This is a genomic window from Citrobacter sp. CK206 (assembly GCF_030333125.1).
GTDB lineage: Bacteria > Pseudomonadota > Gammaproteobacteria > Enterobacterales > Enterobacteriaceae > Citrobacter_B > Citrobacter_B koseri.
Map to the genome: position 1 here is coordinate 1 of NZ_JAOWGM010000022.1, position 57671 is coordinate 57671.

53 protein-coding genes, 4 tRNA genes and 1 pseudogene (1 of these 58 running past the window's edge) are annotated in these 57671 nt (G+C 55.1%); 13 read left to right on the forward strand and 45 right to left on the reverse strand.

What is annotated here, in order from left to right; all coding sequences use genetic code 11:
* Positions 1-100: 100 nt before the first annotated feature.
* Genes hemG through pepQ form a run of 4 tightly spaced genes read right to left on the reverse strand, consistent with a single transcriptional unit; the run spans position 101 to position 4092 of the window.
* Positions 101-646: a menaquinone-dependent protoporphyrinogen IX dehydrogenase gene (gene hemG / locus OGX81_RS06245; protein WP_047459942.1), complete on the reverse strand. Its 546-nt coding sequence runs from the start codon at positions 644-646 to the stop codon at positions 101-103.
* Positions 647-657: 11 nt separating this feature from the next.
* Positions 658-2109 carry a Trk system potassium transporter TrkH gene (gene trkH / locus OGX81_RS06250; RefSeq protein WP_012131195.1) on the reverse strand — a complete coding sequence of 484 codons (1452 nt, stop codon included), beginning with the start codon at positions 2107-2109 and terminating at the stop codon, positions 658-660.
* Positions 2110-2146: 37 nt separating this feature from the next.
* Positions 2147-2761: an IMPACT family protein gene (locus OGX81_RS06255; RefSeq protein ID WP_012131194.1), complete on the reverse strand. Its 615-nt coding sequence runs from the start codon at positions 2759-2761 to the stop codon at positions 2147-2149.
* Positions 2761-4092: a Xaa-Pro dipeptidase gene (pepQ, locus tag OGX81_RS06260; protein WP_012131193.1), complete on the reverse strand. Its 1332-nt coding sequence runs from the start codon at positions 4090-4092 to the stop codon at positions 2761-2763. The genes OGX81_RS06255 and pepQ overlap by 1 nt, the downstream gene beginning before the upstream one ends.
* 188 nt (positions 4093-4280) lie before the next feature.
* On the opposite strand from pepQ, the gene fadB reads away from it, so the two are divergent.
* Together fadB and fadA are read left to right on the forward strand one after the other, a co-directional pair.
* A complete protein-coding gene (gene fadB, locus OGX81_RS06265; RefSeq protein WP_071258148.1) occupies positions 4281-6470 on the forward strand; it encodes a fatty acid oxidation complex subunit alpha FadB in 2190 nt (729 codons plus the stop codon).
* Between the two features lie 9 nt (positions 6471-6479).
* Positions 6480-7643: an acetyl-CoA C-acyltransferase FadA gene (gene fadA, locus OGX81_RS06270; protein ID WP_104867951.1), complete on the forward strand. Its 1164-nt coding sequence runs from the start codon at positions 6480-6482 to the stop codon at positions 7641-7643.
* A gap of 161 nt (positions 7644-7804) precedes the next feature.
* Here the strand turns inward: fadA and fre are convergent, their stop codons facing one another.
* Positions 7805-8506 carry an NAD(P)H-flavin reductase gene (gene fre, locus OGX81_RS06275; RefSeq protein ID WP_012131188.1) on the reverse strand — a complete coding sequence of 234 codons (702 nt, stop codon included), beginning with the start codon at positions 8504-8506 and terminating at the stop codon, positions 7805-7807.
* 41 nt (positions 8507-8547) lie between these two features.
* Positions 8548-10032, reverse strand: a complete 1485-nt coding sequence (ubiD, locus tag OGX81_RS06280) for a 4-hydroxy-3-polyprenylbenzoate decarboxylase (protein ID WP_012131187.1) — start codon at positions 10030-10032, stop codon at positions 8548-8550.
* Between the two features lie 243 nt (positions 10033-10275).
* Between ubiD and rfaH the strand changes: the two genes are divergently transcribed.
* A complete protein-coding gene (rfaH, locus tag OGX81_RS06285) occupies positions 10276-10764 on the forward strand; it encodes a transcription/translation regulatory transformer protein RfaH (protein ID WP_104867953.1) in 489 nt (162 codons plus the stop codon).
* A 7-nt stretch (positions 10765-10771) separates the two neighbouring features.
* Here rfaH and tatD read toward each other — a convergent pair whose 3' ends face one another.
* The 9 genes from tatD to udp all read right to left on the reverse strand — a co-directional run bounded on the left by tatD (position 10772) and on the right by udp (position 18704).
* Positions 10772-11554: a 3'-5' ssDNA/RNA exonuclease TatD gene (tatD, locus tag OGX81_RS06290; RefSeq protein ID WP_104867954.1), complete on the reverse strand. Its 783-nt coding sequence runs from the start codon at positions 11552-11554 to the stop codon at positions 10772-10774.
* Between the two features lie 41 nt (positions 11555-11595).
* Positions 11596-12375: a Sec-independent protein translocase subunit TatC gene (gene tatC, locus OGX81_RS06295; protein WP_012131184.1), complete on the reverse strand. Its 780-nt coding sequence runs from the start codon at positions 12373-12375 to the stop codon at positions 11596-11598.
* Between the two features lie 2 nt (positions 12376-12377).
* The gene (tatB, locus tag OGX81_RS06300; RefSeq protein WP_012131183.1) at positions 12378-12926 is read right to left on the reverse strand and encodes a Sec-independent protein translocase protein TatB; all 549 of its coding nucleotides are present in this window, start codon (positions 12924-12926) and stop codon (positions 12378-12380) included.
* Positions 12927-12929: 3 nt separating this feature from the next.
* Positions 12930-13196, reverse strand: a complete 267-nt coding sequence (gene tatA, locus OGX81_RS06305) for a Sec-independent protein translocase subunit TatA (protein WP_012131182.1) — start codon at positions 13194-13196, stop codon at positions 12930-12932.
* A 73-nt stretch (positions 13197-13269) separates the two neighbouring features.
* Entirely contained in the window at positions 13270-14910 is a 1641-nt protein-coding gene (gene ubiB / locus OGX81_RS06310; protein ID WP_012131181.1) for a ubiquinone biosynthesis regulatory protein kinase UbiB, read from the reverse strand.
* Entirely contained in the window at positions 14907-15512 is a 606-nt protein-coding gene (gene ubiJ / locus OGX81_RS06315) for a ubiquinone biosynthesis protein UbiJ (RefSeq protein WP_012131180.1), read from the reverse strand. The genes ubiB and ubiJ overlap by 4 nt, the downstream gene beginning before the upstream one ends.
* Before the next feature lie 13 nt (positions 15513-15525).
* The gene (gene ubiE, locus OGX81_RS06320; RefSeq protein WP_012131179.1) at positions 15526-16281 is read right to left on the reverse strand and encodes a bifunctional demethylmenaquinone methyltransferase/2-methoxy-6-polyprenyl-1,4-benzoquinol methylase UbiE; all 756 of its coding nucleotides are present in this window, start codon (positions 16279-16281) and stop codon (positions 15526-15528) included.
* A 94-nt stretch (positions 16282-16375) separates the two neighbouring features.
* Positions 16376-17803 (reverse strand): DNA recombination protein RmuC, encoded by a 1428-nt coding sequence (gene rmuC / locus OGX81_RS06325; RefSeq protein ID WP_024130102.1) that lies wholly within the window; start codon positions 17801-17803, stop codon positions 16376-16378.
* Between the two features lie 139 nt (positions 17804-17942).
* On the reverse strand, positions 17943-18704 hold the full coding sequence (udp, locus tag OGX81_RS06330; RefSeq protein WP_104867955.1) for a uridine phosphorylase: 762 nt from the start codon (positions 18702-18704) through the stop codon (positions 17943-17945).
* 258 nt (positions 18705-18962) lie between these two features.
* Here udp and OGX81_RS06335 point away from each other — a divergent pair, with 258 nt between their 5' ends.
* A complete protein-coding gene (locus tag OGX81_RS06335) occupies positions 18963-19772 on the forward strand; it encodes a dienelactone hydrolase family protein (protein WP_104867956.1) in 810 nt (269 codons plus the stop codon).
* Positions 19773-19868: 96 nt separating this feature from the next.
* Here the strand turns inward: OGX81_RS06335 and metE are convergent, their stop codons facing one another.
* Entirely contained in the window at positions 19869-22130 is a 2262-nt protein-coding gene (gene metE / locus OGX81_RS06340; RefSeq protein WP_104867957.1) for a 5-methyltetrahydropteroyltriglutamate--homocysteine S-methyltransferase, read from the reverse strand.
* A gap of 248 nt (positions 22131-22378) precedes the next feature.
* On the opposite strand from metE, the gene metR reads away from it, so the two are divergent.
* Entirely contained in the window at positions 22379-23332 is a 954-nt protein-coding gene (metR, locus tag OGX81_RS06345) for an HTH-type transcriptional regulator MetR (protein ID WP_071258139.1), read from the forward strand.
* On the opposite strand, the gene OGX81_RS06350 is transcribed toward metR, so the two are convergent.
* The 3 genes and pseudogenes from OGX81_RS06350 to pldB form a co-directional block, all read right to left on the reverse strand.
* The gene (locus OGX81_RS06350; protein ID WP_012131171.1) at positions 23220-24119 is read right to left on the reverse strand and encodes a carboxylate/amino acid/amine transporter; all 900 of its coding nucleotides are present in this window, start codon (positions 24117-24119) and stop codon (positions 23220-23222) included. The two genes, metR and OGX81_RS06350, sit on opposite strands and share 113 nt — an antisense overlap.
* An 80-nt stretch (positions 24120-24199) precedes the next feature.
* Entirely contained in the window at positions 24200-25000 is an 801-nt protein-coding gene (yigL, locus tag OGX81_RS06355; protein WP_012131170.1) for a sugar/pyridoxal phosphate phosphatase YigL, read from the reverse strand.
* A 46-nt stretch (positions 25001-25046) separates the two neighbouring features.
* Positions 25047-26036, reverse strand: a pseudogene (gene pldB, locus OGX81_RS06360) (lysophospholipase L2); the annotation flags it as partial.
* A 111-nt stretch (positions 26037-26147) separates the two neighbouring features.
* On the opposite strand from pldB, the gene rhtB reads away from it, so the two are divergent.
* Positions 26148-26768 (forward strand): homoserine/homoserine lactone efflux protein, encoded by a 621-nt coding sequence (rhtB, locus tag OGX81_RS06365; RefSeq protein ID WP_104867958.1) that lies wholly within the window; start codon positions 26148-26150, stop codon positions 26766-26768.
* A 42-nt stretch (positions 26769-26810) separates the two neighbouring features.
* Here rhtB and rhtC read toward each other — a convergent pair whose 3' ends face one another.
* From rhtC to pldA, 3 genes are all read right to left on the reverse strand, one after another.
* Complete coding sequence (rhtC, locus tag OGX81_RS06370) at positions 26811-27431, reverse strand: threonine export protein RhtC (protein WP_012131165.1); 621 nt, start codon at positions 27429-27431, stop codon at positions 26811-26813.
* 63 nt (positions 27432-27494) lie between these two features.
* Positions 27495-29324, reverse strand: coding sequence for an ATP-dependent DNA helicase RecQ (recQ, locus tag OGX81_RS06375; protein WP_012131164.1), 1830 nt, complete (start codon positions 29322-29324; stop codon positions 27495-27497).
* Between the two features lie 90 nt (positions 29325-29414).
* Positions 29415-30284, reverse strand: a complete 870-nt coding sequence (gene pldA, locus OGX81_RS06380) for a phospholipase A (protein WP_012131163.1) — start codon at positions 30282-30284, stop codon at positions 29415-29417.
* 165 nt (positions 30285-30449) lie between these two features.
* Between pldA and yigI the strand changes: the two genes are divergently transcribed.
* Together yigI and rarD are read left to right on the forward strand one after the other, a co-directional pair.
* Entirely contained in the window at positions 30450-30917 is a 468-nt protein-coding gene (yigI, locus tag OGX81_RS06385) for an acyl-CoA thioesterase YigI (RefSeq protein WP_024130101.1), read from the forward strand.
* Positions 30918-30960: 43 nt separating this feature from the next.
* The gene (gene rarD, locus OGX81_RS06390) at positions 30961-31854 is read left to right on the forward strand and encodes an EamA family transporter RarD (protein ID WP_012131161.1); all 894 of its coding nucleotides are present in this window, start codon (positions 30961-30963) and stop codon (positions 31852-31854) included.
* 78 nt (positions 31855-31932) lie between these two features.
* Here rarD and corA read toward each other — a convergent pair whose 3' ends face one another.
* From corA to lptM, 8 genes are all read right to left on the reverse strand, one after another.
* Entirely contained in the window at positions 31933-32883 is a 951-nt protein-coding gene (gene corA, locus OGX81_RS06395) for a magnesium/cobalt transporter CorA (protein ID WP_012131160.1), read from the reverse strand.
* A 154-nt stretch (positions 32884-33037) separates the two neighbouring features.
* Positions 33038-33094 (reverse strand): YsgD/CorL family protein, encoded by a 57-nt coding sequence (gene ysgD, locus OGX81_RS06400; protein WP_213164972.1) that lies wholly within the window; start codon positions 33092-33094, stop codon positions 33038-33040.
* Positions 33095-33242: 148 nt separating this feature from the next.
* Positions 33243-35405, reverse strand: coding sequence for a DNA helicase II (gene uvrD / locus OGX81_RS06405; RefSeq protein ID WP_012131158.1), 2163 nt, complete (start codon positions 35403-35405; stop codon positions 33243-33245).
* A gap of 86 nt (positions 35406-35491) precedes the next feature.
* On the reverse strand, positions 35492-36208 hold the full coding sequence (gene yigB, locus OGX81_RS06410) for a 5-amino-6-(5-phospho-D-ribitylamino)uracil phosphatase YigB (protein WP_012131157.1): 717 nt from the start codon (positions 36206-36208) through the stop codon (positions 35492-35494).
* Positions 36208-37110, reverse strand: a complete 903-nt coding sequence (gene xerC / locus OGX81_RS06415) for a tyrosine recombinase XerC (protein ID WP_060816126.1) — start codon at positions 37108-37110, stop codon at positions 36208-36210. The genes yigB and xerC overlap by 1 nt, the downstream gene beginning before the upstream one ends.
* Positions 37107-37814: a DUF484 domain-containing protein gene (locus OGX81_RS06420; RefSeq protein WP_012131155.1), complete on the reverse strand. Its 708-nt coding sequence runs from the start codon at positions 37812-37814 to the stop codon at positions 37107-37109. The genes xerC and OGX81_RS06420 overlap by 4 nt, the downstream gene beginning before the upstream one ends.
* Entirely contained in the window at positions 37811-38635 is an 825-nt protein-coding gene (dapF, locus tag OGX81_RS06425; protein WP_024130100.1) for a diaminopimelate epimerase, read from the reverse strand. Before dapF ends, OGX81_RS06420 begins: the two co-directional genes overlap by 4 nt.
* A gap of 36 nt (positions 38636-38671) precedes the next feature.
* Positions 38672-38875 carry an LPS translocon maturation chaperone LptM gene (gene lptM / locus OGX81_RS06430; RefSeq protein ID WP_012131153.1) on the reverse strand — a complete coding sequence of 68 codons (204 nt, stop codon included), beginning with the start codon at positions 38873-38875 and terminating at the stop codon, positions 38672-38674.
* 138 nt (positions 38876-39013) lie between these two features.
* Between lptM and cyaY the strand changes: the two genes are divergently transcribed.
* Entirely contained in the window at positions 39014-39334 is a 321-nt protein-coding gene (cyaY, locus tag OGX81_RS06435; RefSeq protein ID WP_047459992.1) for an iron donor protein CyaY, read from the forward strand.
* Positions 39335-39413: 79 nt separating this feature from the next.
* On the opposite strand, the gene cyaA is transcribed toward cyaY, so the two are convergent.
* Positions 39414-41960, reverse strand: a complete 2547-nt coding sequence (cyaA, locus tag OGX81_RS06440) for a class I adenylate cyclase (RefSeq protein WP_012131151.1) — start codon at positions 41958-41960, stop codon at positions 39414-39416.
* 387 nt (positions 41961-42347) lie between these two features.
* Between cyaA and hemC the strand changes: the two genes are divergently transcribed.
* From hemC to hemY, 4 genes are read left to right on the forward strand one after another with little or no spacing between them, the layout of a single operon-like run.
* Entirely contained in the window at positions 42348-43289 is a 942-nt protein-coding gene (gene hemC, locus OGX81_RS06445; protein ID WP_047463827.1) for a hydroxymethylbilane synthase, read from the forward strand.
* Positions 43286-44026, forward strand: coding sequence for a uroporphyrinogen-III synthase (gene hemD / locus OGX81_RS06450; protein WP_104867959.1), 741 nt, complete (start codon positions 43286-43288; stop codon positions 44024-44026). The genes hemC and hemD overlap by 4 nt, the downstream gene beginning before the upstream one ends.
* 21 nt (positions 44027-44047) lie before the next feature.
* Positions 44048-45229 carry a uroporphyrinogen-III C-methyltransferase gene (hemX, locus tag OGX81_RS06455; RefSeq protein ID WP_110123561.1) on the forward strand — a complete coding sequence of 394 codons (1182 nt, stop codon included), beginning with the start codon at positions 44048-44050 and terminating at the stop codon, positions 45227-45229.
* 2 nt (positions 45230-45231) lie between these two features.
* Complete coding sequence (hemY, locus tag OGX81_RS06460; protein WP_047460000.1) at positions 45232-46428, forward strand: protoheme IX biogenesis protein HemY; 1197 nt, start codon at positions 45232-45234, stop codon at positions 46426-46428.
* A gap of 634 nt (positions 46429-47062) precedes the next feature.
* Here the strand turns inward: hemY and OGX81_RS06465 are convergent.
* The 14 genes from OGX81_RS06465 to wecC form a co-directional block, all read right to left on the reverse strand.
* Positions 47063-47139, reverse strand: a tRNA-Pro gene (locus tag OGX81_RS06465).
* 43 nt (positions 47140-47182) lie between these two features.
* Positions 47183-47269: transfer RNA gene (locus tag OGX81_RS06470), tRNA-Leu, on the reverse strand.
* A 19-nt stretch (positions 47270-47288) separates the two neighbouring features.
* Positions 47289-47364: transfer RNA gene (locus tag OGX81_RS06475), tRNA-His, on the reverse strand.
* 54 nt (positions 47365-47418) lie between these two features.
* A tRNA-Arg gene (locus OGX81_RS06480) sits at positions 47419-47495 on the reverse strand.
* 102 nt (positions 47496-47597) lie between these two features.
* Positions 47598-48983, reverse strand: a complete 1386-nt coding sequence (thrP, locus tag OGX81_RS06485) for a bifunctional threonine/serine APC transporter ThrP (protein WP_012131146.1) — start codon at positions 48981-48983, stop codon at positions 47598-47600.
* 206 nt (positions 48984-49189) lie between these two features.
* Complete coding sequence (gene wecG / locus OGX81_RS06490) at positions 49190-49930, reverse strand: lipopolysaccharide N-acetylmannosaminouronosyltransferase (RefSeq protein WP_012131145.1); 741 nt, start codon at positions 49928-49930, stop codon at positions 49190-49192.
* A 2-nt stretch (positions 49931-49932) separates the two neighbouring features.
* Positions 49933-51285, reverse strand: a complete 1353-nt coding sequence (wzyE, locus tag OGX81_RS06495; RefSeq protein WP_104867961.1) for an ECA oligosaccharide polymerase — start codon at positions 51283-51285, stop codon at positions 49933-49935.
* On the reverse strand, positions 51282-52361 hold the full coding sequence (locus OGX81_RS06500; protein ID WP_104867962.1) for a TDP-N-acetylfucosamine:lipid II N-acetylfucosaminyltransferase: 1080 nt from the start codon (positions 52359-52361) through the stop codon (positions 51282-51284). Before OGX81_RS06500 ends, wzyE begins: the two co-directional genes overlap by 4 nt.
* A complete protein-coding gene (gene wzxE, locus OGX81_RS06505) occupies positions 52358-53608 on the reverse strand; it encodes a lipid III flippase WzxE (RefSeq protein WP_060816125.1) in 1251 nt (416 codons plus the stop codon). The genes OGX81_RS06500 and wzxE overlap by 4 nt, the downstream gene beginning before the upstream one ends.
* A gap of 1 nt (position 53609) precedes the next feature.
* Entirely contained in the window at positions 53610-54740 is a 1131-nt protein-coding gene (gene rffA, locus OGX81_RS06510) for a dTDP-4-amino-4,6-dideoxygalactose transaminase (RefSeq protein WP_104867964.1), read from the reverse strand.
* 4 nt (positions 54741-54744) lie between these two features.
* Positions 54745-55422 carry a dTDP-4-amino-4,6-dideoxy-D-galactose acyltransferase gene (rffC, locus tag OGX81_RS06515; RefSeq protein WP_012131140.1) on the reverse strand — a complete coding sequence of 226 codons (678 nt, stop codon included), beginning with the start codon at positions 55420-55422 and terminating at the stop codon, positions 54745-54747.
* Positions 55400-56281, reverse strand: coding sequence for a glucose-1-phosphate thymidylyltransferase RfbA (gene rfbA, locus OGX81_RS06520; protein WP_012131139.1), 882 nt, complete (start codon positions 56279-56281; stop codon positions 55400-55402). The genes rffC and rfbA overlap by 23 nt, the downstream gene beginning before the upstream one ends.
* A 17-nt stretch (positions 56282-56298) precedes the next feature.
* Positions 56299-57366, reverse strand: a complete 1068-nt coding sequence (gene rffG, locus OGX81_RS06525) for a dTDP-glucose 4,6-dehydratase (RefSeq protein WP_049009044.1) — start codon at positions 57364-57366, stop codon at positions 56299-56301.
* Positions 57366-57671, reverse strand: the end of a protein-coding gene (gene wecC, locus OGX81_RS06530; RefSeq protein ID WP_104867965.1) for a UDP-N-acetyl-D-mannosamine dehydrogenase. Its footprint extends 957 nt past the window's final position; the window shows 306 of its 1263 coding nt (coding positions 958-1263); its start codon lies off the right edge, out of view — the gene reads right to left on this strand; it ends in the stop codon at positions 57366-57368. The genes rffG and wecC overlap by 1 nt, the downstream gene beginning before the upstream one ends.

The window sequence follows — 57671 nt, forward strand, 5'->3', positions numbered from 1 at the left end:
TTGTTCCGTGTCAGTGGAGGCGCATTATAGGGAGTTATTCCGGCCTGACAAGGGGAAATTTAAAATTATTTTCCGACTGCGTGTTTTTTATTCTTTACGTTTATTTTGCCAACGATTTGTTGGTTAATTGGGCGATGTCGCGGGCAAAATTCGCCACTTGTTCCCAGTCGGTATAGACCACTTCTTTACTCGTATCCGTTTCACCGCCAGACATCTTCATAATGAGCTTAATCATCAGACGGTCATACCAGCGGTAACGAGGGTAACGAAGCGCGCCAGCAATAACGGCGCAAAGATCGGGTCGCCACTGCGAACTCATCAGAAACTTGCGCGCGTAGCTGTTGGTCTGCGGTGTGCGCTTTTCAGGTTTACGCGCGACAAGGTTAACGGAATAAAACGCACTCGGCATCGCGTTCAGGCGCGTAGCGTGCTTCTTCACAAACTCCTGGAAAGCGGCATGGTAATGCCCATAACGAATAGAGGCGCCAATCACCACGCGATCGTAACTTTGCCAGTCCAGCTCTTCAGTACGATGGAGATTAATCACATCCGCCCAGATCCCCAGCTCCTTTAATTCCGAGGCCAGATAAGAAGCTATCTCGCGCGTTTGTCCGTCCCGGGTAGAAAAAAGAATCAATGTTTTCACGTGTTACTCCATTATTCACGCCAGAAGGTAGGGGTAAAAAGTACCAGCAAAGTAAAGACTTCAAGACGACCAAATAACATATTGGCGATCAGAATCCATTTCGCAACAGGGTTCATGCTGGCAAAGTTGTCCGCAACCACACCTAACCCTGGCCCCAGGTTGTTAAGGGTCGCCACAACGGAGGCAAACGCGGAAAAGTCATCCACGCCAGTCGCGATAATGGCCAGCATACTGACAATAAAGACTAAGGCATAAGCAGAAAAGAATCCCCATACCGCTTCGAGGATACGTTCCGGCAACGCACGGTGCCCCAGTTTTATACTGTAAACCGCATTCGGATGGACCAGACGCTTCAGTTCACGGTTCCCCTGTTTGAACAGCAGCAGGATGCGGATCACCTTCAGCCCGCCGCCCGTTGACCCCGCACAGCCGCCGATAAACGCAGAGCATAACAGCAGCACCGGCAGAAAGAGCGGCCAGCGGGCGATGCTGTCGGTGGTAAACCCGGCGGTTGTCGCCATTGATACGACCTGAAAGAACGCCTGGTTGAGCGTGGTCAGCGCCGAGTTATAGATATCGTGGAACCACAGCACCAGCGTACAGATCACTACCAGCGTCAACTGAACGCCAATGAACATGCGAAATTCAGGGTCACGCCAGTAAACTTTCAGGCTGCGCCCGCTTAATAAAGAGAAGTGCAGACCGTAGTTACAGCCAGAGATCAGCAAGAAGATAGCCATGATGCTGTTAATGGTCGGGCTATCGAAATAACCGACGCTGGCATCGTGCGTAGAGAAACCGCCGATCGCGATAGTAGAAAAACTGTGCCCAATGGCGTCAAACGCGGGCATTCCGGCGAACCATAGCGCCAGCGCGCAGGCCACCGTCAGTAACACATAAATCAGCCATAGCGTCTTTGCCGTTTCCGCAATACGCGGGCGCATTTTATTGTCTTTCAGCGGCCCCGGCATTTCTGCGCGGTAGAGCTGCATCCCCCCGACGCCGAGGATAGGGAGAATCGCCACCGCCAGCACAATGATCCCCATCCCGCCAAACCATTGCAGCATCTGGCGGTAAAAGAGAATCGCGTGCGGTAAAGAGTCCAGCCCCACCAGCGTCGTCGCGCCCGTTGTCGTTAAGCCGGAGAATGATTCAAAAAAAGCATCGGTAATGGTGAGGTTCGGGCTTTCAGAGAAGATAAACGGCAACGCCCCCACGCTTCCCAGTACGGTCCAGAACAGCACCACAATGAGAAACCCTTCGCGGGATTTAAGCTCGCCTTTCTCCCGGCGGTTGGGCCACCACAGCAGAGAGCCGATCACCAGTGCGACAAAGAATGTCTGCGTGAATGCCCGCCCCGCCCCATCACGGTAGATCAACGCAACCAGTCCAGGGAGGATCATTGTTCCCGAAAATAAAATGACCAACAGTCCAACGATTCGGGTAATGGCGCGAAAATGCATCTCTGCCGCTTCCTTTGTTCTTCAAAATGAGGTGGGATTATTCTTCAATCGCTAACAATTGCAATGAACCACGGCTAAAATCCGCCAGCCTTGCTGAAAATTCATCCACATTTGCATAAGGAAGCGCCACCCTGAGCCGAACGAATGCCTGATAATCGCTGGTAACGATTTGACCGGCAAACTGCCCTAATAATGCTTCTATTCCGGCCAGTTGGCCGTACTCACACTGCAAAGTATATTCGGTTAACGGCGTCTTGCGCTGCGTCGTTAACTGACGCAACGCCTGATTCACGCCGCCGCCGTAGGCTTTTACCAGCCCACCGGTGCCGAGCAGAATACCGCCATAGTAACGCACCACAACAGCGGTGATCTCGCCAACGCCGCTGCCCATTAGCTGGGCAAGCATCGGTTTGCCCGCCGTTCCCGCCGGTTCGCCATCATCAGAAAATCCCAGCTGTTGTGAATCATCCGGCGCGCCCGCCACCCATGCCACGCAATGATGACGCGCATCTGGATGCGCCGCTCTGACAGCATCAACAAAGGCTTTCGCCGCTTCAACACCGTCCGTGTGGGCGAGCAGCGTAATGAAGCGGCTTTTTTTGATCTCTTCCTCGACAGTGACCGGCGCCGCAGGGATTAACCAGCTGTCCATCACGCCAGTTTCAAATCCCGCGTCATATTTTCAACACCGTTTTCGTGAATCACCACGTTGTCTTCAATACGAATGCCGCCGAACGGTTTCAGCGCTTCAATTTTCTGCCAGTTGAAGTGCTTGCTGAATTGCCCCTCGCGCCACGGCGCCAACAGCGATTCGATAAAGTAGATCCCCGGCTCAATGGTCAACACCATGCGCGGTTGCAGCACGCGGGTGCAGCGCAGATAAGGGTATTTCGACGGCGCGGCCAGATGCGTCCCGGTATCGTCCTGCATAAAGCCTGCAACATCATGAACCTGAAGACCCAGTTGATGACCAATACCGTGCGGCATAAACGGCCCGGTGAGATTGTTCTCGACCATCGCTTCTTCGCTGATATCGGTGACGATCTGATGCTTACGCAGCAATTTCGCGATGCGTTGATGGAACTGAATGTGATAATCCACGTAGCTGACGCCCGCTTTCATGGTCGCAATCAGCGCTAGCTGTTCGTCATTCACATCTTTGATTAACTGAGCGTAATCGGTGTCATTGTTTGCCGCCCAGGTACGCGTCAGGTCTGCGGCATAACCGTTATATTCCGCCCCGGCATCCAGCAGGAAGCTGCGCATTTCAGACGGCGCGCGATGATCCAGTTTGGTGTAATGAAGAACCGAAGCGTGCTCGTTGAGCGCCACGATATTGCTATAAGGCACATCGGTGTCACGGTGGCCGGTCGCGGTCAGGTAAGCCAGGTTAATGTCGAACTCGCTCATACCGGAACGGAACGCTTCTTCTGCGGCACGGTGTCCATTCACCGCCGTTTTCTGCGCTTCACGCATACAGGCCAGTTCGTAATCCGTTTTGTACGCACGGTAGTAATGCAGGTAATCGATCACCCCTTTCGGGTTGATGTTGCTGGCGGCGATATCCAGTTGCAGCGCACGCTCCGGCACCGGACCGATGTAACCGATATTACCGCGCGCGGCAGGGAGCTGGCTGCCAATACCGTCGGCTTTCGGCAGGGCAATCACCTCTACCTCTTCGGTCCAGAATGACGTGGGCAGCGGCTCAACGTTGTGCCAGTAATCCACCGGCAGGTAGAACCACAGTTTGGGTTTATTCACGCCATCGACCAGCAACCAGCAATTTGGAACCTGTGTGACCGGTACCCAGGCTTTAAACTGCGGGTTAACTTTAAACGGATAGGGATGGTCGTCGAGGAAGACGTTGATAAGCTCGCCGGAGTGAATAAGTAGCGCATCCAGCTTAAAACGCGCCAGTGCGTCACGCGTCCGTTCTTGTAAGGTAACGATATGATTTTTATAGAGTGCGGCCAGTGATTCCATTTTCTACCCTTCTGTTTTTTTGACCTCGAGTCTCCGCATCTTAGCACATCGCTCCGGGAGAGCGTGATTTCTGCCGAGCGTGATCGCATCGGCATTTTTTTAATCTCTCATTTGCATTTTTTTAACACAAAATACACACTCGCTTCATCTGGTATGACCAGATCACCTTGCGGATTCAGGAGACTGACATGCTTTACAAAGGCGACACCCTGTACCTCGACTGGCTGGAAGATGGCATCGCCGAACTGGTGTTCGATGCCCCAGGATCGGTCAATAAACTCGACACTGCGACCGTCGCCAGCCTCGGCCAGGCGCTGGACGTGCTGGAAAAGCAAACAGATTTAAAAGGGCTGCTGCTGCGCTCTAACAAAGCAGCCTTTATTGTCGGTGCTGATATCACCGAATTCCTTTCGCTGTTCCTTGTTCCTGAAGAACAGTTAAGCCAGTGGCTGCACTTTGCCAACAGCGTCTTTAATCGCCTCGAAGATTTACCGGTACCAACGCTTTCCGCCATCAACGGCTATGCGCTGGGCGGCGGCTGCGAGTGCGTACTGGCGACCGATTATCGTCTGGTGACGCCGGATCTGCGCATTGGCCTGCCAGAAACGAAGCTGGGCATCATGCCGGGCTTTGGCGGTTCTGTCCGTATGCCGCGTATGCTGGGCGCTGACAGCGCGCTGGAAATTATTGCTGCCGGGAAAGACATCGGCGCTGAGCAGGCGCTGAAAATCGGCCTGGTCGACGGTGTCGTGAAACCGGAAAAACTGCTTGATGGCGCAATAGCGGTATTACGTCAGGCGATTGACGGCTCACTGGACTGGAAAGCCAAACGCCAGCCGAAGCTGGAACCGTTGAAGCTCAGTAAAATTGAAGCGGCGATGAGCTTTACTATCGCCAAAGGCATGGTGGCGCAGACGGCCGGGAAGCATTACCCCGCCCCGATGACCGCCGTGAAAACGATCGAAGCCGCCGCACGCTTTGGCCGTGAAGAAGCCCTGAATCTGGAAAATAAAAGCTTTGTCCCGCTGGCGCATACCAATGAAGCCCGCGCGCTGGTCGGCATCTTCCTCAACGATCAGTTCGTGAAAGGTAAAGCGAAAAAGCTGACCAAAGACGTTGAAACACCGAAGCAGGCAGCCGTACTGGGCGCAGGTATTATGGGCGGCGGCATCGCTTACCAGTCAGCCTGGAAAGGCGTGCCGGTGATCATGAAAGATATCAACGACAAATCCCTGACGCTGGGCATGACCGAAGCGGCGAAACTGCTGAATAAGCAGCTGGAACGCGGCAGGATCGACGGCCTGAAACTGGCGGGCGTGATTTCAACGATTCACCCAACGCTGAACTACGCCGGTTTTGATCGCGTTGATGTAGTGGTCGAAGCGGTAGTGGAAAACCCGAAAGTGAAGAAAGCGGTACTGGCGGAGACTGAAGACAACGTCCGCCCGGATACCGTGCTGGCGTCAAATACGTCCACCATTCCAATTAGTGAACTGGCAAGCGCGCTGAAGCGCCCGGAAAACTTCTGCGGCATGCACTTCTTTAACCCGGTACACCGGATGCCGCTGGTTGAAATCATCCGCGGCGAGAAAAGCTCGGATGAAACCATCGCTAAAGTCGTCGCCTGGGCCAGCAAAATGGGCAAAACGCCGATTGTGGTCAACGACTGCCCCGGCTTCTTTGTTAACCGCGTACTGTTCCCGTATTTCGCCGGTTTCAGCCAGCTACTGCGCGACGGCGCCGATTTCCGCAAAGTCGACAAAGTGATGGAGAAACAGTTTGGCTGGCCGATGGGCCCGGCTTATCTGCTGGATGTGGTCGGGATTGATACCGCGCATCATGCGCAGGCAGTCATGGCGGCCGGTTTCCCACAGCGTATGCAGAAAGATTATCGTGATGCCATCGACGCGCTGTTTGACGCCAGCCGCTATGGTCAGAAAAACGGTCTCGGCTTCTGGCGCTATAAAGAAGACAGCAAAGGTAAGCCGAAGAAAGAAGAAGATGCGGCCGTGGACAGCCTGCTGGCAGAGGTCAGCCAGCCGAAGCGCGACTTCAGCGACGAAGAGATTATCGCCCGCATGATGATTCCGATGGTCAACGAAGTGGTGCGCTGTCTGGAAGAAGGCATCATCGCCAGTCCGGCAGAAGCGGATATGGCGCTGGTTTACGGTCTGGGCTTCCCTCCGTTCCACGGCGGCGCGTTCCGCTGGCTGGATACGCTCGGCAGCGCAAAATATCTCGATATGGCGCAGCAGTATCAGCACCTCGGCCCACTCTATGAAGTGCCGGAAGGTCTGCGTAACAAAGCGCGCCATAACGAACCGTACTATCCCCCGGTTGAGCCAGCCCGCCCGGTTGGCGACCTGAAAACGGCTTAAGGAGTCACAATGGAACAGGTTGTCATTGTCGATGCAATTCGCACCCCGATGGGCCGTTCAAAGGGCGGCGCATTTCGTAACGTGCGGGCAGAAGATCTCTCCGCACACTTAATGCGCAGTCTGCTGGCGCGTAATCCCGCGCTGGAAGCAGCCGCTATCGGCGACATTTACTGGGGCTGCGTGCAACAAACGCTGGAGCAGGGTTTTAACATCGCCCGCAACGCCGCGCTACTGGCTGAAATCCCCCACTCCGTTCCGGCTGTCACCGTTAACCGTCTGTGTGGTTCCTCCATGCAGGCGCTGCACGATGCCGCACGGATGATCATGACCGGCGACGCACAGGCGTGCCTGATTGGCGGCGTGGAGCATATGGGCCATGTACCAATGAGTCATGGCGTCGATTTCCATCCCGGCCTGAGCCGCAACGTAGCCAAAGCCGCCGGGATGATGGGGCTGACGGCAGAAATGCTTTCCCGTATGTACGGCATCAGCCGTGAAATGCAGGATGCGTTTGCCGCACGTTCACACGCCCGCGCCTGGGCAGCCACGCAGTCCGGCGCGTTTAAAAACGAGATCATCCCGACCGGCGGTCATGACGCCGACGGCGTGCTGAAGCAGTTTAACTACGACGAAGTCATCCGCCCGGAGACCACCGTCGAAGCGCTGTCGACTCTGCGCCCCGCGTTTGATCCGGTCAGCGGCACCGTGACCGCAGGCACTTCTTCCGCCCTCTCCGATGGCGCAGCCGCCATGCTGGTAATGAGCGAAAGCCGTGCGCGTGAACTGGGCCTGCAACCACGCGCTCGCATTCGTTCAATGGCGGTTGTCGGTTGCGATCCCTCGATTATGGGTTACGGCCCGGTTCCGGCGTCAAAACTGGCGCTGAAAAAAGCAGGGCTTGCCGCCAGCGATATCGATTTGTTTGAAATGAACGAAGCGTTTGCCGCGCAGATCCTGCCGTGTATAAAAGATCTGGGACTGATGGAGCAGATTGACGAGAAGATCAACCTCAACGGCGGCGCGATCGCACTGGGCCACCCGCTGGGTTGTTCCGGGGCGCGCATCAGCACCACGCTGTTGAATCTGATGGAGCGCAAAGACGCCCAGTTTGGCCTGGCGACGATGTGTATCGGATTAGGTCAGGGTATCGCGACAGTATTTGAGCGAGTTTAATCATAGAGCGTTATTTATTGCAGGCCGGGCAAGCGAAGCGCCCCCGGCGACCATGCCGGATGACGACGCTCAGGCGTCTTATCCGGCCTACAACGCAAATGCCACTCTATAACAATTTAGTTGCCGTTCTTCCCGCCTGTCAGGGGCGGGTTTTTTATTGCTTAGATAAAGGCAAACGCATCGCCAAACAGGCGATCTTCCCGCGCGTTACGCTCATTGCAGAACAGGTCACGAGCGATTTTCGCCATCTCAAAACGACCGGCAATGTAGATATCATGCCCCGCCAGCGTACCGTGATCCTGCAATACCGCAGTTAATACCGTACCCGTGCGGCCACGCCAGCCTTCTTCCGGTTGCTCAACCACCGGCTCAACGCGCAGATTCGGGTGCTGAACCGAAAGCGCCTCCAGCTCAGCGAGATCGTAGAGATGCTTCTCTTCACGCCCGCCCCAGTAGATCGTCACGTCGCGATTCGGATTACGCGCAAGCGCCGTCAGCAAAATTGAACGGACATAGGAGAAACCCGTTCCCCCCGCAATCAGAATCAGCGGGCGCTCCTCATCATCACGCAGCCAGGCTTCGCCATGCGGAATATCGACGACAATTTCTCTGTCTTTCAGAATGCGATCCATCACCGCCATCGCATACAGATTAAGCTCCGAAGCGCCAATGTGCAGCTCAATGAATCCATGCTCATCCGGCGTGGAGGCCATAGAGAACGGACGCTTATCCCGCTCATCCATTACGACCATCAGATACTGACCAGCGCGAAAGGAAAACGCCGCGTCTGGCACTAAACGAACGCGATATACGGTATCGGTGATAGCTTCTACCGAGGTCACTTTACAGCTTAAGGTTGTCATGCGCTCCCTCTGTCGGGTCTATAGGGCAAAACGATCGCGCCTCAGGCGCCTTTACCGTCGTTAAAGATGGCCAACTCATCCCAAATCGCGTCAATACGCGCAGTCACTTCAGGATCTTTCTTGATAGGACGCCCCCACTCACGTTGGGTTTCGCCCGGCCATTTGTTTGTGGCATCCAGTCCCATTTTTGAACCTAGCCCGGAGATCGGCGAGGCAAAATCCAGATAATCAATGGGGGTGTTTTCTACCAGCACCGTATCCCGCGCCGGGTCCATACGGGTGGTGATCGCCCAAATCACATCATTCCAGTCGCGTGCGTTGACGTCGTCATCGCAGACGATAACAAATTTGGTATACATAAACTGGCGTAAAAATGACCAAACGCCCATCATGACGCGTTTCGCATGGCCCGCGTACTGCTTTTTCATCGTTACAACGGCCAGTCGATAAGAACACCCTTCCGGCGGAAGATAGAAATCAACAATTTCCGGGAACTGCTTTTGCAAAATCGGGACGAAGACTTCATTCAACGCCACGCCGAGCACAGCAGGTTCATCAGGCGGTCGGCCGGTATAAGTTGAGTGATAAATGGCGTCTTCACGCTGCGTAATGTGCGTAACGGTGAAAACCGGGAAGTTATCCACTTCATTGTAATAACCGGTGTGGTCGCCATACGGCCCTTCCGCCGCCATTTCGCCCGGTTCAATATAACCTTCCAGGACGATTTCCGCACTTGCAGGTACTTCAAGATCGCTGGAGAGACATTTAACCACTTCCGTCTTTGTGCCACGCAGCAGCCCTGCAAACGCGTATTCCGACAGTGTATCCGGTACGGGGGTCACTGCGCCGAGAATGGTGGCCGGATCGGCGCCCAGCGCCACGGCAATCGGGAAACGCTCACCAGGATGCGCCGCGCACCACTCCTGGAAATCCAGCGCGCCGCCACGATGCGACAACCAACGCATGATCAACTTGTTTTTGCCGATCAGTTGCTGACGGTAGATCCCCAGATTTTGCCGCTCTTTGTGAGGGCCGCGCGTCACGGTCAGCCCCCAGGTAATAAGCGGCGCTGCATCTTCCGGCCAGCAGGTCATGATGGGAATACGCTGTAAATCAACGTCGTCGCCAGAGAACACTTTCTGCTGGCACGGCGCGCCGCGTAGCCGTTTGGTCGGCATGTTCAGCACTTGCTTAAACTGCGGCAGCTTATCAAACAGGTCGCGGAACCCTTTCGGCGGCTCCGGCTCTTTCAGAAACGCCAGCAGCTTGCCGACTTCGCGCAACGCGGTGACATCTTCCTGGCCCATGCCCATTGCGACGCGTCTGGGCGTGCCAAACAGGTTGCACAGCACCGGCATCGCATAGCCTTTGGGATTTTCAAACAACAGAGCAGGCCCGCCCGCACGCAGCGTACGGTCAGCAATTTCAGTCATTTCCAGATGAGGATCTACCGCAAGCGTAATGCGTTTGAGTTCACCCTGCTGTTCCAGCAGCGTCAGGAAGTCGCGTAAGTCGTGATATTTCATGGCGTCAGTTGTGGCCTCTTTGTAAGCGCCTCATTATACGGCGTTCATCATCGTGATGCTGTATTTTTGTTAAATTAGCGTGAACTCTGACGGTACAGGGGAACCCAGGGGTTATCTACCCAATAAATTTCAGGTTGCGGCGAGGTAGTCAACAAAGAAGCAGCCTGAAATACAACGGGTATAATTAACTTAGCGCATGGCTTTTGTTATGCTTGCGCCCCGGACAAGCGGATAAGAGTTATTATGCAATCCTGGTATTTACTGTACTGCAAGCGCGGGCAACTTCAGCGTGCCCAGGAACACCTCGAAAGACAGGCGGTAAATTGCCTGACGCCGATGATCACGCTGGAAAAAATGGTGCGCGGCAAACGTACCGCCGTTAGCGAACCGCTCTTTCCTAACTATCTGTTTGTTGAATTCGACCCGGAAGTGATTCATACCACCACGATCAACGCCACGCGCGGCGTCAGCCACTTCGTGCGGTTTGGCGCGCACCCTGCCACCGTTCCGTCCAACGTGATTCATCAGCTTTCTGTCTACAAACCGGAAGGCATTGTTGATCCCGAAACGCCCTACCCGGGGGACAGCGTGATTATCACTGAAGGCGCATTTGAAGGTCTGAAGGCGATTTTTACCGAACCGGATGGCGAAGCGCGCTCCATGCTGCTGCTTAACCTGCTAAATAAAGAGGTGAAGCAGAGCGTGAAAAACACCGCGTTTCGTAAAGTTTAAGCGCGCTTTAGAAAGCAATCCCAAACAGCGTTTTAACATTGGCATCCGTTGTGGCCGCCAGCCATTGCGGGTCTTCCCCGCGCCAGTGGGCAACGCGCGCAAGAATGTGCGCCAGATGCGCCGGTTCGTTACGCCGCGAAGCCGGTTTAGGCGTGAGATCGCGCGGCAACAGGTAGGGGGCGTCGGTCTCAATCAACAGTTTTTCCGCAGGGATGAAGGGCAGCAACTCACGCAATTCAAGACCGCGACGTTCATCGCAGACCCAACCCGTGATACCGATATAAAGCCCTCTGTCTATGCACTCCTGCATCTCCTCACGCGTACCGGTAAAGCAATGCAACACCGCGCCCGGGAGTTTATCCAGCCACGGCTCAAGCAGCGCCAGAAAACGCGCATGCGCATCCCGACAGTGCATAAAAACGGGCATCTGCAACTCAGCGGCAATGCGCAACTGCGCCTGGAATGCACGTTCCTGTTCTTGCGGCGTGGAAAAATTACGATTGAAGTCCAGACCACATTCGCCAATCGCCACCACATCCGGCTGGCTCGCCAGAGCAACGATCGCGTCTTCAGTTTCTGATTGCCACTGGCTGCTGTCATGCGGATGTACGCCAGCCGTCGACCAGCAGCAGGCATAACGCTGCGCCAGTTTTTGCGCCTGCTGGCTTTCGTGAAGATTGGTTCCGGTCAGAAGCATACCCGACACCCCGGCAGCCAGCGCGCGCGTCACCACGTCATCGCGATCTTTCGCAAATTGCGAACTGGTTAAATTAACGCCGATATCAAACATGCTTCCTCCCATATAACAACCGCCCTGACGGGCGGTTGCGTTTATTCTTCAGTTTTCCCGGCCTGCTCAGTCTCGGCCTCGTCATCTTCTTCTCGTGGACGTCGTTTACCGACATAGAAGCGAGAGAAGAACACGCCAACCTCAAACAGGCAGTACATCGGTATCGCCAGCAATGTTTGTGAGAAGACATCTGGCGGCGTCAACAGCATCCCCACGACAAACGCGCCAACCACGACGTAAGGACGCTTCTTACGCAAGTCCTCAGGGGTAGTTACCCCCATCCAGCAGAGCAGGACAATCGCGACGGGCACCTCGAAAGAGACGCCGAATGCCATAAATAACGCCATCACAAAGCTGAGGTAACTGGCGATATCGGTAGAAACCTGTACGCCCTGCGGCGCGGTATTGGCAAGGAAACCAAACGCGAGCGGGAAGACCACAAAGTAGGCGAACGCCATGCCGATATAGAACAGCAGCGAGCTGGACACCAGCAGCGGCACGACAAGACGACGTTCATGCTTATACAGCGCAGGGGCAATAAACGCCCATACCTGGTACAAAATCACGGGCGCAGACAGGATCAGCGACACCATGAAAGTCAGTTTGATAGGGGTGAAAAACGGCGAGGCCACGTCGGTGGCGATCATCGTCGCACCCTGCGGCATCTGTTCGATCAGCGGCGCGGCAACCATGTGATAAATGTCATTGGCGAAATAGACCAACGCCAGAAAAATCACAATAACCGCAATAATGCAGTTCAACAGACGCTTACGCAGTTCAATCAGATGCGTAATAAGAGGTTGGGTATCATCTACAGCCATGTTTACGATTTATCACTCGACGAGGGGGAGGATTCGACAACAGTCGCGGCGGATTTCTTTTCTGCGTCCATCTCGTTTACGGAAGCGGCTTCCGTCTGTTCAGGCTGCCCGGCATCAGCCGTTTCCGGTGTTTGCTCAGGAGAGTTGGCCTGGGTTTCAGCGGCGGCAGGTGTAACCCCTTCATGCTGCGCTTCGTTATCCTTCACCACCGGATTATGGATGGTATGCGCTTCATCGCTCGCTTTTTCAGGATCGTTGGCGCTGTAGGAACGCTTCATCGACTCCGCGGCCTGACGAAGTTCATCCATCGAGGCTTTCAGTTCTGGAGTCAGGTTCTGGAGGCTCGCTTTTTCGACCTTCTTCAGACTGTCCTGGAACTCCTGGAGCTTCAGCTCCTGGGTCAGTTCATTCTGAACCGTGGTCGCAAGGGATCGCAACGCGCGTACCCAGCCCGCTACCGTTTTTACCGCTACCGGCAATCGTTGAGGCCCCAGAACGATGAGGCCGATCACGAATACCAACAGCAGTTCGCTAAAACCGATGTCAAACACGAATTATACCTGCTCTTTATCGTGACTTTTGGCGTCTTCTTTCTTCGCTTCGCCTTGCGCTTCACCTTGCTTATCAGCGATAGATTTAGCGGTAAAATCAGCGTCCTGACTGGTTTTATCCTGCTTTGCATCATCATCGCTCATCGCTTTTTTGAAGCCTTTAATGGACGCGCCAAGATCGGAACCGATGGAGCCGAGCTTTTTGGTGCCAAATAGCAGTACAACGATGACGGCAATGATCAACAACTGCCAAATACTGATACCACCCATACGAGTTCCTCTGTGATAGATGATGAATTATTAAGGTCGCATTATACACGACTTGCCTTGAGCGATGAAAAAATCAGCGAGTTTTACGCCAGCCAATCAGCCAGGCGACCAGGCCTCCGGCCATTAACCAGCAAGGCATCAGCCCCCATTCCGGGCGGCTGACAAGCAGGAATGTCCCACTTAACAACAACGTCGCGCCAATGCCCAGTAAATAGCGGGATTGTCCCTGACGCACATGATTCTCCTGAAGCTCGCGCGCAATCTTATCAACACTGTGCTGTAAATATTTGCCCTGGCGCAAACTGTCATACACCAGTTCAGGTATTTCTGGCATTTTTTCGACCCAGAACGGCGCTTTTTCCTTAAGTGCTCTGGTGAGCGCAGGAATGCCAACCTGATCTTTAATCCAGGATTCAAGAAACGGCTTCGCCGTTTTCCACAGATCCAACTGTGGATAGAGCTGGCGTCCAACCCCTTCAACATACAGCAATGTCTTTTGTAACAATACCAGCTGTGGCTGGACTTCCATGTTAAATCGACGCGCCGTATTGAAAAGGTTTAATAAAACGTGACCAAACGAGATTTCCGCCAGCGGTTTTTCGAAAATAGGCTCGCACACGGTGCGGATAGCGAACTCAAACTCTTCAACATTGGTATCCGGTGGCACCCACCCTGAATCCACATGCAGTTCCGCTACTTTGCGGTAGTCACGGTTAAAGAACGCGATGAAATTCTCCGCCAGATAGCGTTTATCCTCTTTGTTCAGCGACCCCACAATGCCGCAATCAATCCCAATGTATTTCGGATTTTCAGGATGCTCATAGCTGACGAAGATATTGCCAGGGTGCATATCCGCATGGAAAAAACTGTCGCGGAACACCTGGGTAAAGAAGACCTGTACGCCACGCTCAGCCAGCAGCTTCATGTTGGTGCCGTTCTTTTCCAGCGTCGCCACATCCGAAACGGGAATGCCGTAAATCCGCTCCATGACCATCATGTCCTGACTACAGTAGTCGGAATAGACTTCGGGAACATACAGCATGGGGCTGTTTTCGAAATTACGCCGTAGCTGGATGGCGTTTGCCGATTCACGCAGCAAATTCAGCTCATCGATCAGCGTTTTTTCATACTCGCGAACGACTTCGGTCGGGCGCAGGCGTCGTCCGTCCGGCAGCAGGCGCGGCACCCAACGGGCAAGACGGTAGATCAGTTTTAAATCGGCTTTAATAACCGGCAGAATATCCGGGCGGATAACCTTAATCACCACCTCTTTACCGTTCGACTTCAGCCGCGCGGTATGTACCTGGGCAATCGACGCAGAGGCTAATGGCTGGATGTCAAAGTCATCAAACCACTCTTCAACAGGCAGGCCGCCCATTGCTTCTTCAATTTGTGCTTTCGCCAGCGCGCCATCAAAAGGGGCGACTTTATCCTGCAATAGCGCAAGCTGATCGGCAATCTGAGGCGGGAAAAGGTCACGACGGGTGGAAAGCATTTGACCAAATTTGATCCACACCGGCCCCAGCTCCTGCAAAGCCAGCCTTAATCGTTCACCCAGCGGTTTGTCTTTATGCCGGTTCGGCATCCAGAATAATGAGTAACGCCATAACCGAAGCGGCAGCGTGATACGCATTTTGGGGATGAGCTCATCAAGGCCGTAACTTAAAAAGGTGCGAATGATGAAATAAAGGCGCCGTACTTCACCTGGCGTCATTTGGCCTCCAGTTTTTCCAGCCGTTTAGTCAGCGCGTCTACTGCACGCTCAACGGCTGCCGTTTCTTCTGCAAACCATGCCACTTCCAGCGGCCCGGGCGCCATACGCCACTCTTCAGTCATCGCCTCAGCGATATAACGCTGCTGACGCTGAATGTTATGACGTAAAAACTTAGCGCCGCCACGCAGGACTTTGCTGATCCCTTCCGCCGCGATATCGCCGGTATAAGGCGCTAAAAGCTCTGCGGGATCGAATTCCGCCAGATCGGCCAGCGCCACAAAATTCTGTACCACCTGAATATCGCCCTGAACCTCCAGCTCGCCGCTGCGAATAAGCGCGGTAAGCCGCTGGCGATCGCGCAATTCAGGCAACACGCTGGCATGTGTGATGACCGTGCAATCAGCCTCGCCTTCCCATGCCCCCAGCACATCGACCTGGCGTTCACTGAACACCAATACGAGCGGCGTCGAAAATCCTTTGAGCTCCACACGCAGCACCTTGTCCTGCAAACGCGCTCTGGCGGATTTCAGCGCCGGTGAACGGTACAGAAAGGTATTGAGCAGATTTTCGATTCCTGCGGTCACGAAGGGTGTAAAAGGCATCCCCGGTCTCCTGTCAGAACTTATAGCCACGATGCAGCGCAACAACGCCCGCCGTCAGGTTGTAGTAATCGACGCTTTCAAACCCGGCGTCCTGCATCATCGCTTTTAAGGTGTCCTGATCCGGATGCATACGGATAGATTCCGCCAGATAGCGGTAACTGTCCGCATCATTCGCCACGACTGAGCCAATACGCGGCAAAATGTGGAATGAATATGCGTCATACGCTTTGCTCAGCGGCTCGATAATTGGTTTAGAAAACTCAAGTACCAGCAAACGCCCGCCCGGTTTCAGTACACGGTACATGGAGCGCAGCGCTTTCTCTTTTTCCGTCACATTACGCAGACCAAACGAAATGGTGATGCAATCGAATGTGTTATCCGGGAAAGGTAGCGCTTCGGCGTTGGCCTGCACGTACTTAACATTGCCAATCACGCCAATGTTACGCAGCTTCTCGCGGCCCATTTTGAGCATTGAGTCATTGATATCCGCCAGGATAACGTTGCCGGTTTCGCCAACCAGACGCGAGAATTTGGCTGTCAGGTCGCCTGTACCGCCCGCCAGGTCAAGAACGGTCTGACCACGACGTACGCCGCTACAGTCGATGGTGAAGCGCTTCCACAAGCGGTGAATGCCAAATGACATCAAGTCATTCATGACATCGTACTTTGACGCCACAGAATGAAAAACGTGGGCCACCATGTCAGCTTTCTGCTCTTTAGCGACGGTCTGAAAGCCAAAGTGCGTCGTTTCTTGTGAATCTTCCACCATCTCAGTGCCTGCTCATCAATAAAATGTTCGAGAAGTGTAACAGATTGGGCCAATTTGCCCTACCCTTCAACCGGGCTCCGCTACCCCGAATGAACTAGTGCGATTGCTGATTTACCCGCTCATCATCAGCACAAGGCGTATCCTGTTGATCTTCAGGAACCGCGCGTAAACGATACTCTTCATCCTGCGAGGTCGCACGTTCAACCAGATCCGGATTTATCTCGCGTTTGATTTCCACCCCCAGCTCACGAAAAGCCTCCGCCTGCGCCAGCACATTTCCACGCCCTGAGGAGAGTTTTTTCATGGCTTGTCGGTAGTTGTCCTGCGCTTTGTCCAGACTCTGGCCGATGGATGACATGTCATCGATAAATAAGCGCATCTTGTCGTAGAGTTTGCTGGCTCTGTCTGCGATGTGCTGCGCGTTACGGCTTTGATGCTCATAGCGCCATAAGTTGGCAATCGTACGCAACGCCACCAGCAACGTCGTCGGGCTGACCAGCATAATATTATTTTTAAGCGCTTCGGTAATCAGTTCGGGCTGTCTGTCCAGCGCCAGTAAAAACGCAGGCTCGACAGGAATGAACATCAGCACATAGTCGAGCGTGCGTAACCCCGGCAACTGCTGGTAATCCTTGCGCCCCAGCAAGCGAATATGGTTACGTACTGACGCGATGTGCTCCTGCAACGCGCTTTCGCGCGTGTACTCATCTTCAGCGTTAAAATAGCGCTCATAGGCAACCAGCGTCATTTTGGCGTCGATGACGACATCCTTCCCTTGCGGCAGACGCACAATAACATCCGGCTGCATACGCGAGCGGGCGTCATTTTCAATACTCACCTGGGTTTCATACTCATAACCTTCACGCAGACCCGAGGCTTCAAGTACGCGCGTCAGCACCACTTCTCCCCAGTTACCCTGGGTTTTATTATCGCCTTTCAATGCGCGCGTCAGGTTCACCGCTTCCTGCGTCATCTGCGCATTCAGCTGTTGTAGATTGCGGATCTCATGCGCCAGGGTGTGGCGTTCACGCGCCTCCTGACCAAAGCTGTCCTGCACCTGGCGACGGAAGCCATCCAGCTGTTCGCGCAGCGGCGTTAACAGGCTATTCAGACTCTGGCGGTTTTGCTCATCAACCCGGCGGTTGCTCTGCTCGAAGATGCGGTTGGCAAGGTTCTCAAATTGCTCGCTTAAGCGCTGTTCGCTGTTGATCATCTGGCGGATTTTATCTTCCGCATGCAGCTGAGTGGCCTCCAGCCGCGTGGTGACTTCACGCAGATCCGCTTCCAGCGAGGTGTTGATGTCCCGCAGATTGCGCAGTTCGTTATTGAGCAGTTCACACTCTTCGCGCCAGTGTTCGCTTAGAGCGACCTGCTGTCTTGCAGCGCTGAGCGACGCCACAATCTCTTCACGTTCCGCTAGCTGTTCGGCCTTATGCTGCGCCTGTTGATAACTGGCGATCAGCCAGCCTACCCCCACACCTGCCAGCGCCAACACGGCATACAAAATGATTGTGATATCCACCACGCCCCCTGCATCAAGGAATTACCCGCACAAAATAGAATTGTGCTGTATAAACGTCCAGTTTGAAAGGGTTTTCCTGCGAGGCGCTACGCAAAAAGAAAAGGCCGAACGCGTCGGCCTTTCGTGGGGAAGGGAAGAATTACAGCAGACGACGCGCCGCTTCCACGACAATTTTCACCGCATGGCTTTCGGTCTGTTTCATCGTTTCCGCATTCGGGATCTCTTGCTGAGTGCGGTTAACGATGACGCCCGCCACCATACCGGCACGCAGACCCTGGCTCGCGCACATGGTCAGCAGCGTGGCGGATTCCATTTCGTAGTTCATGACGCCCATCGATTGCCACTCTTCCATAGAACCTTTGAAATGACGAACGACGCGGCCAGAGAAGGTGTCGTAACGTTCCTGACCCGGATAGAAGGTGTCAGAAGAGGCGGTAACGCCAACGTGAGTGGTCGCGCCCACGGATTTCGCCGCTTCAACCAGCGCAGTCGTACATTCAAAATCGGCGACGGCCGGGAACTCCATCGGCGCAAAGTGCAGGCTCGCTCCGTCCAGACGTACAGACGCGGTTGTGACCAGCACATCGCCCACGTTGATATGCGGCTGAATAGCGCCAGTGGTGCCGATACGCAGGAAAGTACGAATACCCAGTTGCGCCAGTTCCTCTACCGCAATAGAGGTGGACGGGCCGCCAATACCGGTAGAGCAGACGATGATAGCTTTACCATCCAGCTCAGCACGCCAGGTGGTGAATTCGCGATGAGATGCCAGCTTAACCGGCTTTTCCATCAGCGCGGCGATCTTTTCCACACGCTCCGGGTCGCCAGGGACGATAGCCAGCGTAGCCCCTTGTAAATCATTTTTGGTGAGGCCGAGATGAAAAACATCAGACTTGGACATAAAAACTCCTCTGTGAATCGGGTTTGTCAGAAGAAGCAAAAAGACACTTTACCGAAGAGCTAAAAATAGTTTCGTGACGCTCATCACCATGAAGTAAATAAATTGCATTGAATTACCATAAAATAGTGAGTTACATCACATAAACATATCAATACCGCGCACCATTGCACAAAAGATAGCCTGTTTCAGGCAATGTGATTTGTTGCATGCTGTCTATATTTAACATTGCGCTATTTCCTTAAGGGTACGGAGAATACCATGACAACGACACAACAATCTGGCTTTGCACCTGCTGCTTCCCCCCTTGCTACCACAACGGTTCACACCCCGGATGACGCCATTATCGCAGGCGTAACATCCATTCCTACTCAGGGTGATGAGATGCCCGCCTGGCACGCGCGGCCAAAAGTGAACGATGGCGCGTTACCCGTTGTCATTGTGGTGCAGGAGATCTTTGGCGTTCATGAACATATTCGCGACGTTTGCCGCCGCCTGGCGCTGGAAGGGTATCTGGCTATCGCACCAGAACTCTATTTCCGCGAAGGCGATCCGAACGATTTTGCCGATATCCCAACGCTATTAAGCGGTCTGGTGGCCAAAGTACCGGACTCTCAGGTACTGGCGGATCTGGACCACGTCGCCAGTTGGGCCTCCCGCAACGGCGGCGATGTACATCGTCTGATGATAACCGGCTTTTGCTGGGGCGGGCGCATTACCTGGCTGTATGCAGCACACAATCCACAGTTAAAAGCCGCGGTAGCATGGTATGGAAAGCTGGTCGGGGACAAAACCCTGAACTCGCCCAAACACCCGGTGGATATCGCGACCGATCTGAACGCGCCGGTTCTGGGGCTGTATGGCGGGCAGGACACTGGCATTCCCGTGGATACCGTCGAAACCATGCGGCAGGCGCTGCGCGCAGCAAACGCCAAAGCGGAGATCGTCGTTTACCCGGATGCAGGACATGCTTTTAATGCGGATTATCGTCCGAGCTATCATGAAGAGTCGGCGAAAGATGGCTGGCAAAGAATGCTGGAGTGGTTTGCGCAGTACGGCGGGAAGAAATAAACGTTAATTGCCCGGTGGCGGCTACGCCTTACCGGGCCTACAACAGTTGCGATTTCCTGTAACCCGGGTAAGCGCTAGCGCTTCCCGAGCAGCGAATTATGCCTGACGCAGATTCTGCGCGGCTTTGACCATGTTCGCCAGCGCGGCGCGGGTTTCCGGCCAGCCGCGGGTTTTCAGGCCGCAGTCCGGGTTCACCCACAAACGTTCCGCCGGAATACGCTGAGCGGCTTTATTCAGCAGGGCTTCAATCCACTCGACGCTCGGTACGTTCGGCGAGTGAATGTCGTAGACGCCCGGCCCGATTTCGTTCGGGTATTCAAATTCTTCGAACGATTCCAGCAGCTCCATATCAGAACGCGACGTTTCAATGGTAATCACGTCCGCATCCAGCGCCGCGATAGAATCCATGATGTCATTGAACTCGCAGTAACACATGTGGGTATGGATCTGGGTATCATCCTTCGCCACCGCAGCGTTGATGCGGAAGGCTTCCACACCCCATTGCAGGTAAGCATCCCAGTCGCTGCGACGCAGCGGCAGCCCTTCACGCAGTGCCGGTTCATCAATCTGAATGATGCCGATTCCCGCCGCTTCCAGATCGGCAACCTCATCACGCAGCGCTAGCGCAATCTGTTTAGCGATGGTTTCACGGCTCACATCTTCACGCGGGAATGACCAGCAGAGGATCGTCACCGGGCCGGTCAGCATCCCTTTCACCGGTTTATCAGTCAGGGACTGCGCGTATTTCGCCCACTCCACGGTGATCGGTTCCGGGCGGCTGACATCGCCAATGACGACCGGCGGTTTCACGCAGCGAGAGCCATAGCTCTGCACCCAGCCATTCTGGGTGAAAACAAAACCATCCAGATGCTCACCGAAGTACTCCACCATGTCGTTACGCTCAGCTTCACCGTGTACCAGTACGTCTAAACCTAAACGCTCCTGCTCAACGATCGCCTGTTTGATGTGTTCAGCGATGCCGGTACGGTAGTGATTCGCATCAAGGTTGCCCTTTTTGAAGTCCAGACGCAGGCCGCGGATTTCCGTCGTCTGCGGGAATGAGCCGATCGTGGTGGTCGGCCATGACGGCAGGTTAAAACGGTTACGCTGCGCCTGGGCACGTGCGGCATAAGGGCTGGCACGCTGGCTGTCCTGGGCGGTAATTGCCGCCAGACGTTTCTCCACCGCCGCGTTGTGCACGCGGGTGGAGTGGCGACGAGCCTGAATCGGCGCGCTCCACGCTTCAAGTTTTGCCGTGTCGCCGCTGTTCAGCGCATCGCGCAGCAGCGCCAGTTCACCGCATTTTTGCAGCGCGAAAGCAAACCAGCTCTTCACTTCCGCATCCAGACGGGTTTCGACGCTCAGGTCGATCGGGCTGTGCAGCAGAGAGCAGGACGAGGCCACCCACAGGTCGCGTTTGCCGACAATGTCCTTAATTTGCGCATATTTTTCCGTAAGATCGGCGCGCCAGACGTTGCGACCGTTAACCAGCCCCGCAGACAGCAGCCAGTCAGACGGCAGACGCTTGTGCAGTTCGGCAACGTCATCTTTACCGTGTACCAGATCAACGTGCAGGCCCTGTACCGGCAGCGCGGCGATGGTATCCAGATTCGGCGTGACGCCTTCAAAATAGGTCGTCAGCAGCAGCTTCACCTGGCCTTGCAGCGCATCATACGCGGGCTTGTAAGCATTCAGCCATTCCTGCGGCAGTTCCAGCACCAGCGCAGGTTCATCAATCTGTACCCATTCAACGCCACGTTTCGCCAGCTCGGTCAGTACCTGTTTGTAGACCGGCAGAATGTCGTTCAGCAGGCTCAGACGGTCGAACGACTCACCTTTCACTTTACCCAGCCACAGGTAGGTTACCGGCCCCAGCAGTACCGGTTTCACCTTGTGACCCAGCGCCAGCGCTTCGTCCACTTCATCCAGAAGCTGAGTCCAGGTCAGTTTAAACTGCTGATCCTTCACAAACTCCGGCACCATGTAGTGATAGTTGGTGTTAAACCATTTGGTCATTTCCGCCGCCGCAGCCGGTTCACCGGTCGGCGCGCGACCGCGGCCAATGCGGAACAGAGTGTCGATATCCACCGAGCCGTCGCTGTTCTGATGACGAGCCGGTACATTGCCCAGCAACAGGCTGGTGGTCAGAACATGGTCGTACCAGGCGAAATCGCCCACCGGCAGCAGGTCGATGCCCGCCTGCTTTTGTTGATCCCAGTGGCGCGCACGCAGTTCACGTCCGGTTGCCAGCAGGTCTTCACGGGTGGCGTTGCCCGCCCAGTAGCTCTCTTGCGCTTTTTTTAACTCACGACGCAGGCCAACGCGAGGAAAACCGAGGGTGTGATTGCGGATTGTCATGTTTATTCCTCTCTTATTTCATTGAATCTGAATAAAAAACTCTAAATAGTTCGGCTTGCAGGAAGGCGGCAACGATGCGCATCCCCAGGAGCTTACTGAAGTAAGTGACTGGGGTAAGCGAGGAAGCCAACGCATCTGCAAGTCGAAATATGACGAGTTTTAGACGTCCAGATGTTTACACATCTATAATTGGCAGGTACTGTATATTCCTCAAGCGCAATTTACTCATGCCGAAGTGAAGGACTTTCATGATCGAGATTAAACACCTGAAAACGCTCCAGGCGTTGCGGAATAGCGGTTCGCTGGCGGCTGCGGCGGCTACGCTGCACCAGACCCAATCCGCCTTGTCTCACCAGTTCAGCGATCTGGAACAGCGCCTTGGCTTCCGGTTATTTGTCCGTAAGAGTCAGCCGCTGCGTTTTACGCCACAGGGGGAAATTCTCCTGCAACTGGCAAACCAGGTACTACCGCAGATTAGCCGCGCCCTACAGGCCTGTAACGAACCACAGCAGACCCGATTACGCATTGCGATTGAATGCCATAGCTGTATTCAGTGGCTGACCCCGGCGCTGGAAAACTTCCACGCCAGGTGGCCGCAGGTTGAGATGGATTTCAAATCCGGCGTGACGTTTGATCCCCAGCCCGCGCTGCAACAGGGGGAGCTGGATCTGGTGATGACATCAGACATCCTGCCGCGCAGCGGGCTGCACTATTCGCCGATGTTCGATTTTGAAGTACGACTGGTGCTGGCGCCCGATCATCCGCTGGCCAGTAAGGCGCAGATTACGCCGGAAGATTTAGCCAGCGAGACGCTGTTGATCTATCCGGTACAGCGCAGCCGACTGGATGTCTGGCGGCATTTCCTGCAACCCGCCGGCATCAGCCCGTCACTGAAAAACGTGGATAACACCCTGCTGCTGATTCAGATGGTCGCCGCCAGAATGGGTATTGCCGCCCTGCCGCACTGGGTAGTGGAGAGTTTCGAACGCCAGGGGCTGGTCGTTACCAAAACCCTGGGCGACGGTTTATGGAGCCGCCTCTACGCTGCGGTGCGCGATGGCGAGCAGCGTCAGGCGGTGACTGAAGCGTTTATTCGCTCGGCGCGGAACCACGCATGCGACCATCTGCCGTTTGTACGGAGCGCGGAGCGACCCACTTCCGATGTACCCACAGGGAAGCCAGTATCACAAGCGCGCCTGTAATAAAACTCGGCCAGTGGGGCTGTTGATGCCAGATCGCCAGATTAACCAACAGTCCCGCAGGCACATGCATATTGTTCATGATGCCTAACGTACCGGCATCCACCTGGGTCGCGCCATAGTTCCACATGAAGTAGCCGATACCCGACGCCGCCACGCCCAGGAAGATCAGAATGCTCCACTGTAGCGTCGTTTCCGGCATATTCTGCGCGTTCCCCAGCATAGACCAGGCGACAACGGCCACCAGAAACGCCCCAACGTAAAACCAGGCGAACGCGTTATGCTGCGGCATAGGCCGGGTTTCCATCAGACGCTTGTAGCCCACCATCCCGATGGCAAAACTGATATTGGAAAGCTGTACCAGCAGTAACCCCGTCCAGAAATGATCGGTAACCTGGTCGTAACGAATAATCCCAGCGCCGATGACCGCCAGCAACGCGCTGAAGGCATAACCCCAGCGCAGGCGACGCTTGCTCATCAAATCATAAATCAGCGTGATATAAAGCGGCGTGAGGACGGTAAACAGCAGCAGTTCGGAGACCGTCAGATAGAGATAGGCGCGGAAACTCAGCATATACATAATGCCAAGCTGCATCGCTCCCACCAGCATATACAGGCCAATGGTTTTTACGCTATGCCCACGGGTACGCAGAAACGGGAGAAACACCAGCGCTGCCAGCCCAACACGCACCAGCACTGCAAAATAGCTATCAACATGACCCGCGAGATACTCGCCGAACAGGCTAAAGGAGAAGGCCCACAGGATAGTGGTAATGATGAGTAGCGCCACAATGGATGTCTCTTTGAATAAGGGGCACCCATTGTAGCGGAGAGTTTAGTTGACAACTGGTCAACTAAAGAGCAATCGCATTACCGCAAAAAGAGCTTACGCAGATAATGCGGTACGGCATCGTCAGCATTGATGCCAATGATTTCCAGACCCGGATGCAGATCTTTCAGGCGCTGATGGGCATTGCCCATAATGCAGCCTTTCCCCGCCATCGAGAGCATTTCCGCGTCGTTCATACCATCGCCAAACGCAATGCAATCCTGCAATTTGTAACCCATCGCTTTCGAGACGGCTTCCAGCGCATGCCCTTTCGACACGCCTCCCGCCATCACTTCCAGACAGGTCAGCGTAGAGAAACTGACGTTCACGCGATCGCCCCAACGTGCGTTAATCGCCTGCTCCAGCGGCAGTAGTTTTTCATGCGCATCGCTGGTGAAGAACACTTTGCTGACCCCTTCGGGCTCCAGCATCGCAGGTTCGAACAGCGAATAGTGAAATACCGCTTCTTTGAAAAAACGCATTTCATCCGGGCGGTGGCGGTTCATAAACCACTCGTCATCGCGATAGACGTTAGTCACGATATCCGGGCTTGCATTCACTACGCCAAACAGATCGCTGGCGATGTCGCGGTCAAGGTTGTGGGTGAACACCAGGTTCCCGTCGGTGTCATGCACGCGCGCGCCGTTGGAGGTAATCATGTAAGACTTAATCTCAAGATTATCGCGGATTTGCCCCACATCGACGTGGTGGCGGCCAGTCGCGAACACAAAATTCACGCCACAGGCGGTCAATAATTTCAGCGTCTCTTTCGCGTAAGGGGACAACGTGTGATCGGGAGAGAGCAGCGTACCATCTAAATCAGACGCAACAACCTGATACATAAGAAAATTAAACCTCAAGGCAAAGCGGTTTCCGCTGGATGAATTAGTTATGCCTGTCGAAAAATTCGACAATGGCGTTAAGCGCGACTGAGCGCATTGCGTCCTTTTCAAAAAGGATCTCATGGTACGCGCCTTTTATGACAAGCGGTCGCTCTCCCTCCACGGGATGGCCCGCTGCGGCGCGGATTTCACAAAAACGGTCATGCGCGCGGTTATCCACCACACGCTCTTCTTCAGCCTGAACGAGTAGCACAGGGGTTGCGTCATCACCCGCCCCCGCCAGAGCCTGCTCACCGGCCAGAATACCTTCACGCACCCAGTGGTAAGTCGGCCCCCCGACGCGCAGCCGGGGTTCATCGGCATAGAAACGCAAATTGCGCCGATAGCGCTGCCGACTGTGCGTTAGCACATTCATACTAAAAGGCAGCGCTCGCCAGCGCCCGGTGCCAATGGCATACCCTTCACGGATTCGCTGATGCCCCTCGGCCCAGTCAAGAATGTGGCGCACCATCCACTCCGGTAAGCGCATCACGATACCAAACATCGGCGCGCAAAGCGCGATGGCATCACACTGGACGGCGTTGCGTTGCAGGAACAGCGTGGCAATAGCGCCCCCCATAGAGTGCGCCAGAATATAGCGTTTCCGCCACGGCCCCGATTGCACTTCCTGCTGCCAGAATGCGGTTAAGTCATCGACATAATCGTTAAAATTGACCACATGACCACGGTGCGTATCCGACAGCAAACGCCCGGAGCGCCCTTGCCCGCGGTGGTCGATGATGAGGACATCAAAACCAAGATGGAACAGGTCATACGCCAGTTCGGCATACTTTACGTAGCTTTCAATGCGACCTGGACAGATGACGATGACACGATCATTTTTCTTTGCGTGAAAGCGGACAAAGTGTACGGGAACGTCGTCCACGCCCGTGAATTCTGCTTCTTCCCGCTGACGCCAGAAATCTGTCAGTGGCCCCATAGAAAAAGCAGCGAACGCGTTTTCTCTCGTTTCCCAGTCCTTTTGCTGCTGAAACATCGGGTATCCAGCCTCGTTTACCAGGTAAAAATCGTTTTCTTTATGATGCCTGACACAATACAGCGACAGTAGGGTATTGTGGCATAAAAACAGACAATCAGGGAGTTCCTCATGACCTTCGAATGGTGGTTCGCTTATCTGCTGACATCCATTATTTTGAGCCTTTCTCCCGGCTCCGGCGCCATCAATACCATGACCACGGCAATCAGCCACGGCTATCGCGGCGCAACGGCGTCTATTGCGGGTTTACAGACCGGGCTTGGCATTCACATCGTACTGGTTGGCGTGGGCCTGGGGACGCTGTTTTCACGTTCCGTCGTCGCATTCGAAGTCCTGAAATGGGCGGGCGCCGCTTATCTGATCTGGCTGGGTATCCAGCAATGGCGTGCCGCAGGCGCTATCGATCTCAACACGCTGGCGCACACACAGTCCCGAAGCCGTCTGTTCAGGCGCGCGGTATTTGTAAACCTGACCAACCCAAAGAGCATTGTTTTCCTCGCCGCGCTATTTCCGCAGTTTATCAAGCCGCAGGAGCCGCAGCTGATGCAGTACGTCGTGCTCGGCATCACAACCATTGTCGTTGATATCATTGTGATGATCGGTTACGCGACGCTGGCGACACGTATCGCAGGCTGGATTAAAGGGCCGAAGCAAATGAAGGCGTTGAATAAGGTATTTGGTTCGCTGTTTATGCTGGTGGGTGCGCTGCTGGCGTCCGCAAGGCATGCCTGAGAAATTGCCGGATGGCGCTAACGCTTATCCGGCCTACGATAATTAACGCGAAATAATCAGGTGAATGCCGAAACCGGCAAACAACGCACCGGCAAAGCCGTCGATCCACTTCGCCAGACGCTGATAACCGCGACGCATTTTCGGTAGCGCGAACAGGCTGGCGACCACGGTAAACCAGGCCAGCGTTTCCACGATAATCAACGCGAAAATACCCCAGCGCGCGGCTACGCCGACGTTATCGCCAACGAACAGTGAAAAGACCGATCCGAAATAGATGATCGCTTTCGGGTTCGCCAGGTTCGTCAGCAAACCTTTCACAAAGCTACGACCGCTTTGCGCCAGTTCAATCTGCGGCGCAGGCGCGGCGACGTCCTGTTTTTTTAGCGCGCCACGCAACATCTGATAGCCCATCCAGCACAGGTACAAACCACCACCCACCATAATGATGGTATGCAGCCAGGCCATTTTCTCGATAATCAGATGCAGGCCGAGCAACGCAACGCCCGCCCAAACCATGACGCCGCAGGTAATGCCCAGCACGCCCATCATCGCTTCCTTGCGCGAGCGGCTCACGGCGGTTTGAGAGACAAAGAAAAAGTCCGGTCCAGGACTCATTAACGCAACGATATGCACCATCGCCACGGTGAGAAATAGCATCAACATAAAAATGACTCGCGGGGGAATAGTTTACCGAGTCACCATCCTGGCACTTTTTTACCTGGCTGACTACTCTTCGTCGTCACCATCGACATGCGCGCGGATCAGCGCCATAAACTCTTTACCGAAACGCTCCAGTTTGCGCATGCCGACGCCGTTAACGCTCAGCATTTCGCTCGGCGAAACCGGCATCTGTTCGGCCATTTCAATCAGCGTCGCATCGTTAAAGACGACATACGGCGGGATATTCTCTTCATCGGCAATGGCCTTACGCAATTTGCGCAGTTTGGCGAACAGTTTGCGATCGTAATTGCCGCCGAAGGATTTCTGCATCACTCGCGGCTTCAACGCGACGATACGCGGCACGGCAAGCTGCAACGGCACTTCGCCACGCAGCACCGGACGCGCCGCTTCGGTTAACTGCAACGCCGAATGTTGGGCAATATTCTGCGTAACCATACCCAGATGAATAAGCTGACGAATCACGCTGACCCAGTGCTCATGGCTCTGATCGCGACCAATGCCGTACACCGGCAATTTGTCATGCGCTAAATCGCGGATACGCTGATTGTTCGCGCCGCGCAATACTTCCACCACATAGCCCATACCAAAACGCTGATTAACGCGATAAATCGTCGACAGGGCTTTACGCGCATCCATCAGGCCGTCGTACTGTTTTGGCGGGTCGAGGCAAATATCGCAGTTGCCGCAGGGTTCCTGCCGCCCTTCGCCAAAGTAGTTCAGCAGCACCAGACGACGACAGGTCTGCGCTTCGGCAAACGCCCCCATCGCGTTCAGCTTATGCCGTTCAATATCCTGTAGCTGCCCGGCGGGTTTCTCCTCCAGACAGCGGCGCAGCCACGCCATATCAGCCGGATCGTAGAACAGCATCGCCTCTGCGGGCAGGCCGTCACGCCCGGCGCGGCCGGTTTCCTGATAGTAGGATTCAATGTTGCGGGGAATATCGAAATGCACCACAAAGCGCACGTTAGGTTTGTTAATGCCCATACCAAATGCGACGGTCGCCACGACGATTTGCAGATCGTCGCGCTGGAACTTCTCCTGCACATCGGCGCGCACGTTATTTTCCAGACCGGCATGATACGCCGCCGCGCTGATGCCGCGACTTTGCAGACGTGCGGCGGTGTCCTCCACCTTCGCCCGGCTGTTACAGTAGATGATACCGGACTTGCCGCGCTGTTCCTGCACATAGCGCATCAGCTGATCGAGCGGCTTAAATTTCTCCATCAGCATATAGCGGATGTTCGGACGGTCAAAGCTGCTGATCTGGATTAACGGATCGTTCAGCCCCAACAGGCGAACAATATCCAGTCGGGTGGTGTCATCTGCGGTGGCGGTCAACGCCATAAACGGCAGGGAAGGAAAACGCTGGCGGAGCTGACCGAGCGCGGCGTATTCCGGGCGGAAGTCATGCCCCCACTGCGAGATACAGTGCGCTTCATCGACGGCCAGTAAGACCGGATTCCAGTGCGCCAGATGCTCAAGGAAGTTATCCAGCATCAGGCGCTCCGGCGCAATATACAGCAGGCGAACCTGCCCGGTTCGGCAACCGGCCATCACCTCATGCTGCTGTTCACGGCTCTGCGTCGAGTTCAGGCACGCCGCCGCCACGCCGTTTGCCAGCAACTGGTCGACCTGATCTTTCATCAGGGAGATAAGCGGCGAAACGACAACGGTAAGTCCGTTAAGCAGTAAGGCTGGAATCTGGTAACACAGGGATTTGCCGCCGCCGGTCGGCATGACGACCAGGCAATCACGACCCGAGACGACCGTCTCAATGATCTCTTCCTGGCCTGGGCGAAACTGTTGGTAGCCAAAGGTTTCCTGTAAAACCTGTTTAGCCCCCAATTCCAGATTCAACACTTCCGCCTGCGCCACATTAACCCCGTTTGCCTGAAATAAAAACAGGCGCTATTTTCAGCGCCTGCGAAAGAAACTGCAATGTTTTAAACACAATCATTGCGCAGATCAGAATATGTCATTCAGCATAACACCCACGCCGACACGCGTCTGATTAAAGTTATAGTCGATTAACGATTCGCCATAGCCGCTGTATACCTGGGTATAGAGACGCACATGTTTCGTCATCGGGTAACTTAACCCCACTTCCGCCCCGCCGTAACCGGTATTCCAGTTGTACTGGCCCTTCGCGCTCAGCACCGCATCTCCCAGGTGATAGCCGATTTTAAGCTGATAGTAGCCCATATATTTAGTGATATCGGGGTTATCGCCGGTGCCGCCAACGACGTACCACGGTTTCACTTCCATCAGCCAGTTACCGTTTTGCGCCATCAGACGCGTATACAGGCGGTTCCAGCTCCGCGAAGTCGGATCGGAACGCCCGTTGGAGTTATGGTTATACCCCATCTCCACATCGCGCAGCGTCCAGCCTGCAAAGTGGTAATCCGTGGCAAAGCCGAGGAACAACTGCGGTTCGTAGTTAGTCTCACGAAACGGCGAGGACTCTTCGCTGTTGGACAACTGCCACCAGGATTTCTGCGTGTACGACGCCCCCAGCACCGAGTTTGGCCCAACAATCCCACGCCAGAACGGGAAGGCCAGGCTCAGCTGAAACTTCACTTCGTCTTTGCGCGCGTTTTCAGACCAGTTATAAGAGCTGATCGCTTCTTTGTTCAGATCGCTGGTATTGGTGTAGATCAGGTAGTTCGTATCATAAGGATAAAGCGTGAAGGGATTATCATGCACCTGCAACATGTTTGCGATAATACTGCCCTGTACCGCAGGCGCGTCATGAATTTCTTTCACTGTCGCTTCCTGCGCATATACAGCCAATGGCAGCATTGCTGCTGGTAATAACCAACCCAAAATCGCCCGCATCGGTCGTGTTCTCCTGAACGCAATAAGTGTTGAATGGTATAATTATCTGCCAGCCATTCTACATACTTACTTAATCCCTGTTTAGTTATCCTCTCTTAAAGTAGAAAACAACAAATAAGAAGCATAATATCAACATTTCATTAACCAATGGAGTGTCTGGATCGTATGTCTTCCGTACTTACCGCTGAGCAGGCCCTGAAACTGGTGGGCGAGATGTTTGTTTACCATATGCCTTTTAACCGGGCATTAGGACTGGAGCTGGAACGCTATGAAAAGGAGTTTGCCCAACTGGCCTTTAACAATCAGCCGATGATGGTAGGCAACTGGGCGCAAAGTATTTTACACGGTGGGGTGATCGCCTCCGCGCTGGACGTCGCCGCCGGACTGGTGTGCGTGGGCAGCACGCTGACCCGCCATGAGACCATCAGCGAAGACGAGCTACGCCAGCGCATGTCGCGTATGGGAACTATCGACCTGCGCGTTGACTACCTGCGCCCGGGCAGAGGCAACCGCTTTACCGCCACCAGCAGCCTGTTGCGCGCGGGCAATAAAGTCGCTGTGGCGCGTGTGGAACTGCACAACGAAGAACAGCTTTACATTGCCAGTGCGACCGCAACTTATATGGTGGGATAAAAACAGGTAAACTGTTGTTACATTTCTGATATGAGTTTTCCCGATGGATGCTAAGCAAACGCGGCAGGGCGTGTTACTCGCTCTTGCCGCCTATTTTATTTGGGGCATCGCACCCGCGTACTTCAAACTGATTTACTACGTGCCCGCAGACGAGATCCTGACGCACCGCGTGATCTGGTCATTTTTCTTTATGATCGCGCTGATGAGCATCAGCCGCCAGTGGTCTGGTGTTAAAACGCTGCTGCAAACGCCGAAGAAAATTTTCATGCTGGCGCTGTCAGCCGTGCTGATCGGTGGAAACTGGCTGCTCTTTATCTGGGCGGTCAATAACCACCATATGCTGGAAGCCAGCCTCGGGTATTTTATTAACCCGCTGGTTAACATTCTGCTGGGAATGCTGTTCCTCGGCGAGCGCTTCCGTCGTATGCAGTGGCTGGCGGTGATTCTGGCGGCCTGCGGCGTACTGGTGCAGCTCTGGACCTTCGGCTCTCTGCCGATCATCGCACTGGGGCTGGCGTTTAGCTTTGCGTTTTACGGCCTGGTGCGTAAGAAGATTGCGGTTGAAGCGCAAACGGGGATGCTGATCGAAACGCTGTGGCTATTGCCGGTCGCCGCGATTTATCTGTTTGGCATCGCGGATAGCCCAACCAGCCATATGGGGCAGAATCCGCTGTCGCTGAATCTGTTGCTGATTGCGGCAGGTATCGTCACCACGGTGCCGCTGCTGTGCTTTACCGGGGCGGCGACGCGCCTGCGCCTCTCCACGCTGGGTTTTTTCCAGTACATTGGCCCAACCCTGATGTTCCTGCTGGCCGTGACGTTCTATGGAGAAATACCGGGCGCCGATAAGATGGTGACGTTTGCCTTTATTTGGGTGGCGCTGGCGATTTTTGTGATGGATGCGATTTATACACAAAGACGCAAAGTTCGGGGATAAAAGCGTGCCGGTGGCGCGTCGCTTATCCGGCCTACGGGATCGGTAGGCCCGGTAAGCGACGCGCCATCGGGCGCAATATTACAGCCAGTTCTTACGCTTGAAGTACAAATACGGCGCCAGACCCGCAAGGATCATAAAGATAATCGCGCCAGGGTAACCAAAGCTCCACTTCAGCTCCGGCATAAACTCAAAGTTCATCCCATAGCTGGACGCCACCAGCGTCGGCGGCAGGAACACCACGGATACCACCGAGAAGATCTTGATAATGCGGTTCTGCTCGATGTTGATGAAGCCCATCGCCGCCTGCATCAGGAAGTTCACCTTCTGGAACAGGGATTCGTTGTGCGGCAGCAGGGACTCGATATCGCGCAGGATCTCACGCGCCTGCTCCAGTTGCCCCCCCGGAAGACGCGCCTTGCGCACCAGGAAGTTAAGCGCGCGCTGGGTATCCATCAGACATAAGCGAACTTTCCAGCCGATATCTTCCAGTTCCGCCAGCGTGGAGAGCGCTTCGTCATATTCATCGCCCTGATGCCCTTCCATGATCACGCGGCTCAGCTCTTCCAGATCGCTATAGATGTTTTCAATTTCATCCGCCAGCTGTTCGATTTTGGTTTCAAACAGGTCGAGCAGTAATTCATAGGCATTGCCGTCCACCATCGCCTGGTTACGGGCGCGCATACGGTACAAGCGGAAAGCGGGCAGTTCGCGTTCACGCAGCGTAAACAGGCGGCCATCGCGAATGGTGAATGCCACCGTGGAGTTACCGGCGTGGTCTTCCGCATCTTCGAAAAAGAAAAAGGAGTGGATGTGCAGCCCGTCTTCGTCTTCAAAGAAACGTGCGGATGCTTCGATGTCTTCCAGTTCAGGACGTGTCGCCAGGCTTTGGCCCAGTTCAGATTGTACGCGCAGTCGCTCGTCGTCGTCCGGTTCGACCAGGTCGACCCATACGGCATCAATCAGGGTTTGTGACTCTTCGACTTCCAGCCGGGTCAGTCGATTATTTTCCAGTTGAAATGCGCTCAGCATGACCGGGACTCCCAATGCTTAAAAATATCGGACAGTTCGGGTGGGCACACAGAAACAAATTGGGTTTCAGACCATTAAACAGCCTGACTCAGCGCGACGGGAAAAAGAGAAGGTCGCTGACAACCGCTAAGGCTATCAGCAAAAAGGGATAGCCTTAGGAGTTGATCCTGAATGACAGGATAATGAGCCAGCATCTACTGGGTGTGTCCAAGGCGAATGTCCTCTTAGCGTAATCGTGCGCGCATGTTACGCCAGCAAAAATTTGACGTCAACACGCAACGAAACGCTGAAGAACAATTATTGCCCTTCAGCGTATAAGGCTAGCAGATTATTACAAAATAATGATATTTTTCTGAAAGTTACGCATTTTCGAATTGAACATAAGAAGCAACAAACCATTTAATGCCCTGCCCCTGAAACGCGATTTGCAACCGGGTATGTTCACCGCTGCCTTCCAGATTGACGATCGTGCCTTCACCGAATTTCGGGTGACGCACGCGCTGTCCCAGCTTGTACCCGGTGTCGTTTTCCGCCATCGGGGTTCCCATCCGCTGGTGACTCACCGGACGACTGACCGTGGCACGCAGCCGTACTTCTTCCACACAGTCTTCCGGCAATTCGCCGATAAAGCGCGACGGGCGGTGGTAGACCTCTTTGCCATACAGACGGCGAGTTTCCGCATAGGTCAACGTCAGCTTCTGCATCGCGCGGGTTACGCCGACGTAGGCCAGGCGACGCTCTTCTTCAAGGCGCCCGCCTTCATCCAGCGACATCTGGCTGGGGAACATCCCCTCTTCCATGCCGACGATGAACACCTGCGGAAACTCCAGCCCTTTCGCCGAGTGCAAGGTCATCAGTTGAACCGCATCCTGCCACGTATCCGCCTGCCCTTCTCCCGCTTCCAGCGCGGCGTGAGAGAGAAACGCCTGCAACGGCATCAGGTCTTCATCTTCTTCGTTGTAGCTGAACTGGCGCGTCGCCGTCACCAGTTCTTCTAAGTTCTCAATACGCGTCTGGCCTTTCTCGCCTTTTTCCTGCTCGTACATCATGCGCAGACCCGAGTCTTTAATCACCCGATCGGTCTGAACATGCAGCGGCATATCTGCCGTCTCCTGCGCCAGCGCGTCAATTAGCTCGATAAAGCGTTGCAGGGCGCTTGCGGCGCGGCCAGCCAGCGCTTTCTCCTGCAACAGCTCGCGGCACGCCTGCCACAAGGTTAACTGACGGTCGCGCGAGGTCTGGCGCACAACGTCCAGCGTGCGATCGCCAATACCGCGCGTCGGGGTGTTCACCACGCGCTCAAACGCCGCATCATCATTACGATTGGCGATCAGGCGCAGATAGGAGAGCGCATCTTTAATTTCCTGACGTTCGAAGAAGCGCATACCACCATAAATACGGTACGGCATACTGGCCTGCAACAGCGCCTCTTCCAGCACGCGCGACTGGGCGTTGCTGCGATAGAGAATGGCGCACTGTTCCAGCGCCCCGCCGTTGTCCTGCCAGGTTTTGATGCGGTTAACGACAAAACGCGCTTCATCCAGCTCATTAAACGCGCAATACAGTGAAATCGGTTCGCCATCAATGCCATCGGTCCACAGCTTTTTCCCCAGACGGCCATTGTTGTTTTCAATCAGGGTGTTCGCCGCGCTGAGGATGTTGCTGGTCGAGCGGTAATTCTGCTCCAGACGAATGGTTTCCGCGCCCGGGAAATCCTTGAGGAAACGCTGGATGTTCTCTACCTGCGCTCCACGCCAGCCGTAAATAGACTGGTCATCATCGCCGACGATCATCACTTTGCCGGTATCGCCTGCCAGCAGACGGATCCACGCGTACTGGATGTTGTTGGTATCCTGGAATTCGTCCACCAGGATATTGGTAAAACGTTCGCGGTAGTGCTGAAGGATATGCGGCTTGTTGAGCCACAGTTCATGCGCGCGCAGCAGCAGTTCGGCAAAATCCACCAGCCCTGCGCGATCGCACGCTTCCTGATAAGCCTGGTAAACCTTCTGCCAGGTCTGCTCCACCGGGTTGCCGTAGCTCTGAATATGGTGCGGACGCAGCCCTTCGTCTTTCTGGCTGTTGATGTACCACATCGCCTGGCGCGGCGGCCACTGCTTCTCGTCAAGGTTCATCGCTTTAATAAGGCGCTTGAGCAGGCGCAGCTGATCTTCGCTGTCGAGGATCTGGAAATCCTGCGGCAGGTTGGCGTCCATATGGTGCGCGCGCAGCAGACGGTGCGCCAGACCGTGGAAGGTGCCGACCCACATCCCGCCCTGCGTGGTTCCCATTAACTGACCGATACGGTGGCGCATTTCCGCCGCCGCCTTATTGGTGAAGGTAACGGCCATAATGGAATAGGGCGAATTATTCTCTACGCTCAGCAGCCAGGCGATACGGTGAACCAGCACGCGGGTTTTGCCGCTCCCCGCTCCCGCCAGCACCAGCATGTTGCTACGTGGCGCAGCCACCGCTTCGCGCTGTTTATCATTAAGGCTTTCGAGCAGGTAAGAAACGTCCATTGGCACCGCCGCGTAAAAGTGTGTTGGGCGGATAAGCGCAGCGCCATCCGCCAAAAAGCTGGGTATATATACAATACTGCTGGTGATTATATCAGCGAGGTCAAAGATGCCAACCGTGAAATTTCGATATGCGGCAGTAAACGGCTGTCAGTGGTCTGCATCAGGTCGGCATTTTCCGGTTTGATCCAGCAGGCCTGCATTCCACAGCGGATCGCCCCGGCGACATCGGTCGTCAGATCGTCGCCGACGTGGAGGATCTCGCCGATCGGCATGTTGAGCTTCTCCGCCGCCAGAGAGTACATGTCGCTGAACGGTTTAGAACGCCCGTCCGGGCCTGCGCGCAGCACAAATTCGAAGTAATCGCCCAGCCCAAACAGCTCCGGCTGCGCATTGCCGTTAGTAATGGCCACCAGCGGCCATTTTTTTGCAAGCCGCTTCAGCGTGTCATGCGTCACTTGCGGAACATCGATACGGCTGCGCCACTTTGCGAAATTGATCATCGCGGCGTTCGCCCCCGCCATTGCCTCTTCCGCCGACAGGCCTGCTTCCAGCATGGCGCGCTCCACGGCGCGATGACGCCATCGCGTCACATCATGATAAATTTCCGGCTCTGCTTCACGTACCGCCTGACGCAGGCGATACAGGTCGGCATTCTGCAATGTACGCAGCGCAGGATGGTAGTTTTGCACAAAGGTGAGCGCTTCCTGCTCGGTGCGCAGGATAACCGGACGGTTATCATAAAGGGTGTCATCCAGATCGAACGTGAGTGCTGAGATGTGTCCCAAAGGCCGGTAAAAACGCATTATTTCCCCCGTTTGGCGCGTGGATGCGCCGCATCGTACACCGAGGCCAGGTGTTGAAAATCAAGATGAGTATAGATTTGCGTGGTGGACAGGTTGGCATGGCCTAACAGCTCCTGCACGCCGCGCAGGTCGCCGCTCGACTCCAGCATATGGGTAGCGAACGAGTGACGCAGTTTATGCGGATGGACATGGCTGTTCAGCCCTTGCTTAATGCCCCACTCCGCAAACCGTTTTTGTACATTGCGCGCGGAGATCCGTTTCCCGAGCTTCGAGAGAAACAGCGCATCGTCATCGCTGCCGAACAGGCCGCGCAGATCCAGCCAATGCTCAATCCACGCCACCGCATTGCGGCCAATGGGCAGACGCCGTTCTTTGCTGCCCTTCCCCATCACCCACACTTCGCCCGTATCGAGATCGAGGTGTTTGATGTCTAACCCCACCAGTTCAGACAAACGCAACCCCGCGCCGTACATCACCTCCAGCATCGCCCGATCGCGCACGGCAAGCGGATCGTTAAGGTCGATATCCAGCAGTCGGTTAATATCATCCACGTCGATATTTTTCGGCAGGTGGCGAGGCGCTTTCGGCGCAGAGACGCCTTTCGCCGGGTTGGCGTTGAGTTCGCCCTGGCTCACCAGCCAGTCAAAGAAACTGCGTAAAGCAGAGAGGCGCAACGCCAGGCTAGCGGGCCCTAACCCTTTACGGCGGCTGCGTACCGCGAAAGCGCGCACCATCGCAGCGTCACATTGTTGCCAGCTTTGCAGACCGGTTTCTCCGGCTAAAACGATAATGGCATCAAGCTGACGCTGATAGTTCAGTAGCGTGATGGGGCTAAGTTGCCGTTCTACGCCCAAGTAACGCAAGAAGCGCGCAACGTCCTGAGAAAGCGATAATTCGGTCATACACGTTCAATCCAGCGCTCCAGCAGTTCCGGCAACATCAAGGCGATTTCTTGCAGTAACTGTGTCCCCTGCCCCTGCTGGTAATGATGCACATCGCGGCTACTGAAGAGTATGACCCCCAGATCGCCATCGCGCCCCAGCATCGACATCGCCACCGAGCCAATCGCTTTGGCTTCAGGCAGCACCACCAGCAGTTCCGGGCCATTCAATGGGCCAAGATAGTGTTGCGCCTGCCCCAGACGCTGGATACGCAGCGGTTCAAAGGCCTGACGGCTTAACGCCAGATGGGTATGATTCGACGGCGCGCCGAGTCGCCAGCGATCGGGAAACAGCCGGATGGTCGCGCCCGCCAGCCCCAGCTCCCGCGCCCAGCGATGAAAACGCATCAGCATTTCATCCAGGCTACTGGCGGAAACCAGCCGTCCCTGCAAATGCAGCAGACGGTAGAACAGGCTTTCGTTGGCATTCGCCTGTTCCATTAGCAGCGTCATGTTCTCTTCAAGAACATGGATATGATTCCGGGCGCGGGCCATGTGCCACTCAACAAGCGACACCGTACCCCGCACGGGATGCGGAACGCGCATCGCCTCAACGGCGCGCGCATTACGGATAAAAAACTCAGGGTTACGCAGTAGATAATCGACGACCGCCCGGTCGTCCAGTTCCATCTGTGTTTCCTGTAGTTCTTCCCCTGGTTGCTTCATAGATGAATAAATCCGTCGTAGACATGTGCCGCCGGGCCAGTCATATACAACGGATGACCCGGGCCTTTCCAGGCGATATCAAGGCGACCGCCAGGTAATTCCACGCGTACTTCTTCTGCCAGCAAACCCTGCTGAATGCCCACCGCAACGGCGGCGCATGCGCCGCTGCCGCAGGCCTGAGTTTCTCCTGCCCCACGTTCATAAACGCGTAATCGGATATGCTCGCGCTTCACAACCTGCATAAACCCAATATTCGCTCGTTCTGGAAAACGTTCATGGCTTTCCAGAACCGGTCCCAGCGTTTCGACTGCCGCCGTGTCGATATTATCGACCTGAATCACGCAGTGCGGGTTCCCCATTGAAACCACGCCGCACAATATTGTCTGCTCGGCCGCTCGCATAATATAGGTCTTTTCCGCTTTGTTGGCGCGAAAAGGAACCTGCGCGGGTTCAAAGTTTGGCTCACCCATGTTCACCCGCACCAGCTCATCATCTGTGACGCTCAGCACCATCCGGCCATTGGCCGTGCTGACGCGGATATCGCGCTTATTGGTCAGTCCTTTCAGACGCACAAATCGCGCAAAGCAGCGGGCGCCGTTACCGCACTGCGACACTTCGCTGCCATCGGCGTTGAAGATGCGGTAATGAAAATCCAGTTCAGGATCGTAAGGAGGCTCGACAACCAAAAGCTGGTCGAACCCCACGCCCAGATGCCTGTCTGACAGGCGGCGGATCAACTCCGGCGAGAAAAAGACATTCTGCGTTACCGCGTCGACGACCATAAAATCGTTGCCAAGGCCATGCATTTTAGAGAATTGCATCATTCACTCCATTTACGCGGGGACAGAAACGTACCGTCAATAGTTCACCTGAGAAGGGCCGTCTCCCGTAGCGCGATCGTTTTGATCGGGCGTCGTCGATTGGATTTGCGAATCAACCTCATGCGTCGGCGGCGGCGCGTTTTTGTCAGCAGGTGGAAAATAGAGCGGGCCTTTCAGACCGCAGCCGGTCAGGCTGAACAGAGTGAGAAGTACAGCGAGTGCCTGAAACACATTTTTCATTATGGATTGCCTGTAAGTTCATGCTTTCTGTTTTCTATCATCGCAGGAGAAGACGTAAAAGCAAGAGTTGGCTGAAAACTGCATCATGAATTCTTCCAGGTTATACTGCCGCCATCACGTAAAAAACGGGAAACAACAATGAACGACAGTGAATTTCATCGCCTCGCAGACACCCTGTGGATGACCATTGAAGAACGTCTGGACGACTGGGACGGCGACAGCGATATCGACTGCGAAATCAACGGCGGCGTGCTAACCATTACCTTTGAGAACGGCAGCAAAATCATCATCAACCGTCAGGAGCCGCTGCACCAGGTATGGCTGGCGACCAAACAGGGCGGCTACCATTTTGACCTGAAAGGCGACGAATGGATTTGCGATCGCAGCGGCGAAACCTTCTGGGATCTGCTGGAGCAGGCCGCGACACAACAGGCTGGAGAAGCGGTGAGCTTCCGCTAAGTTTTATTGCCGGATGGCGCTGCGCTTATCCGGCCTACGTATCTCGCGTCATTTGTAACACCGCCACCCGGCATCATGTTCACGAGAAATACTGCTGCAACAGCGGCGCGTCGTTGTCCTGGTTTGCCGGTGGCACGGCGCTGATGGGCTGGGTACGGAACGGAATGACCTGCTCGCGACCATCGGTATTCACAATCTGGTAGAACTGCGGCAGGTTGAAGTTGATGAAGCTGGAGCCGTAGGTGAAGCGATCGTGCGACGACGAATAAAAGCGGCTCACGTCGCGTACCAGCTCTTCTTTGCTGCCTTCGCAGTGGTGATACACTTCCGCCCGGTTACTCTCGTCCAGAATATAAATATTAAAGCCTTTCTCATCGCCGGTTTCTTCAAAGAAGAACTGGATGATCCCTTCGCTGGCGAACCCATCCACCACCGACGGTAATTTCACATGGTTGGTCTCAACCTGAACGGAAAGTCCGTGAAGTTTGTTGTGCGAAATCGCGCCGTAAAACTCAATGGCGTTTTCCAGTTTCTGCACCGAAACATTCAGGCGCTCGAAGAACAGCCCCCAGGTTTGGCCCGAAACGCGCAGCGCTTTAAAACGTCCGGTTTCCTGGCGGGTGCTGGAGAGGCGCAGTTCAATGCACTCGGAGACCAGTTGCTGTACGCGGGTGCGGATCAGGCCGCGCAGATGCTGGCTATAGCAGAACACTTCCACGCTGTCCGGCGGCGCGGCATCCTGGTGCATTTTGCCGAGAATCGTTTTCAGCGCTTCAATCATCGCCTGTTCGCCGTTGAAGTGCAGGGTACGCACTTCGTTCCACGAGTTGCGATACAACAGGTCGACACTGCCGACCAGGCAGTTTTGCTCTTCGCCAAAGCTGAAGACATCCAGCTTACGGAAATCAAAATGCACCACCTGATTGCGGAACGCCGCCGTCGGGTCATATTCAAGGTTAACGATAATCGCCAGGTGGCGAATTTCACACGGACTGTAGAGCGCTTTCGGCGTTGGCGCAGGCAAACGCAGCGGGAAATGGTGCGACACATCGGCCACCATCTCCTGCAACTTAGGCAGATCCACAATGCCGTTGCCCTTAATAAACAGGTGGGTACGCGACGTCAGCAAACCGTTAAACCAGGCCCACGCCACCAGTTTGTTCAGGTAGCGGTTATATTCCAGCGGCTGATGGCTGATGATCGAATCCATGTTCGGCGCACGGTTGTAGAGATACCAGCCAGAACGGTTGGCCCGGCCCGGCGGCACATGGATAAAGGTCAGGTTCGGTTCGGAGAGATCCGGTGAAATCTGCGGGTTCACCAGCGTCACTTTGCCCGGCAGGGCTTCAAATGCGGCATACAGTTTACGCGTCAGCACGCCAATATCCTGCGGGCTGGCGCTAACGCTGAGATTGTTACGGCGGGCAAAACGGATCAGATTACGATAGCTCTGCATCATGGCGTCGAGCAGTTCGTTATGCGCTTCGCGTACCTGATCGATCTTCCAGTTCGCCCGGTTGTCGAGCATTGTCAGACGGGCGTCGTCCCATCCCCACTCGTTCACTAACTGACTTAACACTTCACGACGCCAGCCAACGCAGGCGCGTTCGCGGCTCAGTTTCTCACACACTTTTAAGTAGAAACATCGACGGACTAAATCAAGACGCGTCGGATCTTCGATAGCCGTAAGGTATTCGGTCACGCGTTCCAGCATCATGCAATACGGGTCGAGACCAAACGAAACGATCTCGCCGTCATGCAGGCGCTGTTTAATGTCTTTCGCCAACAGGCGCGGATTGGGATATTCCCAGGAGTAGGCTTCCAGCAGCAGCGTTTTCAGCACCGCTTTGTACGGGGAATCAATACTCTTGTACAACTGCCAGAGGCTGGCGCCAAAGTACTCTTCGGCGGAGAGTGAGCTTAATCCGCCCAGGTCCAGCCATTCGTTTGGCGTGAGGACACCCTGCGCGTAAAGCGTCATGACGTAGTCGTCGTAATGCTCTTCTTCGTCGCACGGCACCATATTCCACAGAATACGCTTACCGGCCAGACGCACAGCGGTGCGATAAAATTCGTCGAGCAGCAGGATGTGCTGCGTCGAGCCGCAGTCTTCACCACCCAGACTGCCGCTTTCATTATGGCGGAAACGGTTTTCGTCGATCAGGAAGAAGCTGACTTCCACGCCCAGCGAAGCGGCCCAGCTTTCCAGCAGGCTGCATTTACGTTGCAGCAACTGGCGCTCTTCGCTATCAAGCCAGGACTGGTGGCAGACCCAGATATCCAGGTCAGAAGAACAGCTTTGCCCTACTGAAGATGTACTGCCCATTGAGTACACGCCGGTGATCGGCAGCTCACCTTTCGGCGGGTCCTGCGGGGACATACCCCGGTACAGTTCAAGTTCATTCAGGTAGTGGCGTTGGGTTTCATCAGGCGTGTAAAAGCATATGCCCTTGGGAACGTTACCGTCGAGGTAACCCGGCATCAGCGGATTATGGTAGTGCAATAATGTCGGCAGCAGACTGTATACCTGCTGGAAGGCAGGGCCCATGGCAGCAAGCGCGCGATCCACACGCAATTGATTGATGGCATCCAGTCTCTGTTTCAAAGTCTCAATATAGAGGTACAAGACGTATCGCCTGATGTTGCTACCCGTCATGCGTCTGATTGCCATCGCGAGTGCGGACAACCAAACCATTCGGGATAAACCGTATGTCAAAAATAACCGTTACCTTTTTCATCCTTCTCCCCATTAAGGGGTAAAGACGAAAAAATGGTCTAAAACGTGATCAATTTAACACCTTGCTCATTGACCGTAAAGAAAGATGCACTACATACAAGTGTAGCACCGTTAGCTGCGTGTAAATTCCTTAATACGGTCAGGCGGTTTCTCGTCATTATTCACTGCCAGTCGCGACGCCGCGCCTGATCCTCTTACTCACCTTTGACCGTAACACTGACATCCCACTTGTAAGGATGTTAGGATGGTCCACGGACGATAATGACGGTAACAAGCATGTTAGACAATGTTTTAAGAATTGCCACACGCCAAAGCCCCCTTGCGCTCTGGCAGGCACATTATGTCAAAGACGCGTTGATAGCACAGCATCCGGGACTGGTCGTGGAACTGGTGCCGATGGTAACGCGCGGCGACGTGATTCTGGACACCCCTCTGGCAAAAGTGGGCGGTAAGGGCTTGTTTGTAAAAGAGCTGGAAGTCGCGCTGCTGGAAAAGCGCGCCGATATCGCCGTGCATTCGATGAAAGATGTGCCGGTAGAATTCCCGCAAGGGCTTGGCCTGGTCACGATTTGCGAACGCGAAGATCCACGCGATGCTTTCGTCTCGAACCAATACAACAATCTTGATGAACTGCCCGCAGGCAGCATCGTCGGCACATCAAGTTTGCGTCGCCAGTGCCAGTTGGCCGAGCGTCGCCCGGATCTCATCATCCGCTCGTTGCGCGGCAACGTCGGCACACGCCTGAGCAAGCTCGATAACGGTGATTATGACGCAATTATCCTGGCGGTTGCCGGGTTAAAACGGTTAGGTCTGACGTCGCGTATTCGCACCGCGCTGCCTCCCGAAATCTCTCTCCCTGCCGTAGGGCAAGGCGCAGTGGGCATTGAATGCCGACTGGATGACGCACGTACTCAGGCGCTGTTAGCGCCGCTGAACCATGAAGAAACCGCGCTACGTGTAAAAGCCGAACGCGCCATGAACACCCGCCTGGAAGGGGGCTGTCAGGTGCCGATTGGCAGCTATGCTGAAATCATTGATGGTGAAGTCTGGCTGCGTGCGTTGGTTGGCGCGCCTGACGGTTCGCAGATGATTCGCGGAGAACGTCGCGGATTGCCGCAGGACGCCGCGCAAATGGGCATTTCCCTGGCGGAAGAGCTGCTGGAAAACGGCGCCCGCGCGATTCTGACCGAGGTTTATAACGGAGAAGCGCCCGCATGAGTATTCTGGTCACCCGCCCGTCTCCCTCCGGGGAAGAGTTAGTGAGCCGTCTGCGCACACTGGGGCAGGTGGCCTGGAGTTTTCCGCTTATTGAGTTTACGCCGGGCCGGGAACTGGCAACGCTTGCCGATCGCCTGGCGGCGCTCACGGACAACGATCTGGTGTTCGCCCTCTCGCAACACGCCGTCACCTTTGCCCACGCCCAACTGCAACAGCAGGGGCTGGGCTGGCCTGTGCAGCCATGCTACTTCGCCATCGGGCGCACAACGGCGCTGGCGCTGCATACCGTTAGCGGATGCGATATTCGCTATCCTCTGGATCGGGAAATCAGCGAAGTCTTGCTACAATTACCTGAATTACAAAATATTGCGGGAAAACGAGCGCTTATTTTACGGGGCAACGGCGGGCGTGAACTGTTAGGCAAAACCCTCACAGAACGCGGCGCTGAAGTCACCTTTTGTGAATGTTATCAACGCAGTGCAAAACATTACGATGGTGCGGAAGAGGCGATGCGCTGGCACTCTCGCGGCGTGACGACGATTGTTGTCACCAGCGGCGAAATGCTGCAACAGCTCTGGTCGCTGATCCCGCAGTGGTATCGTGAGCACTGGTTACTACGCTGTCGGCTGCTGGTCGTCAGTGAGCGTCTGGCGCACCTCGCCCGGGAACTGGGCTGGCAAGATATTAAGGTCGCTGATAACGCCGACAACGATGCGCTACTGCGCGCATTACAATAACTCTCATAATGGGATGCCATAATGACGGAACAAGAAAAATCCTCCGCCGTGGTTGAAGAGACCAGGGAGGCCGTGGAAACCACGCCGCAGCCAGTCAATGCAGAAAAGAAGAGTAAGAACGGCGCCGCGCTGGTATTGAGTGCGGTGGCAATCGCCATTGCCCTGGCGGCGGGCGTCGGTCTGTATGGCTGGGGAAAGCAGCAGGCCGTTAAACAAACGGCCACCAGCGATGCGCTGGTTAACCAACTTACGGCGCTGCAAAAAGCCCAGGAAAGCCAAAAAGCGGAGCTGGAAGGCATTATCAAACAGCAGGCGACGCAACTGGATGATGCAAATCGCCAACAGGCCGCGCTGGCGAAACAGCTGGATGAAGTGCAACAGAAAGTCGCGACGATCTCCGGCAGCGATGCCAAAACCTGGCTGCTGGCGCAATCTGATTTTCTGGTCAAACTCGCCGGACGTAAATTGTGGAGCGATCAGGATGTCACCACCGCTGCGGCGCTGCTCAAAAGCGCGGATGCCAGCCTGGCGGACATGAACGATCCCAGTCTGATCGCCGCGCGCCGCGCCATTACCGATGATATTGCCAGCCTGTCGGCGGTGGCGCAGGTGGACTACGACGGCATTATCCTTAAAGTGAACCAGCTCTCTAACCAGATTGATAACCTGCGTCTGGCCGATAACAACACCGACGATTCACCAATGGACTCCGACAGCACCGAGCTGTCCAGCTCTATCAGCGAATGGCGCGTTAACCTGCAAAAAAGCTGGCAGAACTTTATGGACAGCTTTATTACTATTCGCCGTCGTGATGACACCGCCGTCCCGCTGCTGGCGCCGAACCAGGACGTTTACTTACGTGAAAACATCCGTTCCCGCCTGTTAGTGGCGGCGCAAGCCGTGCCGCGTCATCAGGAAGAGACTTACCGTCAGGCGCTGGATAATGTCTCCACCTGGGTACGCGCGTACTACGACACCGACGACGCAACAACCAAAGCGTTTCTTGATGACGTGGATAAACTGAGTCAACAGAGCATCACGATGGACGTGCCGGAGACGTTACAGAGCCAGCCGATTCTTGAAAAACTGATGCAGACTCGCGTGCGTAACCTGCTGGCGCAACCGGCGGCAGCCACGACCGAAGCGGCTCAGGCCCCTGCTCCGCAGGCAGAAGCACCGGCAGCCGCGCCGCAAGGAGAATAATGATGCTGAAAGTATTATTGCTCTTTGTGTTGTTGATCGCCGGTATCGTCATAGGCCCAATGATCGCCGGTCATCAGGGCTATGTGCTGATCCAGACCGATAATTACAACATTGAGACCAGCGTAACGGGGCTGGTGATCATCCTGATCGTTATGATGGTCATTCTGTTCGCCATTGAGTGGCTGCTGCGACGCGTTTTCCGCACCGGCGCGCACACTCGCGGCTGGTTTGTTGGGCGTAAACGCCGCCGCGCACGTAAGCAGACCGAACAGGCGCTGCTTAAGCTGGCGGAAGGCGATTACCAGCAGGTTGAGAAGCTGATGGCGAAGAATGCCGATCACGCTGAACAGCCGGTGGTGAACTATCTGCTGGCCGCCGAAGCCGCGCAGCAGCGTGGTGACGAAGCGCGCGCTAATCAGCATCTGGAACGTGCCGCAGAACTGGCGGGCAATGACACGATTCCGGTGGAGATCGCCCGCGTACGTCTGCAACTGGCGCGCAACGAGAATCATGCGGCGCGTCACGGCGTGGATAAACTGCTGGAAGTTACCCCGCGTCATCCAGAAGTGCTGCGCCTGGCGGAACAGGCTTACATCCGCACCGGAGCATGGAGTTCGCTACTGGACATCATCCCGTCAATGGCGAAGGCCAACGTCGGTGATGAAGAACATCGCGCCATGCTGGAACAGCAGGCCTGGATTGGGCTGATGGATCAGGCGCGAGCCGATCAGGGCAGCGAAGGATTACGCGAATGGTGGAAGAACCAGAGCCGTAAAACTCGCCACCAGGTTCCGCTGCAAGTGGCAATGGCAGAACATCTGATTGAGTGTGACGATCACGATATGGCGCAGCAGATCATCATCGACGGCCTGAAGCGCCAGTATGACGACCGCCTGGTTCTGCCGATCCCGCGCCTGAAAACCAACAACCCGGAGCAGCTGGAAAAAGTGCTGCGCCAGCAGATTAAAACCGTTGGCGATCGCCCGCTACTGTGGAGCACGCTGGGTCAGTCATTGATGAAGCATGGCGAATGGCAGGAGGCTACGTTCGCTTTCCGCGCCGCGCTCAAGCAACGCCCTGACGCCTACGACTACGCCTGGCTCGCCGATGCGCTGGACCGGTTGCATCAGCCGGAAGAAGCGGCCACCATGCGCCGCGACGGTCTTATGCTGACCTTGCAGAACAATCCTCCGCAGTAATTCCCCATTGCCCGGTGGCGCTACGCTTACCGGGCCTGCCAGGTCACCGTAGGCCGGATAAAGCGAAACCGCCATCCGGCAGTTCTCTTCCGCTTCCCCATAAAAAAACGCCTGCTCAAATGAGCAGGCGTCAAAACAGGTCTGTATGACAACATAAATGGGTGCTTCACTCAACGTTATGTCCATGGTGTTTGATGAGGCGTAAGCGACATCTGTCTGTGGACGATAAGCACCGTACACGGCTCTGCATCATTCCTGAGTTTATGAGGCACTAAGGCGAACATAAGAGATGGAATGAGCATCTACAGGGATATTATTGCACATTGCATGCCAGGATTGCACCGCCAAAAATAAGGATTCAGACTTTTTAACGTATCAGGCCATTCGCGGCTCTGCGGCGGTTTCTGCCAGCCTTCTTCGCCATAAAAATCCCCTCTTTGTCTCTGAACGGAGACAAATAACACGCAATACCAATAATTATTTATAAATCATAATGTTAGACGTCACCAGATAGCGACAACAGAAGCCTGGAATGTCTCAACATTGCGACAGCGATACAGGGGATCGGGAAAGAAGAGGAAGAAGAGGAAGAAGAGGTGAAAACAAAAAACCCCGCCGAAGCGGGGTTCAAAATTGGTCGGCGAGAGAGGATTCGAACCTCCGACCCACTGGTCCCAAACCAGTTGCGCTACCAAGCTGCGCTACTCGCCGATGTACTGCTTTTTTTGAATTTTTAGTTCAACTCTTTAAGTCGTGGTGCGAGGGGGGGGACTTGAACCCCCACGTCCGTAAGGACACTAACACCTGAAGCTAGCGCGTCTACCAATTCCGCCACCTTCGCATTTCACAACTTTTAATAATGGGGTGGCTAATGGGATTCGAACCCACGACAACTGGAATCACAATCCAGGGCTCTACCAACTGAGCTATAGCCACCACTGAAATCTTTTACGCGGTATTAAAACCACCGCAGCTCCAGCACCGGGTAAATGGTGCGCCCGACAGGATTCGAACCTGAGACCTCTGCCTCCGGAGGGCAGCGCTCTATCCAGCTGAGCTACGGGCGCTTAGCGCCGTTGCGGGGGTGGATAATACGGACTTCCCACCCCTCTGTCTAGTGCCTTTTTAAATAAAATGCGCGTTTGGTTACGCTTTGCGCGTTTTGCTGCTTATTCCCCCACCTTGTGGGCAGTTCCGGCGCGATTCAGGCCGAAAACCTTGTAGACGAGCGTGACGGCAAGCAGGAAGATGATGCCGACAAACAGCGACATACGGGTATCTTCATTCAAGTACATGCCAATTAAAACGCAAACCAGGAACGCCATCGTCAAATAATTCGCCCACGGGAACATAATAGAACGGAAAGGATGGCTGATCATCGCGTCTTTATGAGCACGACGGAAACGCAACTGGCTAATCAGGATCACGAACCACGGCACCATACCCGGCAATACGCTGGCGCTGTAGACATACACAAACACCCGCTGCGGGTTCGGAATAATGTAGTTCAGGCATGAGCCAATCAGCAGAATCGCGATCGACAGCGCCACCCCGGCGACCGGTACGCCATGACGGGAGACTTTCGCCATCGCCGCCGGAAGCTGGCGGTTTTTCGCCAGAGCATACAGCATACGTCCGCAGCTATACATGCCGCTGTTACAGCCGGAAAGCGCGGCGGTCAGCACCACGAAGTTAATAATGCCCGCCGCAGCGGTAATCCCGATTTTGGCAAAAGTGAGTACAAACGGGCTGCCGTTACTGCCGATTTCGTTCCACGGGAAGATTGTCACGATAACGAAAATCGCCCCTACATAGAAAATCAGGATACGCCACAGTACCTTGCCTACCGCGCTGCGCAGCGTAACCTGCGGATTCTTCGCTTCACCCGCGGTAATGCCGATCAGCTCCACGCCCTGATAGGAGGCGACCACAATACACAACGCCGTCAGGAACCCTTTCCAGCCACCGGCAAAGAAGCCGCCGTGTTCCGTCAGGTTGCCAAAACCGATCGCCTGGCCGCCATTGCCAAAGCCAAAGAAAATCACCCCCAGTCCGACCACAATCATCACAATGATGGTGGTGACTTTGATCATCGCAAACCAGAACTCGATTTCGCCATACAGACGGACGGCGGCCAGATTAGCCAGCGCCACCAGCCCAACGGCGATCAGGGCGGGTATCCATTGCGCCATATCCGGGAACCAGAACTGCACGTATACCCCGATAGCGGTTATTTCCGATATCCCCACCGCCATCCACATAAACCAGTATGACCACGCGGTGAGATAGCCAAAGAAGGGGCTCATGTAACGGTGCGCATAAACGGCGAATGAGCCAGTAACCGGCTCCAGGAACAGCATTTCGCCCATTGAGCGCATGATGAAAAAGACGAACAGCCCGGCGACGATATACGCCAGCAGCACGGAGGGCCCCGCCCATTTCAGCGTACTGGCGGCGCCCATAAACAGCCCAACGCCAATCGTGCCCCCAAGGGCGATCAATTCGATATGACGAGCTTCCAGCCCACGCTGTAGCTCCGGTTTTTTCTCTGCCATAAATCCTCTTGTCGTGTTTGCACTCGTTCCGGCGTTGTTGCCGGTTATTGTTATGGGTACATCAAGCGATGCGAATGGTTTCTTAAATTTGGCAAAATGGCAAATGAAGCATTAAAAAAATGCATGTTTTGTGTAAAAAAGGAACAAAAATGTGGGAGGCGAGCAACGTATTAAGCAGAATGCGCTGCCCGTAAGAAAAGCAGCGTTCAGAGATTGCCGGTGTAATGCCAGCGGAGATAGCGCAACAGACGCAGCTGGCGGGTGATACGGCTCGGCTGAGACAGCAGGCGATACAGCCACTCCAGCCCCAGCGTCTGCCACATTTTGGGCGCGCGTTTCACATGACCGGTAAAGACATCGTAGGTGCCGCCCACCCCCATATATAAGGCCTGAGGATGAATCACCCGACAGTCGCGCATCAGGATTTCTTGTTTCGGCGATCCCATTGCCACGGTCACAATCTTCGCCCCGCTGGCATGGATGCGCTCAAACAGCGCCTGGCGCTGCTCAGGTTTAAAATAACCGTCCTGGCTACCGACAATATTGACGTTCCACTGCGCACGCAGTTTCGCTTCCGTCTGCGCCAGCACCTCCGGCTTACCGCCGACCAGAAAAACAGGCGTCCCTTCTTTACCGGCGCGCGCCATCAGCTCTTCCCAGAGATCGGCCCCGGCCACCCGTGAAACCTGCGCCTGGGGGAATTTCTTACGCACTGAGCGCACGACGCTAATGCCATCCGCATATTTAAACTCAGCGGCATCAATCAACGCCCTGACTTCCGGGTCATCTTCTGCGGTCAGCATTTTCTCAGCATTGATCGCCACCAGCGTACCCTGCTTCATTTGCCCATCGGCAAACAGGTAATTCAGCGCATGTTGCATATCGCGCCAGCCAATCAGCTGCAATCCACGAAGTGAATAGAGCGGCGCTGTCGTGTTATCCGTCATTATTATCCTTCAACCTGAGTCTGCGGCTGCGGTTTCGCCCGTTGATGGACCAACCCGGCACAATCGAAAAGCCAGAACAAAAGTTTTGCCACCAGCAGGCAGGCACCAAAAATCACGAGGAAAAAGACCACTCGCGAGACAAAAGAATCCAGCCCTTCTCGCGCCAGAACAATCATATTGAAGATGGCGCCAAAGCAGAAACTGTGCAAAATCGCCGCCTTATAGCGATTCGTCTCGCGGTTGCCAAGCTCATACAGCCAGTCAAACCATTTGATAATCAGCCCAACCGCGACCGCCCCCAGAGGGATAAACAGCGCGCCGCCCATCACCACCAGCGAACCAATCAGCGTGGGGGAAATGGCGAGGCCAGAGTGGTTGTTCAGCACTTCCCAGGTAAAGTAGTTGGCTGAATTCAGCACAATGCCCGGACGTCCAGGCCACAGCCACGAAGGAATAAAGACATAAAAATCACGGACGATCGGCGCCAGTCCCTGGAAATCGATGTTGTCGTAGTTTTGCAACAGCAGCGCCAGGTTCTCCCACGGCGAGAAGGTATCGCGGGTCAGATACAGGAAAGTGTAAAACGCCTCATCGCCGCTCACGTTCAGCCCATAGCGCTTCAGCGCCAGCCAGAACATCCCGACAATTCCCAGCACACCCGCCGCCACCAGCATCCACAGCGAGATCCAGCCACGAATAATGCCGATAAACAGGAAGATGGCAAACGCGATGATGATGTTAGCGCGCGTGCCGCCAACAATCATGTAGGTCAGCAGGCCAAACGCAACGGTACTCACCAGGAAAAACAGCCACGCTTTACTGTCCTGGCGCAGGAAGTAGATCACCAGCATCGCCGGAATAAAGAAGTAGAAGAAGCGTTTCAATGCCACGCCGGAGACTTCGCTGGAGAAGATCTGGCTGTAAGAGTGCAGCCGGAACAGCAGGAACCCATTGTGCATAAAGAAGATGCCAACGCTCACCAGTGCAATCCCCATCAGCATGACCCAGGTAAGGTGAGTCTCCACCCGGTTCATGGTAAATAGCGGCTTGCGCGGCACATCCGTCACGCGTTTACGTAAGCGGGTTTTATAGGTCACGTAATAAACGGCATAAAAACACGTAGCGGACAATAACGCCTGCAACAGGATTTCCGGCGGTGCCACGCCGACGTCAAAGCGGAACACCAGCACGCTGGTCAACGGGAAGCCGAAGAAAAAGGTCAGCAAAAACAGCAATGAAAAGAATACGTTGAAGTTAAAGCGCACGCGGCGAAACTCAAACCAGGTCAACGTGGCGATAAACAGCGTGGAGAGCAGCCAGACGACCAGTAACCCGCTAAATTGCATCAGGCTCATGCGGCGTCTCCTGCGGCAATGCGTAACGCGTTATACCACGCTTCAAGGTAATTTGGGCTAAAGAAGGTGATCCCGCTTTTATCCACGGACGCCAGCTGCCGCTGCGCCTCACGAACCACGCCCTCATTAAGCGCGTCCGTCGTGAACAACACGGGCAGATGCTGCTCCGCCATATCCTGCCAGAACGGGTTCTCACGGTTAAGCACGCACGGGACACCTGCCTGGATAAGCAGGCACAACGTGCCGATTCCCTGCTGACGGGCAAAGATGAAATACCCGAGGTCGCACTGGCGAAGCAGCGCCAGATAAGCATCGAATTCCAGTTTTTCGCTGAGGATGTGTAAATTTTCCGCACTGAACAGCGCCAGTCCCGCCTGACGGACTTCATCAATGTACACGTCGTTATTGGCCGGATAGCCCATCGGCACGATCACATTTACCGTGTCGCCGAACTGCTGATACACCGCGCGTAACGCCGCAATATGTTCGTTACTGCGATCGCCGGAGTTACCCACCAGAACCGTCATTTTCCCTTCACGCGAACGATCGTTTGCCATGTTATTAAACGAAGAGTCCATTCGCGTCGGGAAATAGAGCAGTTCACCGCGCACGCGCGGGTGCTGACGGGCGAAATAGCTCAAATCGCCACGAGTAGCGAACACACAGCCCACTCGATTTTGCGCCATGCGGCGAACGGGGTAAAACAGACGGAATTTCAGCCCACGGGAAACTTCATACAGATCCGCGCCCCAGATGTGCCAGTAAAACTGCTCAGGTTTGATTCCGCCACTTAGCAGCGCCAGCCACAGGCTGGTATTGAACTGACCGTGGAAGAAGAAACGTTGCCGGCGATTGGCTTTCGCTTTGGCGATGACCGCCTCAGCCAGCGTTTTTTTCCCGGCGTAGAAACTCAGCGACAGAGCCGGGCAGCTTTCCCTGAGCCCCGCATCCTGACCTGCAACCATAAACACGCGCGCATGCTCGCTTGTCGCGGCCAGCGCATCATTGAAAAACCGCAGCACGGTTTGATTATGGTGAGGGATATCCGATCCCAGTACGTGAATCAGTACAGTCATGCCCGCCTACGCCAGAGTAAAAACACGCCACAACAGAGAGAGAAATAGACCACATAAGTGGCCATATACGCCTGTGCCGCCCCCAGCGCGCCATGCGCGGGGATAAGCCAGTGAGCGAATGCCGTCAACAAAATGAACTGGCTAATCTCAGCCAGAATATAAAACCGCAGCGACGCTTTCGCGATCACCAGATAGCCAAAAACGTACGCGCCCACTTTCAGCACATCGCCCACCAGTTGCCAGGCGAACAGATCGCGCATGGCGGTGAATTTGGCGGAAAAGAGCAGCCAGATGGCGAAATCGCGCAGCAGCCAGACCGTAAAACTCGCCGCCGCCACCGCAGGCAGAACAAATTTCAGCGATTTCACCACTTCGCGCGTAATCGCCTGCTTTTCGGTCAGACGCGACAGCGTTGGCAATAAGTACACGCTAAACGAGGCGGTAATAAATTGTAGATAGGCATCGGAAATACTGCTTACGCCCTGCCAGATACCAACATCATCCCAGCTGTAATGCGCCGCCAGCAGGTTTCGCATCATCACATAAGCCACCGGTAGCGTGACGGACGTAATCAGCGCCATCAGCGTAAATTTGCTGAGCTGTCCGGCAAGCCCTTTATCCCACGACGGTTTCAGGTAGCTAAGCGGGATCGCGCCGCGTTTAATCAGCATAATCGCCGCCGGGATCACCACCAGCGCAGGCACCAGCGCCAGACCCAGCAGCGCACCTTCATAGCCGCCCAGACGGTAGCAGCCATAGTAGGCCACAACCCCCACCAGGCTCCCCACAATCAGCGACAGCGCATTCCCGGCAGCGTCACGAAACCCTTTCATCAGCGCCAGCAGCAGGTTCGCCCAGGCGATCCCCATCTGCACCAGCGCCACTAAACGCACCAGCCCCTGGTAGTGGCTGTGCCCAAACAGCCCCTGGCTAATGGGGGCCGCCGCCAGCACGAAGACCAGCGCCAGTAGCGTGGAGAACCCCAGCACCATTGCGGATGAAGTGCCCACCACGTTACGCAACCGGGCAGGGTTATCATGATGCTGAGCAACATACTTCGTCACCCCGTTAAATATCCCGGCCCCGGCCAGCACGCCGAGCACGGTCACCATCTGGCGGAAGTTACCCGCCTGGCCGACGCCCGCAGGGCCAAACGACACCGCCAGCAGTTTTACGACCAGTAAGCCTGCGCCAATTTTCACCAGCGTACTGGCGGCCGTCCACAGGGACGCTTTCGCAAGCGACATATCAGGAGAAATAGTTCAGCAAGGTCGAAATCACCGTTCGCTGATTAACGGGAGACAGATTATAAAACAGCGGCAAGCGCAGCAGGCGCTCGCTCTCTTTGGTGGTGTACCGATCTTCGCCACGGAACTCGCCAAACTTGTCGCCTGCCGGACAATCATGTAGCGGGATGTAATGGAACACCGCCATGATTTCCGCTTCTTTCAGGAAGTTGATCAGCGCGCTGCGATCGGTAATATCCCGCAACTTGATATAAAACATATGCGCGTTGTGCCTACAGTCGTCCGGGATAGAAGGCAGGTCAATACGTCCCGCGCGCGCCAGCGGCACCAGTGCGTCATAGTAGGTCTGCCACAGCGCCAGACGCTGTTGATTGATGCGATCGGCCGCTTCCAGCTGCGCCCACAGATACGCCGCCTGGAGATCGGACATCAGATAGCTGGAGCCGATATCCCGCCAGGTGTATTTATCCACCTGTCCCCGGAAGAACTGGCTGCGATTGGTGCCTTTTTCACGGATGATTTCCGCCCGTTCAATCAGGGAACGGTCGTTAATCAGCGTCGCGCCGCCTTCACCACCTGCCGTGTAGTTTTTGGTTTCGTGAAAACTGAAGCAACCGATATGACCAATCGTCCCCAGCGCACGGCCTTTCCAGGTCGACATCACGCCCTGCGCGGCATCTTCCACCACAAACAGATTATGACGCTTCGCAATCGCCATAATGGTGTCCATTTCGCAGGCTACGCCCGCGTAATGCACCGGGACAATGACGCGCGTCTTGTCGGTAATCGCCGCTTCAATCAGCGTTTCATCAATGTTCATGGTATCCGGGCGGATATCGACGAAAATGATTTTCGCCCCGCGCAGCACAAAGGCATTGGCGGTAGAAACGAAGGTGTAGCTTGGCATAATGACTTCATCGCCCGGCTGGATGTCCAGCAGCAATGCCGCCATTTCAAGTGACGCCGTACAGGATGGCGTCAGCAACACTTTAGCGCTGCCAAAACGTTGCTCCAGCCACTGCTGGCAACGGCGCGTAAAGCCGCCATCTCCGCAAAGTTTGCCGCTTCCCAGCGCTGACTGCATGTAATCGAGTTCGGTTCCCACCACCGGCGGCGCGTTAAATGGAATCATTTTGTCACCTGTATAACCAGTACGCGGTGCTTTCTACGTTGCCACCGCTCTGTATATAACGTTTAAGCGCGGCGGTGTTGCCCATCTGGGTCGCCACCCGCAATGTTGTCTTTCCGCGAGACTGCGCCCACGCGAGCGCCGCCTGCATTAATTCTGCTCCTGCGCCACGCCCGGCCAGCAGGCCGATGCGCGCATCGGTGTCGTTCAGTTCGCGCAGCGAGACAAACCCGCGAATATCGTTATTCGCCGCCCGGATAACCAGACACTGGTGATCGAAGGTGCCGCGCACGGCATTTTCAATCCACTGAGCATAAAAACGGGCGCTGGCGTCCGGCGCATACCACGGTGCGCGGAAACGGCTTTGCGCAAACGCGGCGGACGCCTGTTGACGTAACGCGGGAATATCGGCAATTTGTGCAATTTCCACGCCAGAAATACGTTCAACGCCAGCGACCGGCAGGCTGAAGTCGACTTCGCCTTCTACCAGCGAAAACCCCAACTGTTGCAGCGCATCTAATTCATCCGTGCGCGCAGCAGAAATTTTCGCCTGCACGCGCGACCAGGGTTGCAATGCCTCTGGCGTTAACACCGGCGCGGCAGGGTTCACGCGAACAATAGCGCTATTGACGCCAAAGAACGTATTTTCCCACGTTAATGGTTCAATACTGGCGCGGACGGGCACGGAGTAGCTCCAGTAAATATTGGCCGTAGCCGGTTTTCGCTAAAGAACTGGCGGCGCGTTTTACGCCCTCGTCATCCAGCCAGCCGTTGCGCCAGGCGATCTCTTCCAGACAGGCGATTTTGAAGCCCTGGCGTTTTTCAACCGTCTGCACAAACGTGCTCGCTTCAATCAGGCTGTCATGGGTGCCGGTATCCAGCCACGCAAAGCCGCGACCGAGCAACTCAACCGTCAGCTTGCCGTCATTAAGGTACATCTGATTAATGGACGTAATCTCCAGCTCACCGCGCTCGGAAGGCTTCACGCGCTTCGCATACTCTACTACCTTGCTGTCGTAAAAATAGAGACCGGTCACCGCCCAGTTTGATTTCGGCTGTTTCGGCTTCTCTTCCAGCGAGACCGCGCGAAAATTGTCGTCGAACTCCACGACGCCAAAACGTTCCGGGTCCATAACCTGATAACCAAAAACGGTCGCCCCTTCGGTTCGCGCCGCCACATGACGCAATTTCGGGCTGAAACCCTGACCAAAGAAGATATTGTCGCCCAGTACAAGACAAGACGGCTCGCCGTTAAGGAATGTTTCACCAATGATAAAGGCCTGCGCCAGCCCATCCGGGCTGGGTTGTTCGGCATATTGCAACTCAATGCCAAACTCCGAACCATCGCCCAGCAGACGCTGAAAATAGTGCTTATCTTCCGGTGTGGTGATAATCAGGATTTCCCGGATACCCGCCAGCATCAGTACCGACAGCGGATAGTAGATCATCGGCTTGTCATAAATCGGCAGAAGCTGCTTTGACACGCCGCGCGTAATCGGATGCAGGCGGGTGCCAGAGCCGCCCGCCAGAATGATACCTTTCATGCGTTCCTCCTCCGGGTTTAGCCCTTCAGACCTAAACGTTCACCCTGATAGCTGCCATCCTGCACGGGCTTCCACCAGGCCTCATTCGCCAGATACCACTGCACGGTTTTCCGCATTCCGCTTTCAAAGGTTTCCTGCGGCGTCCAGCCAAGTTCACGCGCAATTTTCGCTGCGTCGATGGCATAGCGTAAATCATGGCCTGGACGGTCATCCACAAAAGCGATCAGGGAGCGATAATGCGCCACGCCCTGCGGTTTTTGTGGCGCAAGTTCTTCCAGCAGATCGCAAATCGTTTCCACAACCTCCAGATTCTTACGCTCATTATGGCCGCCAATGTTATATGTCTCCCCCACTTCGCCCGCCGTCAGCACGCGATACAGCGCCCTGGCGTGATCTTCAACGTACAGCCAGTCGCGGATCTGTTGTCCATTGCCATACACCGGCAGCGGTTTACCCGCCAGCGCGTTCAGGATCATCAATGGGATCAGCTTTTCCGGGAAGTGGTAAGGGCCGTAATTATTGGAACAGTTAGTGACCAGCGTCGGCAGACCATAGGTGCGCAACCACGCGCGCACCAGGTGATCGCTGCTGGCTTTCGAGGCGGAATAAGGACTGCTCGGCGCATACGGCGTGGTCTCAGTAAAGAAATCATCCGTGGAATGCAGATCGCCATACACCTCGTCAGTGGAGATATGGTGGAAACGAAACGCTGATTTTTTCTCATCATTGAGCGTCGCCCAGTAAGTCCGGGCCGCTTCCAGCAGCGTGTAGGTTCCCACGATATTGGTTTCAATAAACGCAGCCGGGCCGTCGATAGACCGGTCAACGTGGCTTTCCGCCGCCAGATGCATCACGTAATCCGGCTGGTACTGCTGAAAAACGCGGTCCAGCGATGCCCGATCGCAGATATCCACTTTCTCAAAGGCAAAGCGCTCATGCTGTGCAACTGGCGCCAGCGACATCAGGTTTCCGGCGTAGGTGAGCTTATCCACCACCACCACGGCGTCGGGGGTTTCATCAATGATGTGGCGCACAACGGCAGAGCCGATAAATCCCGCGCCGCCAGTGACCAGAATCCGTTTCATCAGCGCCAGACTCCTTTCGTATCCACAATGTAGCGTTGCCGCACGGCGTCGCCGTTAATCGCTTTAAACGGATGATGGTCAACCAACATGACCAGCACATCCGCTTCCGCCAGCGCATTTTCCAGCGTGGCTAACGTGCAGCGACCTTCCAGTTTTTTCGGCAACTGATGAATATTAGGCTCTACCACCAGCGTTTCACCGGCATGCCAGTGCGCAATCTCCTGCGCAATGCCCATCGCCGGGCTTTCACGCAGATCGTCAATATTCGGTTTAAACGCCAGACCAAAGCAGGCGATTTTGATGTC

Excerpts from the sequence above, each read along its gene's own strand:
- trkH (WP_012131195.1), bottom strand. The coding sequence starts at position 2,109 with ATGCATTTTCGCGCCATTACCCGAATCGTTGGACTGTTGGTCATTTTA.
- OGX81_RS06255 (WP_012131194.1), bottom strand. The coding sequence starts at position 2,761 with ATGGACAGCTGGTTAATCCCTGCGGCGCCGGTCACTGTCGAGGAAGAG.
- pepQ (WP_012131193.1), bottom strand. The coding sequence starts at position 4,092 with ATGGAATCACTGGCCGCACTCTATAAAAATCATATCGTTACCTTACAA.
- fadB (WP_071258148.1), top strand. The coding sequence starts at position 4,281 with ATGCTTTACAAAGGCGACACCCTGTACCTCGACTGGCTGGAAGATGGC.
- fadA (WP_104867951.1), top strand. The coding sequence starts at position 6,480 with ATGGAACAGGTTGTCATTGTCGATGCAATTCGCACCCCGATGGGCCGT.
- fre (WP_012131188.1), bottom strand. The coding sequence starts at position 8,506 with ATGACAACCTTAAGCTGTAAAGTGACCTCGGTAGAAGCTATCACCGAT.
- ubiD (WP_012131187.1), bottom strand. The coding sequence starts at position 10,032 with ATGAAATATCACGACTTACGCGACTTCCTGACGCTGCTGGAACAGCAG.
- rfaH (WP_104867953.1), top strand. The coding sequence starts at position 10,276 with ATGCAATCCTGGTATTTACTGTACTGCAAGCGCGGGCAACTTCAGCGT.
- tatD (WP_104867954.1), bottom strand. The coding sequence starts at position 11,554 with ATGTTTGATATCGGCGTTAATTTAACCAGTTCGCAATTTGCGAAAGAT.
- tatC (WP_012131184.1), bottom strand. The coding sequence starts at position 12,375 with ATGGCTGTAGATGATACCCAACCTCTTATTACGCATCTGATTGAACTG.
- tatA (WP_012131182.1), bottom strand. The coding sequence starts at position 13,196 with ATGGGTGGTATCAGTATTTGGCAGTTGTTGATCATTGCCGTCATCGTT.
- ubiB (WP_012131181.1), bottom strand. The coding sequence starts at position 14,910 with ATGACGCCAGGTGAAGTACGGCGCCTTTATTTCATCATTCGCACCTTT.
- ubiJ (WP_012131180.1), bottom strand. The coding sequence starts at position 15,512 with ATGCCTTTTACACCCTTCGTGACCGCAGGAATCGAAAATCTGCTCAAT.
- ubiE (WP_012131179.1), bottom strand. The coding sequence starts at position 16,281 with ATGGTGGAAGATTCACAAGAAACGACGCACTTTGGCTTTCAGACCGTC.
- udp (WP_104867955.1), bottom strand. The coding sequence starts at position 18,704 with ATGTCCAAGTCTGATGTTTTTCATCTCGGCCTCACCAAAAATGATTTA.
- OGX81_RS06335 (WP_104867956.1), top strand. The coding sequence starts at position 18,963 with ATGACAACGACACAACAATCTGGCTTTGCACCTGCTGCTTCCCCCCTT.
- metE (WP_104867957.1), bottom strand. The coding sequence starts at position 22,130 with ATGACAATCCGCAATCACACCCTCGGTTTTCCTCGCGTTGGCCTGCGT.
- metR (WP_071258139.1), top strand. The coding sequence starts at position 22,379 with ATGATCGAGATTAAACACCTGAAAACGCTCCAGGCGTTGCGGAATAGC.
- yigL (WP_012131170.1), bottom strand. The coding sequence starts at position 25,000 with ATGTATCAGGTTGTTGCGTCTGATTTAGATGGTACGCTGCTCTCTCCC.
- rhtB (WP_104867958.1), top strand. The coding sequence starts at position 26,148 with ATGACCTTCGAATGGTGGTTCGCTTATCTGCTGACATCCATTATTTTG.
- rhtC (WP_012131165.1), bottom strand. The coding sequence starts at position 27,431 with ATGTTGATGCTATTTCTCACCGTGGCGATGGTGCATATCGTTGCGTTA.
- pldA (WP_012131163.1), bottom strand. The coding sequence starts at position 30,284 with ATGCGGGCGATTTTGGGTTGGTTATTACCAGCAGCAATGCTGCCATTG.
- yigI (WP_024130101.1), top strand. The coding sequence starts at position 30,450 with ATGTCTTCCGTACTTACCGCTGAGCAGGCCCTGAAACTGGTGGGCGAG.
- rarD (WP_012131161.1), top strand. The coding sequence starts at position 30,961 with ATGGATGCTAAGCAAACGCGGCAGGGCGTGTTACTCGCTCTTGCCGCC.
- corA (WP_012131160.1), bottom strand. The coding sequence starts at position 32,883 with ATGCTGAGCGCATTTCAACTGGAAAATAATCGACTGACCCGGCTGGAA.
- uvrD (WP_012131158.1), bottom strand. The coding sequence starts at position 35,405 with ATGGACGTTTCTTACCTGCTCGAAAGCCTTAATGATAAACAGCGCGAA.
- yigB (WP_012131157.1), bottom strand. The coding sequence starts at position 36,208 with ATGCGTTTTTACCGGCCTTTGGGACACATCTCAGCACTCACGTTCGAT.
- xerC (WP_060816126.1), bottom strand. The coding sequence starts at position 37,110 with ATGACCGAATTATCGCTTTCTCAGGACGTTGCGCGCTTCTTGCGTTAC.
- OGX81_RS06420 (WP_012131155.1), bottom strand. The coding sequence starts at position 37,814 with ATGAAGCAACCAGGGGAAGAACTACAGGAAACACAGATGGAACTGGAC.
- dapF (WP_024130100.1), bottom strand. The coding sequence starts at position 38,635 with ATGCAATTCTCTAAAATGCATGGCCTTGGCAACGATTTTATGGTCGTC.
- lptM (WP_012131153.1), bottom strand. The coding sequence starts at position 38,875 with ATGAAAAATGTGTTTCAGGCACTCGCTGTACTTCTCACTCTGTTCAGC.
- cyaY (WP_047459992.1), top strand. The coding sequence starts at position 39,014 with ATGAACGACAGTGAATTTCATCGCCTCGCAGACACCCTGTGGATGACC.
- hemC (WP_047463827.1), top strand. The coding sequence starts at position 42,348 with ATGTTAGACAATGTTTTAAGAATTGCCACACGCCAAAGCCCCCTTGCG.
- hemD (WP_104867959.1), top strand. The coding sequence starts at position 43,286 with ATGAGTATTCTGGTCACCCGCCCGTCTCCCTCCGGGGAAGAGTTAGTG.
- hemX (WP_110123561.1), top strand. The coding sequence starts at position 44,048 with ATGACGGAACAAGAAAAATCCTCCGCCGTGGTTGAAGAGACCAGGGAG.
- hemY (WP_047460000.1), top strand. The coding sequence starts at position 45,232 with ATGCTGAAAGTATTATTGCTCTTTGTGTTGTTGATCGCCGGTATCGTC.
- thrP (WP_012131146.1), bottom strand. The coding sequence starts at position 48,983 with ATGGCAGAGAAAAAACCGGAGCTACAGCGTGGGCTGGAAGCTCGTCAT.
- wecG (WP_012131145.1), bottom strand. The coding sequence starts at position 49,930 with ATGACGGATAACACGACAGCGCCGCTCTATTCACTTCGTGGATTGCAG.
- wzyE (WP_104867961.1), bottom strand. The coding sequence starts at position 51,285 with ATGAGCCTGATGCAATTTAGCGGGTTACTGGTCGTCTGGCTGCTCTCC.
- OGX81_RS06500 (WP_104867962.1), bottom strand. The coding sequence starts at position 52,361 with ATGACTGTACTGATTCACGTACTGGGATCGGATATCCCTCACCATAAT.
- wzxE (WP_060816125.1), bottom strand. The coding sequence starts at position 53,608 with ATGTCGCTTGCGAAAGCGTCCCTGTGGACGGCCGCCAGTACGCTGGTG.
- rffA (WP_104867964.1), bottom strand. The coding sequence starts at position 54,740 with ATGATTCCATTTAACGCGCCGCCGGTGGTGGGAACCGAACTCGATTAC.
- rfbA (WP_012131139.1), bottom strand. The coding sequence starts at position 56,281 with ATGAAAGGTATCATTCTGGCGGGCGGCTCTGGCACCCGCCTGCATCCG.
- rffG (WP_049009044.1), bottom strand. The coding sequence starts at position 57,366 with ATGAAACGGATTCTGGTCACTGGCGGCGCGGGATTTATCGGCTCTGCC.